General features: G+C 45.9%; 52 protein-coding genes, 6 tRNA genes, 1 pseudogene and 1 riboswitch (1 of these 60 running past the window's edge). Of the genes and pseudogenes, 42 read left to right on the forward strand and 17 right to left on the reverse strand.

Features of this window, described 5'->3' with window-relative positions; all coding sequences use genetic code 11:
- Window positions 1-243: 243 nt before the first annotated feature.
- The 11 genes from DWX26_RS13600 to pepT all read left to right on the forward strand — a co-directional run bounded on the left by DWX26_RS13600 (window position 244) and on the right by pepT (window position 13,583).
- The gene (locus tag DWX26_RS13600) at window positions 244-942 is read left to right on the forward strand and encodes an ABC transporter ATP-binding protein (protein ID WP_117761596.1); all 699 of its coding nucleotides are present in this window, start codon (window positions 244-246) and stop codon (window positions 940-942) included.
- A gap of 14 nt (window positions 943-956) precedes the next feature.
- On the forward strand, window positions 957-3,287 hold the full coding sequence (locus DWX26_RS13605) for an ABC transporter permease (protein WP_117761595.1): 2,331 nt from the start codon (window positions 957-959) through the stop codon (window positions 3,285-3,287).
- 210 nt (window positions 3,288-3,497) lie between these two features.
- Window positions 3,498-4,826 (forward strand): MATE family efflux transporter, encoded by a 1,329-nt coding sequence (locus DWX26_RS13610; RefSeq protein ID WP_118601618.1) that lies wholly within the window; start codon window positions 3,498-3,500, stop codon window positions 4,824-4,826.
- Window positions 4,827-4,975: 149 nt separating this feature from the next.
- Window positions 4,976-5,674 (forward strand): response regulator transcription factor, encoded by a 699-nt coding sequence (locus tag DWX26_RS13615; protein ID WP_118601645.1) that lies wholly within the window; start codon window positions 4,976-4,978, stop codon window positions 5,672-5,674.
- Window positions 5,664-6,797 (forward strand): sensor histidine kinase, encoded by a 1,134-nt coding sequence (locus DWX26_RS13620; protein ID WP_147398129.1) that lies wholly within the window; start codon window positions 5,664-5,666, stop codon window positions 6,795-6,797. The genes DWX26_RS13615 and DWX26_RS13620 overlap by 11 nt, the downstream gene beginning before the upstream one ends.
- A complete protein-coding gene (locus tag DWX26_RS13625; RefSeq protein ID WP_118601620.1) occupies window positions 6,794-9,340 on the forward strand; it encodes a hypothetical protein in 2,547 nt (848 codons plus the stop codon). The genes DWX26_RS13620 and DWX26_RS13625 overlap by 4 nt, the downstream gene beginning before the upstream one ends.
- Window positions 9,327-10,292, forward strand: coding sequence for an ABC transporter ATP-binding protein (locus tag DWX26_RS13630; RefSeq protein ID WP_118601646.1), 966 nt, complete (start codon window positions 9,327-9,329; stop codon window positions 10,290-10,292). Before DWX26_RS13625 ends, DWX26_RS13630 begins: the two co-directional genes overlap by 14 nt.
- Before the next feature lie 14 nt (window positions 10,293-10,306).
- Window positions 10,307-11,182, forward strand: coding sequence for an ABC transporter permease (locus tag DWX26_RS13635; RefSeq protein WP_055217680.1), 876 nt, complete (start codon window positions 10,307-10,309; stop codon window positions 11,180-11,182).
- Between the two features lie 17 nt (window positions 11,183-11,199).
- Window positions 11,200-11,958 carry an arginase family protein gene (locus DWX26_RS13640; protein WP_055228568.1) on the forward strand — a complete coding sequence of 253 codons (759 nt, stop codon included), beginning with the start codon at window positions 11,200-11,202 and terminating at the stop codon, window positions 11,956-11,958.
- Between the two features lie 79 nt (window positions 11,959-12,037).
- A complete protein-coding gene (locus DWX26_RS13645; protein ID WP_022463104.1) occupies window positions 12,038-12,349 on the forward strand; it encodes a metal-sensing transcriptional repressor in 312 nt (103 codons plus the stop codon).
- A gap of 16 nt (window positions 12,350-12,365) precedes the next feature.
- Window positions 12,366-13,583, forward strand: a complete 1,218-nt coding sequence (gene pepT, locus DWX26_RS13650; RefSeq protein ID WP_055217684.1) for a peptidase T — start codon at window positions 12,366-12,368, stop codon at window positions 13,581-13,583.
- A 123-nt stretch (window positions 13,584-13,706) separates the two neighbouring features.
- Here pepT and DWX26_RS13655 read toward each other — a convergent pair.
- From DWX26_RS13655 to DWX26_RS13675, 5 genes are all read right to left on the reverse strand, one after another.
- Window positions 13,707-13,778, reverse strand: a tRNA-Glu gene (locus tag DWX26_RS13655).
- 53 nt (window positions 13,779-13,831) lie between these two features.
- Window positions 13,832-13,903: transfer RNA gene (locus DWX26_RS13660), tRNA-Glu, on the reverse strand.
- Window positions 13,904-13,956: 53 nt separating this feature from the next.
- Window positions 13,957-14,028 (reverse strand) — tRNA-Glu (locus DWX26_RS13665).
- Window positions 14,029-14,080: 52 nt separating this feature from the next.
- Window positions 14,081-14,152: transfer RNA gene (locus DWX26_RS13670), tRNA-Glu, on the reverse strand.
- A 52-nt stretch (window positions 14,153-14,204) separates the two neighbouring features.
- A tRNA-Glu gene (locus tag DWX26_RS13675) sits at window positions 14,205-14,276 on the reverse strand.
- A 204-nt stretch (window positions 14,277-14,480) separates the two neighbouring features.
- Between DWX26_RS13675 and DWX26_RS13680 the strand changes: the two genes are divergently transcribed.
- The 3 genes from DWX26_RS13680 to DWX26_RS13690 all read left to right on the forward strand — a co-directional run bounded on the left by DWX26_RS13680 (window position 14,481) and on the right by DWX26_RS13690 (window position 19,464).
- Complete coding sequence (locus DWX26_RS13680) at window positions 14,481-15,143, forward strand: HAD family hydrolase (RefSeq protein WP_118601621.1); 663 nt, start codon at window positions 14,481-14,483, stop codon at window positions 15,141-15,143.
- A 121-nt stretch (window positions 15,144-15,264) separates the two neighbouring features.
- The gene (locus tag DWX26_RS13685) at window positions 15,265-17,190 is read left to right on the forward strand and encodes a DNA gyrase/topoisomerase IV subunit B (RefSeq protein WP_117805360.1); all 1,926 of its coding nucleotides are present in this window, start codon (window positions 15,265-15,267) and stop codon (window positions 17,188-17,190) included.
- 18 nt (window positions 17,191-17,208) lie between these two features.
- Window positions 17,209-19,464, forward strand: coding sequence for a DNA gyrase/topoisomerase IV subunit A (locus tag DWX26_RS13690; RefSeq protein ID WP_117761589.1), 2,256 nt, complete (start codon window positions 17,209-17,211; stop codon window positions 19,462-19,464).
- A gap of 126 nt (window positions 19,465-19,590) precedes the next feature.
- Here DWX26_RS13690 and DWX26_RS13695 read toward each other — a convergent pair whose 3' ends face one another.
- Window positions 19,591-20,991, reverse strand: a complete 1,401-nt coding sequence (locus DWX26_RS13695) for a citrate/2-methylcitrate synthase (RefSeq protein WP_117802456.1) — start codon at window positions 20,989-20,991, stop codon at window positions 19,591-19,593.
- A gap of 311 nt (window positions 20,992-21,302) precedes the next feature.
- Between DWX26_RS13695 and DWX26_RS13700 the strand changes: the two genes are divergently transcribed.
- Window positions 21,303-21,375, forward strand: a tRNA-Thr gene (locus DWX26_RS13700).
- Window positions 21,376-21,567: 192 nt separating this feature from the next.
- Here DWX26_RS13700 and DWX26_RS13710 read toward each other — a convergent pair.
- On the reverse strand, window positions 21,568-22,215 hold the full coding sequence (locus tag DWX26_RS13710; protein WP_117761585.1) for an epoxyqueuosine reductase QueH: 648 nt from the start codon (window positions 22,213-22,215) through the stop codon (window positions 21,568-21,570).
- Between the two features lie 110 nt (window positions 22,216-22,325).
- Here DWX26_RS13710 and DWX26_RS13715 point away from each other — a divergent pair, with 110 nt between their 5' ends.
- From DWX26_RS13715 to asd, 7 genes are all read left to right on the forward strand, one after another.
- The gene (locus tag DWX26_RS13715) at window positions 22,326-23,096 is read left to right on the forward strand and encodes an ABC transporter ATP-binding protein (RefSeq protein WP_117510218.1); all 771 of its coding nucleotides are present in this window, start codon (window positions 22,326-22,328) and stop codon (window positions 23,094-23,096) included.
- A complete protein-coding gene (locus tag DWX26_RS13720; RefSeq protein WP_022463011.1) occupies window positions 23,089-23,934 on the forward strand; it encodes an ABC transporter permease in 846 nt (281 codons plus the stop codon). The genes DWX26_RS13715 and DWX26_RS13720 overlap by 8 nt, the downstream gene beginning before the upstream one ends.
- A gap of 16 nt (window positions 23,935-23,950) precedes the next feature.
- Window positions 23,951-24,247: a hypothetical protein gene (locus DWX26_RS13725; RefSeq protein WP_022463012.1), complete on the forward strand. Its 297-nt coding sequence runs from the start codon at window positions 23,951-23,953 to the stop codon at window positions 24,245-24,247.
- Window positions 24,244-25,182 (forward strand): DNA/RNA non-specific endonuclease, encoded by a 939-nt coding sequence (locus DWX26_RS13730; RefSeq protein WP_118601623.1) that lies wholly within the window; start codon window positions 24,244-24,246, stop codon window positions 25,180-25,182. Before DWX26_RS13725 ends, DWX26_RS13730 begins: the two co-directional genes overlap by 4 nt.
- A 71-nt stretch (window positions 25,183-25,253) precedes the next feature.
- The gene (locus tag DWX26_RS13735; RefSeq protein ID WP_147398130.1) at window positions 25,254-26,147 is read left to right on the forward strand and encodes a recombinase family protein; all 894 of its coding nucleotides are present in this window, start codon (window positions 25,254-25,256) and stop codon (window positions 26,145-26,147) included.
- A gap of 193 nt (window positions 26,148-26,340) precedes the next feature.
- Complete coding sequence (argH, locus tag DWX26_RS13740) at window positions 26,341-27,720, forward strand: argininosuccinate lyase (RefSeq protein ID WP_055228597.1); 1,380 nt, start codon at window positions 26,341-26,343, stop codon at window positions 27,718-27,720.
- 87 nt (window positions 27,721-27,807) lie between these two features.
- Entirely contained in the window at window positions 27,808-28,893 is a 1,086-nt protein-coding gene (gene asd / locus DWX26_RS13745; RefSeq protein WP_022463016.1) for an aspartate-semialdehyde dehydrogenase, read from the forward strand.
- 66 nt (window positions 28,894-28,959) lie between these two features.
- On the opposite strand, the gene DWX26_RS17935 is transcribed toward asd, so the two are convergent.
- From DWX26_RS17935 to DWX26_RS13770, 6 genes are all read right to left on the reverse strand, one after another.
- On the reverse strand, window positions 28,960-29,052 hold the full coding sequence (locus tag DWX26_RS17935; RefSeq protein WP_369123061.1) for a DUF6783 domain-containing protein: 93 nt from the start codon (window positions 29,050-29,052) through the stop codon (window positions 28,960-28,962).
- A 67-nt stretch (window positions 29,053-29,119) separates the two neighbouring features.
- Window positions 29,120-30,130: a GGGtGRT protein gene (locus tag DWX26_RS13750; protein ID WP_022463017.1), complete on the reverse strand. Its 1,011-nt coding sequence runs from the start codon at window positions 30,128-30,130 to the stop codon at window positions 29,120-29,122.
- 25 nt (window positions 30,131-30,155) lie between these two features.
- Entirely contained in the window at window positions 30,156-30,848 is a 693-nt protein-coding gene (locus tag DWX26_RS13755) for an iron-sulfur cluster assembly scaffold protein (protein ID WP_022463018.1), read from the reverse strand.
- Between the two features lie 224 nt (window positions 30,849-31,072).
- Window positions 31,073-31,738: an acyltransferase gene (locus tag DWX26_RS13760; RefSeq protein ID WP_055228579.1), complete on the reverse strand. Its 666-nt coding sequence runs from the start codon at window positions 31,736-31,738 to the stop codon at window positions 31,073-31,075.
- A gap of 48 nt (window positions 31,739-31,786) precedes the next feature.
- Window positions 31,787-33,889 carry a DNA topoisomerase gene (locus tag DWX26_RS13765; RefSeq protein ID WP_118601625.1) on the reverse strand — a complete coding sequence of 701 codons (2,103 nt, stop codon included), beginning with the start codon at window positions 33,887-33,889 and terminating at the stop codon, window positions 31,787-31,789.
- Window positions 33,886-34,644: a formate/nitrite transporter family protein gene (locus DWX26_RS13770; protein ID WP_117802452.1), complete on the reverse strand. Its 759-nt coding sequence runs from the start codon at window positions 34,642-34,644 to the stop codon at window positions 33,886-33,888. The genes DWX26_RS13765 and DWX26_RS13770 overlap by 4 nt, the downstream gene beginning before the upstream one ends.
- A gap of 150 nt (window positions 34,645-34,794) precedes the next feature.
- Here DWX26_RS13770 and DWX26_RS13775 point away from each other — a divergent pair, with 150 nt between their 5' ends.
- The 6 genes from DWX26_RS13775 to DWX26_RS13800 all read left to right on the forward strand — a co-directional run bounded on the left by DWX26_RS13775 (window position 34,795) and on the right by DWX26_RS13800 (window position 42,821).
- Window positions 34,795-34,986: a hypothetical protein gene (locus DWX26_RS13775; RefSeq protein WP_118601626.1), complete on the forward strand. Its 192-nt coding sequence runs from the start codon at window positions 34,795-34,797 to the stop codon at window positions 34,984-34,986.
- 156 nt (window positions 34,987-35,142) lie between these two features.
- A riboswitch (cyclic di-GMP riboswitch) is annotated at window positions 35,143-35,218 on the forward strand.
- Window positions 35,219-35,317: 99 nt separating this feature from the next.
- Entirely contained in the window at window positions 35,318-37,162 is a 1,845-nt protein-coding gene (locus DWX26_RS13780; RefSeq protein WP_118601627.1) for an ABC transporter substrate-binding protein, read from the forward strand.
- Window positions 37,163-37,227: 65 nt separating this feature from the next.
- A complete protein-coding gene (locus DWX26_RS13785; RefSeq protein ID WP_243030686.1) occupies window positions 37,228-39,507 on the forward strand; it encodes an ATP-binding protein in 2,280 nt (759 codons plus the stop codon).
- 13 nt (window positions 39,508-39,520) lie between these two features.
- Entirely contained in the window at window positions 39,521-40,336 is an 816-nt protein-coding gene (locus DWX26_RS13790; RefSeq protein WP_118601629.1) for a substrate-binding periplasmic protein, read from the forward strand.
- On the forward strand, window positions 40,320-42,482 hold the full coding sequence (locus DWX26_RS13795; RefSeq protein WP_118601630.1) for an ATP-binding protein: 2,163 nt from the start codon (window positions 40,320-40,322) through the stop codon (window positions 42,480-42,482). The genes DWX26_RS13790 and DWX26_RS13795 overlap by 17 nt, the downstream gene beginning before the upstream one ends.
- A gap of 102 nt (window positions 42,483-42,584) precedes the next feature.
- Complete coding sequence (locus tag DWX26_RS13800; protein ID WP_117812827.1) at window positions 42,585-42,821, forward strand: hypothetical protein; 237 nt, start codon at window positions 42,585-42,587, stop codon at window positions 42,819-42,821.
- Window positions 42,822-42,992: 171 nt separating this feature from the next.
- Here DWX26_RS13800 and DWX26_RS13805 read toward each other — a convergent pair whose 3' ends face one another.
- Genes DWX26_RS13805 through DWX26_RS13815 form a run of 3 tightly spaced genes read right to left on the reverse strand, consistent with a single transcriptional unit; the run spans window position 42,993 to window position 44,994 of the window.
- Window positions 42,993-43,910, reverse strand: a complete 918-nt coding sequence (locus tag DWX26_RS13805) for a TlpA disulfide reductase family protein (protein ID WP_118601631.1) — start codon at window positions 43,908-43,910, stop codon at window positions 42,993-42,995.
- A 60-nt stretch (window positions 43,911-43,970) separates the two neighbouring features.
- Window positions 43,971-44,861 carry a 4Fe-4S binding protein gene (locus tag DWX26_RS13810; protein WP_055228228.1) on the reverse strand — a complete coding sequence of 297 codons (891 nt, stop codon included), beginning with the start codon at window positions 44,859-44,861 and terminating at the stop codon, window positions 43,971-43,973.
- The gene (locus DWX26_RS13815; RefSeq protein ID WP_020435933.1) at window positions 44,854-44,994 is read right to left on the reverse strand and encodes a CD1871A family CXXC motif-containing protein; all 141 of its coding nucleotides are present in this window, start codon (window positions 44,992-44,994) and stop codon (window positions 44,854-44,856) included. Before DWX26_RS13815 ends, DWX26_RS13810 begins: the two co-directional genes overlap by 8 nt.
- A 365-nt stretch (window positions 44,995-45,359) precedes the next feature.
- Here DWX26_RS13815 and DWX26_RS13820 point away from each other — a divergent pair, with 365 nt between their 5' ends.
- From DWX26_RS13820 to DWX26_RS13850, 8 genes and pseudogenes are all read left to right on the forward strand, one after another.
- The gene (locus tag DWX26_RS13820) at window positions 45,360-45,563 is read left to right on the forward strand and encodes a hypothetical protein (RefSeq protein ID WP_147398131.1); all 204 of its coding nucleotides are present in this window, start codon (window positions 45,360-45,362) and stop codon (window positions 45,561-45,563) included.
- Window positions 45,563-46,477, forward strand: coding sequence for an ABC transporter ATP-binding protein (locus DWX26_RS13825; RefSeq protein WP_055228230.1), 915 nt, complete (start codon window positions 45,563-45,565; stop codon window positions 46,475-46,477). The genes DWX26_RS13820 and DWX26_RS13825 overlap by 1 nt, the downstream gene beginning before the upstream one ends.
- Window positions 46,474-47,373 (forward strand): ABC transporter permease, encoded by a 900-nt coding sequence (locus DWX26_RS13830; protein ID WP_117510201.1) that lies wholly within the window; start codon window positions 46,474-46,476, stop codon window positions 47,371-47,373. The genes DWX26_RS13825 and DWX26_RS13830 overlap by 4 nt, the downstream gene beginning before the upstream one ends.
- A 49-nt stretch (window positions 47,374-47,422) precedes the next feature.
- On the forward strand, window positions 47,423-47,569 hold the full coding sequence (locus tag DWX26_RS16790; protein WP_158565937.1) for a hypothetical protein: 147 nt from the start codon (window positions 47,423-47,425) through the stop codon (window positions 47,567-47,569).
- A 9-nt stretch (window positions 47,570-47,578) separates the two neighbouring features.
- The gene (locus tag DWX26_RS17940; RefSeq protein ID WP_117802413.1) at window positions 47,579-47,710 is read left to right on the forward strand and encodes a LytTR family DNA-binding domain-containing protein; all 132 of its coding nucleotides are present in this window, start codon (window positions 47,579-47,581) and stop codon (window positions 47,708-47,710) included.
- An 18-nt stretch (window positions 47,711-47,728) separates the two neighbouring features.
- Window positions 47,729-48,882: pseudogene (locus tag DWX26_RS17750) on the forward strand (aldehyde dehydrogenase family protein).
- 53 nt (window positions 48,883-48,935) lie between these two features.
- Entirely contained in the window at window positions 48,936-49,373 is a 438-nt protein-coding gene (locus DWX26_RS13845; protein WP_118601633.1) for a LytTR family DNA-binding domain-containing protein, read from the forward strand.
- Window positions 49,374-49,386: 13 nt separating this feature from the next.
- Entirely contained in the window at window positions 49,387-49,833 is a 447-nt protein-coding gene (locus tag DWX26_RS13850) for a DUF3021 family protein (RefSeq protein ID WP_118601634.1), read from the forward strand.
- A gap of 193 nt (window positions 49,834-50,026) precedes the next feature.
- Here DWX26_RS13850 and DWX26_RS13855 read toward each other — a convergent pair whose 3' ends face one another.
- A complete protein-coding gene (locus DWX26_RS13855; protein ID WP_118601635.1) occupies window positions 50,027-51,700 on the reverse strand; it encodes an AAA family ATPase in 1,674 nt (557 codons plus the stop codon).
- Window positions 51,701-52,137: 437 nt separating this feature from the next.
- Between DWX26_RS13855 and DWX26_RS13860 the strand changes: the two genes are divergently transcribed.
- The 6 genes from DWX26_RS13860 to DWX26_RS13885 form a co-directional block, all read left to right on the forward strand.
- Complete coding sequence (locus DWX26_RS13860; protein WP_118594517.1) at window positions 52,138-52,350, forward strand: hypothetical protein; 213 nt, start codon at window positions 52,138-52,140, stop codon at window positions 52,348-52,350.
- 13 nt (window positions 52,351-52,363) lie between these two features.
- Entirely contained in the window at window positions 52,364-52,645 is a 282-nt protein-coding gene (locus tag DWX26_RS13865; RefSeq protein WP_055267590.1) for a hypothetical protein, read from the forward strand.
- Window positions 52,646-52,682: 37 nt separating this feature from the next.
- Window positions 52,683-54,017 carry a hypothetical protein gene (locus tag DWX26_RS13870; RefSeq protein ID WP_147398132.1) on the forward strand — a complete coding sequence of 445 codons (1,335 nt, stop codon included), beginning with the start codon at window positions 52,683-52,685 and terminating at the stop codon, window positions 54,015-54,017.
- Window positions 54,018-54,216: 199 nt separating this feature from the next.
- Window positions 54,217-55,800 carry an AAA family ATPase gene (locus tag DWX26_RS13875; protein ID WP_118601637.1) on the forward strand — a complete coding sequence of 528 codons (1,584 nt, stop codon included), beginning with the start codon at window positions 54,217-54,219 and terminating at the stop codon, window positions 55,798-55,800.
- 101 nt (window positions 55,801-55,901) lie between these two features.
- Window positions 55,902-57,239, forward strand: coding sequence for a hypothetical protein (locus DWX26_RS13880; RefSeq protein WP_118601638.1), 1,338 nt, complete (start codon window positions 55,902-55,904; stop codon window positions 57,237-57,239).
- Window positions 57,240-57,434: 195 nt separating this feature from the next.
- A protein-coding gene (locus tag DWX26_RS13885) for a hypothetical protein (RefSeq protein WP_118601639.1) crosses the window boundary here: on the forward strand, window positions 57,435-57,671 show its 5' portion. 9 nt of this gene lie beyond the right edge of the window; only the first 237 of its 246 coding nucleotides appear in the window; it begins with the start codon at window positions 57,435-57,437; the stop codon falls past the right edge of the window.

Below are 57,671 nucleotides of genomic sequence, written 5' to 3' on the forward strand. Positions count from 1 at the left end.
TCACAAAAAATGGAATGATAGATGTGTAGTGTATGCGGTTTTGAAGGTATATCGGAAAAACCATCGGAGAGATCCGATGGTTTTTTACTGTTAAAAAATAAAAGAAAGAGCGCTGCTAATGAGAAAAAATACTCATTAACAGCGCTTTTCATTTCACAGAAAAAGCAGTATTATGGGGTTAGAAGAGTCTAACACAAAACAGACTCTTACACACTCAGGAAAAAAGATGCAGGGAGGAAAGTTATGTTTCTTGAGATTAATAACCTGAAGAAGAGTTTTGGAACCGGTGAAAGCCGTGTGGAGGTCTTAAAGGGAATCCAGTTTTCTGTGGAAAAAGGTGAAATCTGTGTTCTCCTAGGTCCATCCGGTTCCGGTAAATCGACACTGTTGAATATTATCGGCGGAATCGACGAGGCGGACAGCGGTTCGATCGTGATTGAAGGCGAAAAAATTGAGGATATGAATGAAAAAACGCTGACACGGTACAGACGAAAACATTTAGGATACGTTTTCCAGATGTACAATCTGATTCCAAACCTGACGGTGAAAGAAAATATGGAAGTCGGCGCATACTTAAGCAATCATCCGCTCGACATCAACAATCTGTTAAAGACACTGGGGCTCTATGACCACCGCGACAAGCTGCCGAACCAGCTCTCTGGCGGTCAGCAGCAGCGTACTTCAATCGGAAGAGCTATCATCAAAAATCCAAGCATTCTGCTCTGTGATGAGCCGACAGGTGCACTCGATTACCATACTTCAAAAGAAATTTTGAAGCTGATCGAGGACGTCAATCAGAAGTACGGCAACACCGTCATTATGGTAACACACAATGATGCGATCAAAAACATGGCGGACCGCGTGATTCGTCTGCGCGACGGCCAGATCCGTAAAAACTACGTCAATGAGACCAAAATCGCCGCCGGCGATCTGGACTGGTAAAGCGGGGTGGAAGTATGAAAAATCCATTACGAAAACGCCTGCTGCGGGAACTGAAGAACGATATTGGAAAATATCTCGTTATTTTTCTGTTTATGACGGCGACGATTGGCTTTGTGTCCGGTTTTCTCGTTGCGGATGAGAGCATGCTGTATGCTTACGATGAAAGCTTTGAAAAATACAACGTGGAAAACGGAAATTTTACAACAGAACAGAAGCTCACCGACGACCAGAGAACACGGCTGGAAAAAGAGAAGGTAACGATTTACGAGAATTTCTATAAAGACGAAGATGTCGACACGGATCTGGATTCGGAACCAGAGAGCACGATCCGTCTTTTTAAAAACAGAACAGAGGTCAATCTGGTCTGCCTGATGAAAGGCGAAATGCCGCAGCAGAAGGATGAAATTGCAATTGACCGTATGTATGCGGACAATAATGACCTGCAGGTCGGTGATGTGATCTCGGTTGATAAAAAAGAACTGACGGTTACCGGTCTTGTGGCACTTTCGGATTACAGTGCGCTGTTCAGCAATTCGAGTGACATGATGTTCGATGCGGTTAAATTCGGTGTGGGAATCATGACCGAAGAAGGGTATGATGCCATTACCGATGACCATATCAAATACTGCTATTCCTGGAAATACGATACGGAACCGAAAGATGAAAACGAGGAAAAAGAATGGTCCGATAATTTCGTCGAGGTTCTGGCGGCTCATTCCTCGCTGACGGGTTATCTGCCGCGCTACGGCAATCAGGCAATCAAATTTACCGGCGACGATATGGGCGGTGACAAGGCGATGGTGGAGGTACTGCTGTACATCCTGATTGCCATCATGGCGTTCATTTTTGCAGTTACGACAAACAATACGATTGTAAAAGAAGCGTCGGTGATCGGAACGCTGCGCGCATCCGGCTATACGAGACGGGAACTTCTGCTGCATTATCTGTCCCTGCCGGTACTGATTACGATTTTGTCGGCGGTGATTGGAAATATTCTGGGATACACCGTGTTTAAAGATATCTGCGCCGGTATGTATTATGGAAGCTACAGTCTGCCGACGTATCAGACGCGGTGGAATGCCAATGCATTTCTGCTCACGACCGTAATTCCGGCAATTCTGATGTTTGTGATCAACGCGGTGCTGATTTCCGGCCGTCTGCGTCTGTCACCGCTGCGTTTTCTGCGCCACGATTTTGCAAAGAAAGGAAAAAGCCATGCGGTGCGTCTTCCGAACTTCCGGTTCTTCTCGCGGTTTCGTCTGCGGATCCTGCTGCAGAACAAATCGAGTTACTTTACCCTGTTTCTCGGTATCGTATTTGCCAATATTCTGTTGCTGTTCGGTATGATGATGAAACCGCTGCTGTCACATTACCAGACGGAGGCGGTGGAAAATATGCTGGCAGATTACCAGTATATTTTAAATGTCCCGGATCCGATCGATGAGGATGATGAGTACACGCTGATGGGAATTGTGCAGAAACTTCTGACGCCGTCACTGAAGACAAATACGGAGGGCGTGGAAACGTTTGCCGTCACATCGCTGAAGAATATTCCGAAAAACCGGGAGGGCGAGAGCATTTCGGTATATGGAATTCAGAAAGACAGCAAATATGTTTCCGCTGAACTGTTTGAGGACGGCGTGACGATTTCCGACGGTTATGCCGAAAAATATGGAATGAAAGTCGGCGATACACTGGAACTGAAAGAGCCGTATGAGGACAAAACGTACAGCTTTGAAGTAAAAAGCATTTATGCCTACCCGGGAGCCCTTGCGGTATTTCTGCCGATGGATGTCTTCTGCGAGGAATTCGATCATCCAGAGGACTACTTTAACGGCTATTTCTCCAATGAGCCGATCACGGACCTGGAGGAATCGTATATCGCGACGAAAATTACGGAAGATGATATGACAAAGATTTCACGGCAGCTCAATGTGTCGATGGGAGAAATGTTCCAGCTGATCAATGTTTTCTCGATTGTACTGTTCATGCTGCTGATTTATCTGCTGACGAAGCTGATCATCGAGAAGAATACGACTTCGATTTCGATGGTAAAGATTCTCGGCTACGAGAACAGGGAAATTTTGAGTCTGTATTTGACGGCGACAACCTGGGTTGTGATCGTCTCAATCGGTGCCAGCCTGATCATTGCCTCCGCGCTGATCCGCCAGATTTATGTCATTATGCTTTCCGAGTACAGCGGCTGGCTGACATACTATATTGATCCGGCAATTTACGGAAAAATGTATCTGATGGGCCTTGCGGCGTATGCTGTTATCGCTGTGCTGCAGTTCCGCCACATCCAAAAGATTCCGATGGACGAGGCACTGAAAAATGTAGAATAAAAAAAGTTACAGGAGAAATCTTGACAAGCCCGGGCAAAGTGTGGTATATTGCTCTCAAACTTGGTGTGGATTTTTCAACTTGTAATAAAGTTCTTTTCGCCACGCAATTATCGAAAGCAGATAATTGCGTGGCTTTTTTTGTGGCAATGGAGCAAAGTCCGTGCCTGCACGTAAGCCCACCAACAGAAAAGATCACAAATGGAGGTAATAATGAACGAAAACTTTATGAAAGAAAAGCCAGTATTTCCACTGCTGGTTTCGATGGCGCTTCCAATGGTAATCTCGATGCTGGTCAATTCCTTATATAACATTGTGGACAGCTTCTTTGTCGCACAGATCAGCGAAGATGCCATGACGGCGCTCTCCCTGGTTTATCCGGTACAGAATTTTGTAAATGCCGTTGCCATCGGTTTTGGAATCGGACTGAATGCGGTGATTTCGTATTATCTGGGAGCGGGTGACAAAAAGGCAGCCGGCTGTGCTGCAACGCAGGGTCTTGCCCTTACCATGCTGCATGCGGTTATTTTAACGATCGGAAGCCTTCTGGTCATCGAGCGTTTCCTGCGGATGTTTTCTTCTTCCGAAACTGTCATCGATCTTGGTGTCCGGTATTCACGGATTATCTTTCTGTTTACCATAGCAATCATGGCAAACCTTTACTTTGAAAAGGTTTTTCAGGCAGTCGGCCGGATGAAAGTGACGATGACCGGTATGATGATCGGCTGTATTGTCAACATCATTCTGGATCCGCTGATTATTTTCGGAATCGGACCGTTCCCGCGTCTTGGAATTGAGGGTGCGGCACTTGCAACCGGCATCGGTCAGGTGACACCGGTCGTGATTTACTGGATCATTTACAAGATCCGCCCGATTTCGGTCAAAATCCATCCGGAATATTTAAAAGAAGGAAAAAATCTGGTCGGAAGACTGTATGCGATCGGCGTCCCGGCGATCCTGAACCTGGCGCTGCCGTCTCTTCTGATTTCCGCACTGAATGGAATCCTGGCCGTGTATTCCCAGAGCTACGTTGTCGTGCTCGGCATTTACTACAAGCTGCAGACGTTCATCTATCTGACAGCAAACGGCATTGTACAGGGCATGCGCCCGATTATCGGCTTCAACTACGGCGCAGGCGAGCATAAGCGTGTGCGGAAGATTTATGAGATCACCCTGATTATGTGTGCGGTGATCATGCTTATTGGAACCGGCATCTGCCTTGCCATTCCGGAACAGCTGATCGGACTGTTCAGCAGCAATCCGGAGACCATCCGTCTTGGCGGACAGGCACTGACACGCATCAGCGCGGGCTTTTTGATTTCGGCAGTTTCCATCACATCCTCCGGTGCGCTGGAGGGACTCGGAAAAGGTGGATCTTCCCTGATCATTTCCCTCTGCCGAAATGTCATTGTCATTCTCCCGGCAGCTTACCTGCTGTCCCATCTGGGAGGCGGCGTTTTCGTATGGCACGCCTTCTGGATCACAGAGGTCATTTCCGCAGCGGTTTCTCTTGTGGTATACCGCCGCGCAGTACGAAGATAAAAAATATAAGAAGAAAAGAAAAGCGGCCTCTTGTGGAAGGCGGCTTTTCTTTTTATAATAGATAATACAGACGTAAGAATTAAGTAAAGATTTTTTTGAATATTCATGGTACCATTACGGTAGTTAAAAACAGAGAGGATGGAAACGACGTGGAAGAAACAAATATTTTAGTTGTGGATGATGAAAAAGAAATCGCGGATCTGCTGGAAATTTATCTGATCAGCGATGGATTTCAGGTATTAAAAGCGTACAGTGCAAAAGAGGGACTCCGCATTCTGGAGGAGAAAAAAATCGACCTGGTGCTGCTCGATGTGATGATGCCGGATATGGACGGTATTGCGATGTGCCGCCGCATCCGGGAGACGAACAACATTCCGATCATCATGGTAAGTGCCAAAACGCAGGATATCGACAAGATCGTCGGTCTGTCAACGGGAGCAGACGATTACGTGGCAAAACCGTTCAATCCGCTGGAGCTGATGGCGCGTGTAAAATCCCAGCTCCGCCGCTACCGCGAACTGAATCCGTCGAAGCCGCACGAGCGCCAGGAAGTGATTTCCTTAAAGCGTCTGGAAATCAACAAGGTAACCCATCAGGTTGTCTGCTACGGAGAAAGCATCAAGTTGACACCGATTGAATTTGATATTCTGTATCTGCTGGCCTCCAACCCGGGCCGTGTGTTCGGTACAGACGAAATTTTCGAGCGCGTCTGGCATGAAAAATTCTATGAGGCGAACAACACGGTTATGGTACATATCCGCCGTCTGCGCGGAAAAATGAAAGACGACACAAGAGAAGATAAGATTATTACAACAGTCTGGGGAGTGGGATACAAAATTGAAGCCTGATTTTATAAAAAACTTCAGCCAGAGGATGGTCTTTGATCTGATTGTAAGTGCACTTATCACGGTGCTTGTAGTGACGCTTACCGACGGGATTCTGACCTTTTTCGGCAATGGACTGATGAACATCGGTTACCGGAGCGCCTGGATCGGACCGGGAGGCCTCCGCCCATCGGTGCGGACGATGATTCTGACGGCGGCTGCGCTGCTTTCGTTCTGCCTGACCTTTTATTTCCTGATGCGCGAAACCATCCGATACATTGGGAAGATTCTGGAAAAGGTAAAGGAGATATCAGCAGGGGATTTTGATCATCCGATCGAGGTAAAGGGAAATGACGAGTTTTCTGTGATGGCGGAGAACTTAAATACGATGCAGCAGAATATCAAGGAAATTATGGAACGGGAACGGATCGCGGAGCATACGAAAAACGATCTCGTCTCATCCGTGGCACATGACCTCCGTACGCCGCTGACTTCGATTATCGGCTATCTCGGCTGGGTGCGCACGCGGACGGATCTGGATGAGGAGACGAGAAATCATTATATCGATATTGCCTATCAGAAAGCACTCCGTCTGGAGCAGCTCACGAACGAACTGTTTGGATTCGTCAAGCTGGAGCACAAAGAGATGCAGCTGCATCTCGGAAAACTTGATCTGGTGCAGCTGATGGAGCAGATGCTCGACGAGATGACGCCGTCTTTTGTGAAAAATGAGCTTCAGGTGGAATTTCTGCATGCGGAACATGCGATTTTTCTCGAGGCGGACGGTGAGCTGCTGGCACGGCTCTTTGGAAATCTGCTGAACAATGCTGTCAAATACGGAAAAGAGGGAAAACAGATCCGCGTCTCAATGGAAAAAGAGGGTGAATATGTGGTCACGCGTGTCATTAACTACGGACGGATCATTCCAAAACAGGAACTGGATCATATTTTCCAGAAATTTTACCGGACAGAGCAGTCGAGGAGCCGCGATACCGGCGGGACGGGACTTGGACTTGCGATTGTACAGCAGATTGCGGAACTGCATCACGGACAGGTGCGGGTAAAAAGTGATCTGCAGGGAACCGTCTTTGAGGTGGAACTGCCGGTCGGAATGCCAAAGGGGAAGAAAGCGGACGAAAAGCGATGAACAGGAAAAGAAGAAGCAAAATCTGCTGTCTGTCCGGTATTTTGCTGCTGATTCTGCTTCTGGCGGGAGTTCAGAGGGTGTCTGCGATGACAACGCGGACAGAACTTTATCAGAACACGCCGTCGGATGGCGGAAGAAGCGGCGGGAAAGAAAAGCAGCTTCTTGCCAACAGCTACGCAGGGGAATACCAGATTGATTTTTCTTATGGATTCGAAGGAAACTATCAGGATGGGAATCACGTACCGATTCGTGTGACAATCACAAATGAGAGCGCTGTTGAATTTGAAGGATACTTTGTTTTTCAGATAAAAAACGCCGCGGAATCGATTTACCGCGGAAACAGTGGAGAAGGCATTCTCTCAAAACTGTTTCCGGGGGGCAAGCGGTCGGGCGATGGAAGAAACAGCCTTTTTACGTACCGTTTTCCAATCTATATTCCGGCGAACGGAACCGTTACAAAGACTTTTTCGGCAGGGCTTCTGGTGGAAAATACGTCTTTTTGTGTCCTGCGCCTGGAGAACAGCCAGAGGGACACGGTGTACAGTCGGGAAGAAACGATTTCGAGTGAAGGCTTCTTCCAGTCCAAGGTGGAAGTCTGCGTTGTGGAAGAAGAAACTAATTACGGGCAGCAGCTGAATGGAGTTACGCTGAACGACGGGATTTATGAGGTGGAAGCTGCATCTGTCCGGGCAGAGGAGCTTGTCGGGCTTGCGGAGTCGTATTCGCCGGATGTGCTGATCCTTCTGGAGCAGTCCAAAGAAGAACTGGATGAGACACTCCAGAAAGAAATTGATCTCTGGCAGGCAGAGGGAGGTCTTCTGATTACCTTTTCGGGAAACGAGACATTTGCGGAAAGCCAGCGCAGTGCGTTTAAAGAAGCGCCGGTAGATTTTCTGAAAAATATTCTGGACGAAGAGACCACCAGCCGCCTTCTGGCAAAACGAAATACGAATTATCAGAAATACTATACGATTTCCGATCTTCTGGAAAACACTAAGATCCGGAACCGTCCGAATACGGTGCTGTACGGCGGCCTGATTCTGGTCTATCTGGTTCTGGCAGGGCCGGGATTGTATTTCTTTTTGAAAAAAACAGGAAAACGTCAGTATCTCTGGGGGGCGATCTGTGCCTGCTCGGCCGTCTTTGTTATGCTGATCAGTCTGTTTGGCCAGAGCACGAGGCTTAAGGCCCCGGTGCTGACGTATGTAAGAGAAATCTGGCAGTACGATACATACCAGAAAGATTACATTAATTTCTGTGCACAGGCGCCGTACAATGCTTCCTATGAGCTGTATCTGGATCCGTCCTACGATCTGGTGACGTACAACCGTATGGACTATATGTCCAACAGCACGGCACAGCCGGAAACGGAGGATGCGGAATATGAAAAGACGGAGATCAGTTTCGGAGAACAGAAAAACAGGGCAGAAATTTCCAATCAGGCTGCATTTGCCCTGAATGAGTTCGGCATGCAGCGGATGGAAACGCTGGACGAAGGCAAAGGACTGAAAGGCACGTTTCATTTCTGGGATCAGAAGATCAGCGGAACCGTGGAAAATAAGACAGGCTATGATCTGGAGAGCTGTGTGATCGCCGTTCCAGGTTACTGTGCCCTCATTGGAGACATCAAAAACGGGGAGACGATCACGCTGGATGGAATAGAAGCGGACAGCGTGCGGGAGTTCGGAAATTGGAGTGCGGCAGAAGATCTGCCGGAGATAGAGAAAAATTATCTGGACGGCGTCATCTATAATCACATGCCGAACCGGAGTGACAACTGCCTTTTCTTTGGAAAGCTGGCAGGCAATGACGATACGTTCCAGCTTGACAGCGGATACGAAGCGTATGGAATCTCGTATTACTATCAGGAAGTGTCTGTGGACATGAAAGAGGCCGGCGTTGTGTACTGTCCGTATGCGCAGGAGTACAGCGGATGGGACGGCGGAAACACGGTAAGCTTTGAAATGGGACCGAATTCCGGCGGAATCTCGGAAGAGGAAACAGAAGTAACGTATTATCTGAACGGTGTCTTTGAAAACAACAACATCTGGTGTCTGTATGGAATGTATGCTAAAGGCGTGATGCAGCCGGATTCCGAGGGAATCTATGATCCTGCATTCTGGCCGTATGCGATGACGGCGTTAGAAGATAAGATCCAGGCGGCAGAAACCGGCGGGGGAGGAAAACGGGGAACCATTCTTTCGCTTGCTTTCGAGAAAGCCCGCACGGAGGATGGGACCAAGATCCGGAATTTCAATGGAATCATTGAGCTGTACAATTTTCAGACGGGAACGTATGATGAAATTTCCGACTGGGAGATCGATTTTGCGAGTGATCCGGCGCTGGAGGCGCAGTATGTGAATGTGGACAACCAGATCCGTGTGCGGTACCGTCTTTCCGAAGAGGAAAAGGGAGAAGAGTATCATGAAAATTATGGATACTATGAAGCACCGAATCTGATCGTAAAGGCGAAAGAGATCCCACCGGAGCAATATCTGGAGAACCTGTTAGCGGAGGAGCCAAATGTCGATACTGAAAATTGAGAAACTGACCAAAAAATACGGAAAAACATATGCCCTGAACGGTCTTGATATGGAAGTAAAAAAAGGCGATATTTACGGCTTTGTCGGACCGAACGGTGCGGGAAAAACAACGACGCTGCGCATTATTTCAGGGCTTTTAAAGAGCGACGGCGGCGATCTGTGGCTGGACGGCGTGCGGACGACAAAAAATATTCTGAAGCAGAAAAGCCTGATCGGCTTTGTGCCTGATTTCTTTGGCGTTTATGAAAACTTAAACGTGATAGAGTATCTGGAATTTTTTGCCGCATCGTATGGAATTTACGGGCGGGCAGGAACCGTCCGTGCGCGGGAAGTGCTGGAGATGGTCGAACTATCGGGAAAAGAGGAGCAGATGGTGGATTCGCTCTCAAGGGGCATACAGCAGCGGCTCTGTCTGGCGCGCGCGATGATCCATAAACCGAAGCTTCTGGTGCTGGACGAACCGAATTCCGGTCTGGATCCGCGTTCGAGAAAGGATTTTCAGCTTCTCCTGCAGCGATTGGCGCGGGAGGATTATACGATTCTGATCAGCTCCCATATTCTTTCGGAATTAGCAGATCTGTGCACCAGCATCGGTGTCATCAACGGAGGTGTCATGGTACAGCAGGGAAAGCTGGAAAACATTATGCTTGCGATCGACAGCTCCAATCCGCTGCGCATCACTGTGCTGAACCAGGTGCCAAAGGCGCTGGAACTATTGCGGCAGGATCCGCAGGTCAGCCGCCTTTCTGTGGATGAAAACAAGATTGCGGCCTGGTTTTCGGGAAGCCGGGAGGAGGAGGCGTATCTGCTGCAGAAACTGGTGGATGCCGGAATCCTTGTGGTTTCGTTTGCACGGGAACACAACAGCCTGGAGTCCCTGTTCTTCCATCTGACCGGGGAAACGGAACAGAAGAGCCGAAACACAGAAACGTTCGGAAACACGATCGGATAAGGAGGGAACGAAACGTGCGGTTAAATCCTGTATTTGAAAAAGAAATGAAGCGGAACTCGCGGTCATCGCGGATTTCCTGGATTATTTTTGTCTGCAATCTGCTGCTTGCCGTGGTTGCGTTTGTCTGCTATTTCGGGGAGAGCAGCCAGCTTGGCTATCTGGCACCGGTCAGTTACAGCGTTCCGATGAACTGCTATATTCTGATGACGTATCTTCTGTTTATTCTCGTCGTCCTTTCAGTTCCGGCGGTTGCGGGAGGAAGCATTTCGCTGGAGCGTGAGAAAAAAACGCTGGATGTGCTGCTGACGACGAACCTGAACCCGTGGAGAATCATTACGGGAAAGCTGGAGGCATCGCTTGGCGTTGTTCTGATACTGACGGTTTCGGCACTGCCGGTGCTGTCCCTTGTTGTGGTGTTCGGCGGTATCGGCCTTGGCGGACTGCTTCTGATGGCGGGAGGCCTTCTTCTGACCGGAATTTTTGTCGGCAGTATCGGCATTTTCTGTTCGGTTGTTTTTAAGCGGACCACACTGGCGACCGTTCTTTCCTATGTCATTGTCGTTTTTCTGGTCGTAGGAATATGCGCCTGCACGGGGCTTGCCTACTACGCAGGACTGCTGCAGCAGGAGATGACGGCAGCTTATCAGCAGATCGATGTAGGAGGTGTAATTTACCTTCTTCTTTTCAATCCGTTTACCTCGTTTGCGGGGATCATCAGCCGCCAGCTTGGGAATGGAAGAGAGATGGAACAGCTCTGCTATCTGCTTGGAAATTACGGACAGAATCCGCTGATCCATTATCTGCCGGAGGCGAGTGCCGTTCTGCAGCTTCTGATATCAGCCGTTCTTCTTGTAACGGCGGGAAGAAAGCTGAATCCATTAAATAAATAACAGGAGTAAAAGAGAAGATGAAACCATTTTGTTTTAGCCTTTCCGGAATTTATGAGTCCGAAGGATATGCCTGGGAGCAGGCGGGAAAGATCTGGGATCTAAGAGAGCTCCGGGGAACTGACGGTTATCTCGATCCGGAGACGGAGCAGTTTCTGGAAGCGGAACTTGGCCGAAAAAAAGAAACGAAAGAGCTGCCGCGGATCCGCCTTCTGGATTCCGGCAATTATCACTATATGAGCAAATTGCTGCTGGGACTGGAAAAAGAAGATTTGTTTTTAGCCGTATTCGACCACCATACCGATATGCAGCCGCCGGCGCTTCTTCCGGTGCTCTCCTGCGGTTCCTGGATCCGGGATGCTGCCGGGGCGTATCAAAACATCAAAGGAATCTGTGTGATCGGCCCGCCGGAGGCGTCGGTGCGGGAGACAGAAGCGATGGAGCATGTCTGGTTTGTGACACAGGAAGAGCTCGACGACGGAAGCGGAGCGGCGAAGATCAAAGAGATTTTTGCATCCCATGCGGGAACATTTCCGGTATATCTGTCGGTCGATAAGGACATTCTGTCAAAGGAGGAGCTTGATACGAACTGGGATCAGGGAAATGTGCGTGTGGATGAGCTGCTGTCCCTTGCAAAGGACTGTCTTGCGGGGAGAAAGGTGCTCGCGGTCGATCTCTGCGGAGAGCCGTCGGCGAACGCGCCGGAGGCGGAGTGCAGCGCGGCAAGTCTGGTAAACCAGAAGCTGTACGGCGCGCTTGCGGCAAAAATCGAAGATTGACAAAGTCTGGGCAAAAGAGTATCATAAATTCATACCCAGACGGGGTATATAGAGTGACGGAACACAAGGAGGAAACCTCATGGGTGAATGTTGTACACACTGCAGTGAATGCGACCGGAAAAAAGTGCGGGACGAAAAAGAATACAAAGATCTGATCCACCGTCTTTCGAGAATTGAAGGCCAGGTGCGCGGAATACGGGAAATGGTGGAGAGCGACCGCTACTGCGTCGATATCCTGACCCAGGTATCCGCGATCCAGTCTGCATTAAACAGCTTCAACAAGGTACTGCTTTCCAGCCACATCAAATCCTGCGTTGTGGAGGATATCCGGCAGGGAAAAGAAGGCGCCGTGGATGAGCTCTGCAAAACCATCCAGAAGCTGATGAAATAAGAAGGAGAAGAAGAAAATGAAAGCATATGAAAGATTACTGAATTATGTTAAAGTGCCGACACCGAGCAATGAGAAGAGCGGAACCCATCCGTCTTCCGAGTGTCAGAGAGTTCTGGCAGACCAGCTTGCAGAAGAAATGAAAGCGCTCGGTGTATCGGATGTCCGTGTAGAGGATAAATGCTACGTCTATGGAAAAATTCCGGCAACAAAAGGATACGAAGGAAAGACAAAACTGGGATTTATCGCACACATGGATACGGTATCTGATTTTGCAGATCATGCGGTAAATCCGATCGTACATGAAAATTATGACGGAAAGGATCTGAAGCTGGCTGACAGCGGAAGAACACTGGAGGTTTCGGTATTCCCGCATCTTCCATCCCTGGCCGGCAGAACGCTGATCACAAGCGATGGAACAACGGTGCTCGGTGCAGACGACAAGGCGGGCGTGGCAGAGATTATGACACTGGCAGAAGCCCTTCTTGCCGGAGAAATCCCGCACGGTCCGATTTCCATCGGATTTACACCGGATGAGGAGATCGGTGAAGGCCCTGACTTTTTTGATGTTCCAGGCTTTGACGCAGAGTTTGCCTATACCGTGGACGGCGGCACAGAGGGAGAAATCGAATTCGAAAACTTCAATGCAGCCGGAGCGAAATTCACGGTGACCGGATTTAACATCCACCCAGGCGGAGCAAAAGACACGATGATCAATGCAATCGCTGTTGCAAGCGAGATCCAGTCTCTTCTGCCGGAAGCAGAGTCCCCGAGAAATACCGAAGGATATGAAGGCTTCTATCATCTGACCAGTATGTCCGGCGATGTGGCACATGCCGAGTCCGAATACATCATCCGTGATCACGATGCAGAGAAATTTGCAGCAAAAGAAGAGAATCTGCGCCGGATTGAAAAAGCAATGAATGAAAAATACGGCGAGGGAACGGTAAAACTGGAGATCAAAGAGCAGTACCGCAACATGGCTGAGAAGATCCGTCCTTGCTACCATCTGATTGAGAATGCCGAAGAGGCAGCCAGAAGAGCCGGCATGGAGCCGATCGTTCTTCCGATCCGCGGCGGCACAGACGGCGCACGCTTAAGCTTCATGGGGCTGCCGTGCCCGAACATCGGAACCGGCGGATATGCATGCCATGGACCGTATGAGCACATTACCGTTGAGGGGATGGAAAAGACGATGGCAATGCTGAAAGAACTGGTTAAGATCTACGCAGAATAAAAGAGTTGTCAGAAAAAAGGAAAAGTCCGGCAGAAAACTGCCGGGCTTTTTTGCTGGCGTTTATGATAGGAAGAAAAAAATCAGCACAGCAAAAAACGGAGCCATGCAGGCTCCGATTAAAAGCAGTTCGTAGGGGAATCGAACCCCTGTTTTCGCCGTGAGAGGGCAACGTCTTAGCCTCTTGACCAACGAACCATATGATATAGAACAGAATTTTTAAAAGAGAAGGGACTCTGTGAAACCTTCAACAGTTCGTAGGGGAATCGAACCCCTGTTTTCGCCGTGAGAGGGCAACGTCTTAGCCTCTTGACCAACGAACCATATGATATAGAACAGAATTTTTAAAAGAGAAGGAACTCTGTGAAACCTTCAACAGTTCGTAGGGGAATCGAACCCCTGTTTTCGCCGTGAGAGGGCGACGTCTTAGCCTCTTGACCAACGAACCGTATGATATAGAACAGAATTTTTAAAGAGAAGGGATTCTGCAAAACCTTCAGCAGTTCGTAGGGGAATCGAACCCCTGTTTTCGCCGTGAGAGGGCGACGTCTTAGCCTCTTGACCAACGAACCATGTCGCTTAAAACAGGATTTTTAAGAGAGAAGGCATCCTGCGAACCTTCAGCAGTTCGTAGGGGAATCGAACCCCTGTTTTCGCCGTGAGAGGGCGACGTCTTAGCCTCTTGACCAACGAACCGTACTCGCTTATAATACACGATGTCTGGAGAAAATGCAAGTGTTTTTTTGAAAAAAATTTAAAAAATTTCAAAAAGTAGCGAAATTCGCATTTTACTTGCATTTTTTGCCAGTTATGGTATGATAAAACAAACAAATGTTCTAAAAAACAGAAATACGTTCTAAAAAGAAAGAAAAAAGATTAGAATAGAGAAGGAGAAGACAAATGAAACAGTACAAAGGAGCCATTTTTGATCTGGACGGAACACTGCTCGACTCGATGCGGGTCTGGGATGACATCGATGTTGCATTTTTAAAGAAGAGAGGACTTGAGGTTCCGCCGGATTATCAGGAGGCGATTACACCGCTCGGCTTTCTGGAGGCTGCCCGCTACACGATCAGACGGTTCGGCTTTCCGGAAACGCCGGAAGAACTGATTCAGGAGTGGCATCAGATGGCGGTCGACGCCTATACGTATGAAGTGGAGTTAAAAGACGGGGCAGCAGAATATCTCCGCTATTTAAAAGAAAAAGGAATCCGCATGGCGGTTGCTACCTCATCGAGCCCGGAGCTGTATGAGCCGGCCTTAAAGAGAAATGGGATTTATGAGTGTTTTAAAGCATTTGTCACCGTCTCGGAAGTAAAGCGCGGCAAGGGCTTTCCGGATATCTACGAGAAAGCGGCTGAAAAGCTGTCTCTTCCGCCGGAAACGTGTGTGGTATATGAAGATATCCTAGCGGGAATCCGCGGCGCCAAAATGGGCGGATTTGCGGCTGTGGGCGTGTATGACAGAAGCGGGGAAGGAAACCGCGCAAAGATGGAGCAGGAAGCAGACCGCTACGTGACTTCTTTTAAGGAGCTGATGAACGGAGGAGATTCTTTCTTCTAAAGAAAATCTTGCTATTCCGGGAAGAAAAATGATATAATAAAATACTGTGCCCCAAAAGGGGACAGACAGAAGTATTTTTAAGAGAAAAAGACAGTAACACATAAGTGAGGATAGAACAGTTATGCCAAAAAAAGAAACGTATGATGCCAGCAGTATTTCCGTGCTGGAAGGTCTCGAAGCAGTGCGTAAGCGCCCTGGTATGTATATCGGAAGTACCTCGCGGAAAGGCCTGAATCATCTGATTTATGAAATTGTAGACAATGCGGTGGACGAGCATCTTGCGGGCTACTGCGACACCATTCACGTAACACTTGAAGCAGACGGCTCGGCGACCGTGACCGACAACGGCCGCGGAATTCCGGTCGGCATGCATGAAAAAGGCGTTCCGGCGGAGCGTCTCGTTTTTACAACCCTGCACGCCGGCGGTAAATTCGACAACAATGCGTACAAGACAAGCGGCGGTCTGCACGGTGTCGGTTCTTCGGTTGTCAATGCGCTTTCCACCTATCTTGACGTACAGGTCAGCCTCGGCGGCTGGGTTTATCACGACCGCTACGAACGAGGTGTTGCCGTACAGGAACTCGATGAGGATGGGCTGCTGCCGAAGATCGGAAAAACGAAGAACAGCGGAACCCGCATCAACTTCCTGCCGGATCCGGAAATCTTTGAGAAAACACGTTTTTCCGCAACAGAGGTCAAAAGCCGTCTCCATGAGACTGCATATCTGAACCCGGCGCTTACCATTTATTTTTCCGATCTGCGCGATGGAAAAGAGGAGCACCTGACGTATCACGAGCCGGATGGCATTGTTGGTTTTGTGCGCGATCTGAATAAGAACAAAGAGGCAATCCACGATCCGATTTATTTCAAAGGGGAATCTGAGGGCATTACCGTAGAATGTGCGTTCCAGTATATCAACGAATTCCAGGAAAACGTGCTCGGCTTCTGTAATAATATCTACAACGCTGAGGGCGGTACCCATATTTCCGGTTTCAAATCGACCTTTACGACGATTATGAACAGCTATGCCAGAGAGATCGGTGTCTTAAAAGAAAAAGACAATAACTTTACGGGATCGGATATCCGAAACGGTATGACCGCTGTTATTTCGATCAAGCACCCGGATCCGCGGTTCGAGGGCCAGACAAAAACGAAGCTGGACAACCCGGATGCGGCAAAGGCCGCCGGAAAAGTAACGGGCGAGGAGATTCCGCTGTATTTCGACCGCAATCTCGAAGTGCTGAAAAATGTTCTTGCCTGCGCTGAGCGATCTGCCAAAATCCGTAGAAGCGAAGAAAAAGCCAAGACAAATATGCTGACCAAGCAGAAATATTCGTTTGATACGAACGGCAAACTGGCAAACTGCGAGAAAAAGGATCCGTCGCTGTGCGAGATCTTTATCGTCGAGGGAGATTCTGCGGGTGGTTCCGCAAAGACGGCGCGTGACCGTAATTTCCAGGCGATTCTGCCGATCCGCGGTAAGATTCTGAACGTAGAGAAGGCTTCTATTGATAAAGTTCTGGCAAATGCCGAGATCAAATCCATGATCAATGCATTCGGCTGCGGCTTTTCCGAGGGTTACGGCAACGACTTCGATATCACAAAGCTCCGTTACGATAAAATTATCATCATGGCAGATGCCGATGTCGACGGTGCGCATATTTCAACGCTGCTGCTGACACTGTTCTACCGTTTCATGCCGGAGCTGATCTACGAGGGACATGTCTATATCGCGATGCCGCCTCTTTACAAGGCAATGCCGTCCCGCGGAAAAGAAGAGTATCTGTACGACGACAAAGCACTGGAAAAATACAGAAAGACACACAAAGAAAAATTTACGCTGCAGCGCTACAAAGGTCTTGGCGAGATGGACCCGGAGCAGCTCTGGGAGACGACACTGAATCCGGAGACGAGACTTTTGAAGCGTGTGGAGATCGAGGATGCCCGTATGGCCTCCGATGTGACGGAAGTACTGATGGGAACCGAGGTTCCGCCGCGGAAAGCATTTATTTATGAGCATGCAACCGATGCAGAGCTGGATATTTAACAGGAAGGACAAAGGAAGATGAAAGAAAAATCAGAAGATCAGATTATACGGACCGAATATTCTGAGGTCATGCAGAAATCTTATATTGATTATGCGATGAGCGTCATCATTTCCCGAGCGCTTCCGGACGTGCGGGACGGTTTAAAGCCGGTACAGCGCCGTACTCTGTATGACATGTATGAGCTCGGCATCCAGTACGACAAGCCGTTCCGAAAGTGCGCGCGTATCGTCGGCGATACGATGGGTAAATACCATCCGCACGGCGACAGTTCCATTTACGATGCTCTTGTCGTAATGGCACAGGATTTCAAAAAAGGGCAGCCGCTTGTGGACGGTCACGGAAACTTCGGGTCGATTGAGGGTGACGGTGCCGCTGCAATGCGATATACCGAGGCGAGACTGCAGAAAATTACACAGGAGGTCTATTTAAAGGATCTCGACAAAGACGTTGTCGATTTCGTACCGAACTTCGACGAGACGGAAAAAGAGCCGTCTGTTCTGCCAGTGCGCGTGCCGAACCTTCTGTTGAATGGCGCAGACGGTATCGCTGTCGGTATGGCAACAAGCATTCCGCCGCACAACCTGTGTGAGATTGTGGATGCGGTCAAGGCCTACATGAAAAACAACGACATCACCGTCAAAGGTCTGATGAAATACATCAAAGGACCGGATTTCCCGACCGGCGGTATTGTCGTCAATCAGGATGACCTGCTGTCGATCTACGAAAAAGGTGTCGGAAAGATTAAAATCCGCGGAAAAGTGGAAGTGGAGAAAGGCAGAAACGGAAAGCAGTATCTTGTGATCACCGAAATTCCGTACCCGATGATCGGTGCGAACATCGGAAAGTTCCTGAACGATGTGGCGGGGCTTGTGGAGAGCAAGAAAGCGCCGGAAATCGTCGACATTTCCAACCAGTCCTCGAAAGAAGGAACACGCATCGTGCTCGAACTGAAAAAAGGCGCGGATGTGGAGCGGATCACGAATCTGCTGTACAAGAAAACACGTCTGGAAGATACGTTCGGTGTCAACATGCTCGCCGTGGCAGATGGAAGACCGGAGACGTTAAGCCTTAAGCAGGTGATCGAGCATCACGTTGATTTCCAGTTTGAAGTGGCAACCCGCAAATACCAGAACCTTCTCCGCAAAGAGATGGAGCGCCGCGAGGTGCAGGAAGGTCTGATCAAGGCATGCGATGTGATCGATCTGATCATTGAGATCCTGCGCGGAAGCAAGACACAGAAGCAGGTCAAAGAGTGTCTGATTATGGGAGTGACCGATGGTATCCGCTTCAAATCAAAGTCAAGTGAGCGTATGGCAGCACAGCTCTGCTTTACGGAACGCCAGGCAACGGCGATTCTGGAGATGCGTCTGCAGAAACTGATCGGACTGGAAGTGGAAGCACTCTTAAAAGATCATGAGGCGACTGTGGCGAAGATTACGAAGTACGAGGATATCTTAAATCATTACGACTCGATGTCGGAAGTTATTATGGAAGATCTGACGCAGATAAAAAAAGAGTACGGCCACAAGCGGAAAACGGCGATTGAGAATGCTGAGGCGATTGTTCTTGAGGAGCCGAAGGTCGAGGAGATGGATGTTGTCTTCCTGATGGACCGCTTCGGTTATGCGAAGACGATCGATACGTCTGCTTACGAGCGGAACAAAGAGGCTGTGCACAACGAGAACAAATATGTGTTCCAGTGCAAAAACACCGATAAGATCTGCGTCTTTACGGATCTTGGCATGATGCACAGCATCAAAGTAATGGACATCCCGTATGGAAGATTCCGTGACAAGGGAACGCCGATCGACAACCTTGGAAATTACAGCAGCCAGAAGGAGCAGATGATTTACGTCGATGCACTGGAAAATATCAAGAACAATAAGCTGCTGTTCGTCAGCGCGGCCGGTATGGTAAAACTTGTCGATGGATCCGAGTTTGATGTCGTAAAACGAACGATCGCGGCGACGAAGCTTTCATCCGAGGAGGACCGTCTGATTCTTGCCGAGGTCTGCCAGGAGCAGGAGTATGTGGTTCTGCAGACGAAAAACGGTGTCTTCCTGCGCTTCCTTACGAGTGAAGTGCCGGAGAAGAAAAAAGCAGCCGTTGGTGTGCGTGGTATCCGTATGGCAGAGGACGACGCGGTAGAGCATGCGTATCTGCTGGCAAGCCGGATGGATTACACGATCACGTATCACGACAAAGAGATTTCTCTGACAGCGAAGATTAAGCTGGCAAAACGAGACACCAAGGGAACAAAGATCCGGGTATAACGCAGAGTTTTGTTTATAACCATGAGAAGCACGCTCCGCGGGTTTTTCGAGAGATCACTTGGCAATAAAAGGACACCTGCCCGATACCAGAACGGTACGGGGCAGGTGTCCTTTTCGCATAATTTTTTAGTTATTTGAAAAACTGTGGGAAGTCTTTCTTGGGGTTCTTCTTTCAATGGCAACGTACGGACGATGATGACCGACATATTTATAAGCCGGACGGATGATCTTTCCTTCGTTGACAAGCTCTTCGATCCGGTGTGCGGACCAGCCGGAGATACGGGAGATAGCAAAGATCGGGGTGTAGAGCTCTTTTGGAAGGCCAAGCATTGTGTAGACGAAACCGCTGTAGAAATCAACATTTGCACAGACTGGTTTGAGCAGACGGCGCTTTTTGGCGATACACTCGCCGGCAATGCGTTCTACAGACTCATAGAGAGCAAATTCTTTCTCGCGGTGCTTCTCAGCGGAAAGCTTCTTTGCATATTCTTTTAGAATCACACAACGTGGATCGGACAGGGTATAAACAGCATGGCCCATACCATAGATAAGACCCGTTCCATCGAATGTTTCACGATCAAGCATTTTGGTCAGGTAGGTGCGCAGTTCGTTTTCGTCTTCCCAGTTTGTAACATTCTCTTCAATATTTTCAAACATCTCCATAACCTTCAAGTTGGCACCGCCGTGGCGCGGTCCTTTTAAGGAACTTAAAGAAGCGGCAACAGCAGAGTAGGTATCGGTTCCGGAGGAGGAGACAACGTGTGTCGTAAATGTTGAGTTATTTCCGCCGCCGTGGTCTGCGTGAAGAATTAACGCAACATCGAGAACCTTTGCCTCCAGAGCAGTGTATTCTCCATCCGGGTGAAGCATCTGCAGAATGTTTTCAGCCATCGACAGCTCCGGTTTCGGATTTCGGATGATCAGGTTCTGGTTTTCGTGGTAGTGGCGGTATGCATGGTAGCCGTAAACGGCGATCAGCGGCATTTTGGCGATCAGACTCAAAGCCTGGCGGAGGACGTTCGGAATGGAAATGTCATCCGGCTTTTCGTCGTAGGAATACAGGGTCAGCACACAGCGCTGCAGAGTATTCATCATGTTTTTGCTGGTTGCCTTCATGACAACGTCGCGGACAAAAGTGTCCGGTAGCTCGCGGTAGATACTTAAAATTTCGTTGAAATCATTTAACTGCGGTTCTGTCGGAAGAGAACCGAACAGAAGAAGATAGGTAATCTCTTCAAAACCGAAGCGTCGTCCTTCCATACCTTTGATCAGATCAGCGACGTTATAGCCCTGAAAATAGAGACGGCCATCGGTCGGAACTTTTTCGCCGGTGCGCTCATCAATATCGAAGCCGATAACATCGGAAATTTCGGTCAGGCCGGTGAGAACACCTTTACCAGTGGAATCACGCAGTCCCCGTTTTACATCGTACTCAGTGTATAAAGATAAATCAATCTTTCCGGAATCTTTCGTATACTCTACAAGCTGACTGAGCTTGTCTTCCAGATTATCGTATTGCATGGTCATGACAACAGCCCCTTTCTTCCTTTAGTTAAAAACTATACTTACTTTTTTGGCGGTTGTCAATGCTTTTCTTTCAAAATACATTAATTTTTATAAGGAAAAGGGATGGTTTTCCTTAATTTTTGAAAGTGAGGACAAAGTTTATGCATAAAATTTGCGCCAGGGAGGTGAAAACAACAGGGATGGAAACGGCGGGAAATCAGTGGGGCGGAACAAATTTTAGAAAAAGATTCATAAATTTCAAAAAAATGCTTGCAATTTCAAAAAAATACGGTATAATAATGATTGTGTCATTCAGGAAATGAATTTCACAGGCCGAAATAGCTCAGCCGGTAGAGCACTTCACTCGTAATGAAGGGGTCGTCAGTTCGAATCTGATTTTCGGCTTATTCTTTAGAAACCCGCAGGACGTAAGGTTCTGCGGGTTTTCTGGTATCATGAGAAATATGACATAAATACGAACGCCCTTTGCAGGAAAAAGATCTGCTGCAAAGGGCGTTTGCTGTTACAAGTTTCAGGAAAATCAGTTCGTACAGCATATCCTGACGGAGCTTTTGGCCGGACACTTCAAAGAGCACATCAGCTGTTGCCATTTTCCTGTGCTGCCACCCGTGCGTCGCGTTCCCGGCGGGAAAAGACGCAGCCGCAGTAGTCCTGGCGGTAGAGGCCGTATTCATGGGAAAGTTCGATGGAACGCTGGTAGCCGCCCCGTTTCTTGAAATCTGAATTGAGATATGGGATCCCGTATTCGGCGGCAAGCCGTTCTCCGATTTCATTCAGCTTTTCCGCGTTTTTCAGCGGGCTGATGGAGAGGGTTGTTGTAAAATAGTCGAGTTTGAGCTGCTTTGCCATTTCGGCCGCTTCGCGGAGCCGCATTTCATAGCAGACAAAACAGCGCTCGCCGCCCTCTGGCACATTTTCCATCCCGCGTGTCAGTTTATAGAACCGGTCAGAATCGTACGGGCCGGGGCAGAAGGAAATCGGATGCACGGCGGGAAGAGAATGGATCAGACGCTGCTGTTCCTCCACGCGGTGCTCGTACTCCGTCGGCGGATAGATGTTGGGATTATAGTAAAAGAGCGTAATGGAAAAATACTGCGACAGATATTCCAGCACGTAACTGCTGCACGGCGCACAGCAGCTGTGCAGCAGCAAGGTCGGAACTTCACCGTGAAGTCCTGCAATCTTCGCATCCAGCTCCTTCTGGTAATTTCTTTTATTGGCCATAATGTATCTTCAAACCTCCTGGTATCTTTCAATCCTTTCTATTATAGCCTCAGCGCGGCTGGGATGCAAGCTGCATATGATATCTTATAGATAGAGGAGGATGCAAAAAAATGGATGATCAAATCCTGTCATTAGAGCATATATCACTGTCCTATCACACCATGAAAGGAGAAACACCGGCGCTGTGCGATCTGACCTTTTCGGTAAAAACGGGGGAATTTGTTGCTCTTGTCGGACCGAGCGGCTGCGGAAAGAGCACGATCCTGAACTTGATTTCCGGTCTTTTAAAGCCGGAGGCGGGAACTCTGCTGAGCCGCGGACGGCCGATCACGGAGGCGGATCTCCATATCGGCTACATGCTGCAGAGAGACCACCTGTTTGAATGGCGGACCATCTACAGCAACGTTCTGCTGGGCCTTGAGATTTCGCGCACGCTGACACCCGAGCGGAAAGAAAAAGTCGGGGAGATGATGGAGACATACGGCCTGAAATCCTTTTCCAATGCCCGTCCGTCCGAACTTTCCGGCGGTATGCGGCAGAGGGCGGCACTGATCCGTACACTGGCGATGGAGCCGGATCTTCTGCTGCTTGACGAGCCGTTCTCCGCTCTCGACTACCAGACGAGGCTGAACGTCTGTGATGATATCGGAAAGATCATCAAAAAAGAGGGAAAGACAGCAATTCTCGTGACACACGATATTTCGGAGGCCATCAGTATGGCGGACCGTGTGATTGTTCTGGCGGCACGGCCGGCATATGTGAAAAAAAAGATTCCGATCCGGTTTGCGATGGAGGAGCGCACGCCGATGAAAGCGCGCAGTGCGCCGGAATTTAAAACGTATTTCAATGCCATCTGGAAGGAGCTGAATGAAAATGCGTGAGCAGGCAAAAACGCCGGAGAGCAGCTTTCAGAGGGCGTATCTCCGGCAGAAAAAAAGAGAACGGGAGCAGGTGCGGGTGTTTCGGGCTTTGCTTCTCGTCAGTTTTCTGGTATTATGGGAGGTGGCGGCGGATCTGAGATGGATTGATCCGTTTATCTTTTCCAGCCCTGTGCGGGTGGGAAAAACGTTCGTGACCCTGCTGACGGAGCAGAACCTTCTGCGCCATATCGGGATCACGGTGTATGAGACGGGAATCAGCTTTCTGCTTGTCTCGGCACTTGGCATGGCGTTCGCTGTGCTTTTGTGGCTCTTTCCGCGCTTTTCTGCGGTGATGGAGCCGTACCTGGTAGTCCTGAACAGCCTGCCGAAATCGGCGCTCGCCCCGCTTCTCATTGTGTGGATGGGGGCAAACGTGAAAACGATCATCACGGCCGGCATTTCCGTTGCGATATTCGGCTCGGTGATCAGCATTTACAGCAGTTTTCAGAGTGTGGAGCCGGATATGCTCCGCCTGATTGCAACACTCGGCGGAACGAAGAAGGATATGCTGTTCCGCGTCGTGCTGCCGTGGTCGTTTCCGGGGCTGCTCGCCGTGTGGAAGGTCAACATCGGCCTGTGCCTCGTCGGTGTTGTAATCGGAGAGTTTATCGGGGCAAGAGAGGGGCTTGGCTATCTGATTATCTACGGCAGTCAGGTGTTCAGATATGCACACGCAAGAGAAGGGAGGATGACAGATGATTGGAATCGTATGTCTGGAAGAACGAAGAGGAATGCAGTTTGGCGGACGACGCGTTTCGCGGGACCGCGTGGTAACGGAAAAAATCTGCGAACTGTGTGAGGGGAAAACGCTCTGGATGAATCCGGCTTCGGAAAAGCTGTTCGCGGAGCAGAAGGAGAGTGGGAAGGTAACACTTCAGGCGGCGGCAGATTTTCTGGAGCAGGCAGGCGAAGGAGAATACTGCTTTGTGGAGAATACGGGACTGCAGGCTGTGGAAGCGAAGATAGAGAAAATCATCGTTTTCTGGTGGAACCGGCATTATCCGTCTGACCGGAAATTCGACCTGGATCTTTCCAAATGGAATAAAGTGTCCGAGGAGGAGTTTGCAGGCTATTCCCATGAGAAAATAACGAAAGAGGTATATGAGAAATGAAAAAACTAAGAAAACAGCTTCTGCTGCTGGCGGCGCTTCTTGCTCTGACACTGACCGGCTGTGAGGCGCAGGATCTTCTCTCGACGGAGAGAGCAGATTCCGGTTCGGAGGTTACGGCCGCTTATACGATGACGGAATCCCAGATTACCGATCAGGCACCGACGGCCGTTTCAGTTCTTGATGTTCCGGAGTTTTCCGGTGAACCGTATGTCGTTTTAAACGGAAATGAGCCGGATTTTACCGATGAGGAAAAGACGACCGAGTCGTACGAGCATTACAGCGATCTGGACAGCCTGGGACGGTGCGGCGTGGCAGAGGCGAATATTGGCCAGGATCTGATGCCGACGGAGAAGCGCGGCGCGATCGGCCAGGTAAAGCCGACGGGCTGGCATACGGTAAAATACGATCAGGTGGAAGGTAAATATCTGTACAACCGCTGCCATCTGATCGGATACCAGCTGACCGGTGAGAATGCAAACGAGAAGAATCTGATCACTGGAACACGTTATCTGAACGTCGAGGGCATGCTGCCGTTTGAAAACATGGTTGCCGACTACGTCAAAGAGACCGGAAACCATGTGCTGTACCGCGTTACACCAATTTTTACCGGGGACGACCTTGTAGCGGACGGTGTGGAGATGGAGGCACTTTCCATGGAAGATGACGGCGAGGGCATTTCCTTCCATATCTTCGCATACAACAATCAGCCGGGCATCTCGATTAATTATGCAACGGGAGACAGCACGTTAAGCGAAAGCAGCGGAACGATGACGGATCAGCAGGAATATGTCATGAACACATCCAGCATGAAATTCCACCTGCCGTCATGCTCCAGCGTCAGCTCGATTAAGGATGAAAACAAGGCGACATATCAGGGACCGCGCGAGGACCTGATCGCCGAAGGCTATGAGCCGTGCGGACGGTGCAATCCGTAAAAGAAATTACAAAAAGAGGGTCGGAACTTTCCGGTCCTTTTTTCTATATAGTAAAGAGAAGCATCTGGAAAGTGAGACAGGAGATGGAAGAGGAGAAGCTGCGTGCGGTTTATTATGCAAGGTGCAGCACCGAGGAGGAAAATCAGAAGGATGCGCTGGTAAGACAGGCGGCGGAGGCGGAAGAGGCAATCCGGGCAAGAGGATGGAGGCTTGTGGATGCCTACGTGGAGAGCCGCTCCGGTACGAGCCGGAAGGGCAGACGGGAATATAACCGCCTGTACGAGGATCTCGAGCAGAACCGGTTTGATGTCGTCGTAATCAAGTCGCAGGACCGCCTGATGCGGAACACGCGGGACTGGTATCTGTTCGCAGACCGCTTAAACTGCGCCGGAAAGCGGCTGTATTTTTATCTGGAGAACACATTCTATTCGCCGGAAGACGCGCTTCTGACCGGCATTAAGGCGATTCTGGCGGAGGAGTACAGCCGGGAGCTGAGCAAGAAGATGAATCTGGCGCACCAGAAACGGCAGCAGAATAATGGAAAGCCGGTGCTGACCTCAAAAAGTTATGGTTACCGGCGGACGGCAGGCGGAGCGATTGAGATCATCCCGGAGGAGGCCGCAGTGAAGCACCGTATGTACGAACTCTGTGCAGACGGTCTCGGCGGACGGAAAATTGCGGCGGTTCTGGCAGCGGAGGGCGTCCGCAGCCGCGCCGGAAAACCATTCTCTGGAACAGACATTATCCGCATGGTGCGGAATCCCATGAATAAAGGCACCGTAGTCATGAACAAGAAGCATTACGATTTTAACACCGGAAAAACGCTCCCTACACCGCCGGGCGGGCAGTACGTCTATGCGGGGAAAATTCCTGCTATCGTCTCTGAAGAGCTCTGGATAGCGGCAAATCGGGCGGCTGACGAGCGTCTCTGCCGCAAAAAGGTGGGCAAATCTGTTCAGACTTGACTGGGTAATCCTGTCCATCCTGATCCTCTGCCTCGTTGCGGCAGGATTGTACGGCATCTTGGGCTGGCTGGAAAAAAACTACACAAAACGCCGAAATTCGGGAAAGTAGGTGATTTGACTTGCAAAGGAAGGTTGGATGCTTGTATAATAATGCATGATAATTTAAAAAACTTACAGGAAAAGAGGAATGAAAATGGCACAGTTATGGGGCGGACGGTTCACAAAAGAGACCGACAAGTTAGTGTATAATTTTAATGCATCCATCAGCTTTGATCAGAAATTCTATAAACAGGACATCAAAGGCAGCATGGCACATGTAAAGATGCTGGCAAAACAGGGCATCCTGACAGAAGAGGAGAGAGACCAGATTCTTGCAGGACTGGAGGGGATTCTTGCCGATGTAGAGAGCGGAAAACTGGAAATCACCAGCGAATATGAGGATATCCACAGCTTCGTGGAGGCAAACCTGATCGACCGCATCGGAGACGCCGGAAAGAAGCTGCACACCGGAAGAAGCCGCAATGACCAGGTAGCCCTCGATATGAAACTTTATGTCCGCGATGAGATCACCGAGATTGATGCACTCGTCAAAGAGGTGCTGGTAACACTTGAAAAAATCATGGAAGAGAACATTCACACCTATATGCCGGGATTCACCCATCTGCAGAAAGCACAGCCGATCACACTGGCACATCACATGGGCGCATATTTTGAAATGTTCCGCCGCGACAGAGGCCGCCTTGCAGACATCTACAAGAGAATGAATTACTGTCCGCTCGGTTCCGGTGCGCTGGCTGGAACGACGTATCCGTTGGACCGCGCTTACACAGCAGAGCTGCTCGGCTTTGACGGCCCGACCTTAAACAGCATGGATTCCGTATCCGACCGTGACTATGTCATTGAGCTCCTCAGTGCTCTTTCTACGATTATGATGCATCTTTCCCGCTTCTCCGAGGAGATCATCATCTGGAATACCAATGAGTACCAGTTTGTGGACATCGACGACGCATACAGCACCGGAAGCAGTATCATGCCGCAGAAAAAGAATCCGGATATCGCAGAGCTTGTTCGAGGAAAAACAGGCCGCGTTTACGCAGCTCTGATGTCAATGCTCACCACTATGAAGGGAATCCCGCTGGCGTACAACAAAGATATGCAGGAGGATAAAGAGCTGACCTTCGATGCCATCGACACCGTAAAAGGATGCCTGGCTCTGTTCAATGGCATGCTTTCTACCATGCACTTCAAAAAAGACCGCATGGAGAACAGTGCAAAGAACGGTTTCACGAATGCAACGGACGCAGCTGATTACCTTGTTGGAAAAGGCGTTCCGTTCCGCGATGCACATGGCATTGTCGGCCGTCTCGTTCTGTACTGCATTGACAAAGGAATCTCCCTTGATGATATGAAACTCGAAGAGTACAAAGCGATCAGCCCGGTCTTCGAGGATGATATTTATGATGCCATCAGCATGAAGAACTGCGTAGAACGACGCAACACGATCGGTGCGCCGGGAGCAGATGCGATGCAGGCTGTCATCGAGCAGAATAAAAAATATTTACAGGAAAATTGAAAAAACAGTTGCAATTTTGAAAAAATTGGTATAGTATGACATGAGACGCACAAATGTACGCCACAGAAGAACAAGGAGATGAAACCAATGGAGCAGAAATTGAGAGTAGGAATTTTAGGAGCAACCGGTATGGTAGGACAGAGATTTATTTCTCTGCTGGAGAACCATCCGTGGTTTGAAGTTGTGACCCTGGCAGCAAGTCCGAGAAGTGCCGGAAAAACATATGAGGAAGCAGTCGGCGGACGCTGGAAAATGGATACTCCAATGCCGGAAGCAGTGAAAAAGCTCGTTGTGATGAATGTAAATGATGTAGAGCATGTGGCATCTACCGTAGATTTTGTATTTTCCGCTGTTGATATGTCGAAAGATGAGATCAAAGCGATTGAAGAAGCATATGCAAAGACCGAGACACCGGTTGTTTCCAACAACAGCGCACACCGCTGGACACCGGATGTTCCGATGGTAGTTCCGGAAATCAACCCGGAGCACTTCGATGTTATCGAGTTTCAGAAAAAACGTCTGGGAACCAAGAGAGGCTTTATCGCTGTAAAACCGAACTGTTCAATCCAGAGCTATGCACCGGTATTAACGGCATGGAAAGAGTTCGAGCCATATGAAGTGGTTGCAACCACATACCAGGCAATTTCCGGAGCAGGAAAAACCTTCAAAGACTGGCCGGAGATGGAAGGAAACATCATCCCGTTCATCGGCGGAGAAGAAGAGAAGAGCGAGCAGGAGCCGCTTCGTATCTGGGGTAAAATTGAAAACGGCGTGATCGTAAAAGCAACTGAGCCGAAGATCACCTGTCAGTGTATCCGTGTTCCGGTATTAAACGGACACACCGCAGCTGTTTTCGTAAAATTCCGCAAGAAACCGACGAAAGAGCAGCTGATCGAAAAACTGGAGAACTTCAAAGGCCTTCCGCAGGAGCTGAATCTGCCAAGCGCACCGAAACAGTTCATCCGTTACATGACAGAAGATAACCGTCCGCAGGTAACACTGGATGTCAACTACGAGAACGGTATGGGAATCAACGTAGGCCGTTTAAGAGAGGATTCCATCTACGACTGGAAATTCGTAGGTCTGTCCCACAACACGGTCCGCGGCGCAGCAGGCGGAGCAGTACTTTGTGCAGAGACATTGGTTGCAAAGAAGTTTATCGCTGCAAAATAATGCTTAGAATGATATAAAAAACGCCTCTGAAACGTTTTGGGTTCAGAGGCGTTTTTTGTGCATGGATCAAAAGAATATAGCATGTGTTTGAAACATCGTTCCTGCAATCTGCACGCCCAACTTTGCAGGATATCGAAAGCAGCAAAAAAGAAGCGCCATACGGGAAAATTCCCGCGGCGCTTCTTTTTTGCTCAAATAATTTTATTTACGCAAAGTTTGGCTAATCTTAGAATTTGCCAGCTTTTGCTGCCTCTTCAACAGCTACAGCAACAGCAACAGTCATACCAACCATCGGGTTGTTTCCTGCGCCGATCAGACCCATCATCTCTACGTGAGCCGGTACAGAAGAAGAACCTGCAAACTGAGCGTCAGAATGCATACGTCCCATAGTATCGGTCATACCGTAGGAAGCAGGACCTGCTGCCATGTTGTCCGGGTGAAGAGTACGTCCTGTACCACCGCCGGAAGCAACGGAGAAGTATTTTTTACCAGCTTCGATACGCTCTTTTTTGTAGGTACCTGCAACTGGATGCTGGAAACGAGTCGGGTTGGTGGAGTTTCCGGTGATGGAAACGTCAACGTTCTCTTTCCACATGATAGCAACGCCTTCACGAACGTCGTTAGCGCCGTAGCAGTTAACTTTCGCACGCGGTCCATCGGAGTATGCTTTTCTGAATACTTCTTTCAGTTCTCCGGTGTAGTAGTCATACTCAGTCTCTACATAAGTAAAGCCGTTAATACGAGCGATGATCTGAGCAGCGTCTTTTCCAAGACCGTTCAGGATAACACGCAGAGGTTTCTGACGTACTTTGTTTGCTTTTTCAGCGATACCGATAGCACCCTCAGCAGCTGCGAAGGACTCATGTCCAGCCAGGAATGCGAAGCACTCGGTGTCCTCTTCCAGAAGCATTTTACCAAGGTTACCATGGCCAAGACCAACTTTACGCTGATCTGCTACAGAACCCGGGATACAGAAGGACTGAAGTCCCTCACCGATTGCTGCAGCAGCTTCAGAAGCTTTGCGGCATCCTTTTTTGATTGCGATTGCTGCGCCTACAGTGTAAGCCCATTTTGCATTCTCGAAGCAGATTGGCTGAATGCCTTCGATCATTTTGTATACATCAAGGCCAGCAGCTTTTGTAACTTCTGCAGCTTCTTCGATGGAGTTGATTCCGTACTCAGCAAGCTTAGCCAGAATCTGTTTCTCTCTTCTTTCATATGATTCAAATAAAGCCATTTTCCTATCCTCCTAAATTATCTGATTACTCTTTTCTCGGGTCAACGATCTTAACAGCATCAGCAACACGTCCGTACTGTCCGCTTGCTTTTTCGAAAGCTGTGTTTGCATCATCGCCGGCTTTGATGAAGTCCATCATCTTTCCGAAGTTGATGAATTTGTAACCGATAATCTCATCATCTGCATCCAGAGCGATACCTGTTACATAACCGTCGGTCATCTCCAGATAACGAGGTCCTTTTGCAAGAGTTCCGTACATGGTACCAACCTGGGAACGAAGTCCTTTACCAAGGTCTTCCAGGCCTGCGCCTACAACCAGTCCGTCCTCGGAGAATGCACTCTGGCTTCTTCCGTAAACGATCTGCAGGAAGAGCTCTCTCATAGCAGTATTGATAGCATCACACACAAGGTCAGTATTCAGTGCCTCAAGGATGGTAAGTCCTGGCAGAATCTCAGATGCCATAGCTGCAGAATGAGTCATTCCTGAACATCCGATGGTCTCAACGAGAGCTTCCTGGATAACGCCCTCTTTTACGTTCAGAGTCAGCTTGCAGGTACCCTGCTGCGGTGCGCACCAGCCAATACCGTGAGTGAATCCGGAAATGTCTTTGATTTCTTTTGCTTTTACCCATTTTGCTTCCTCCGGAATCGGAGCTGCACCGTGATGCACGCCCTGGGCAACCGGACACATCATTTCTACTTCGTGTGAATAAGTCATTGTTAAACTCCTTTCAAATATGTACTTATTTGAGCTTTTGTCTTTCGAACGGACTGTTTCCAGCCTGTTCACAGACCTATGGTTATTGTCTCACAAAATTGGTCATTCGTCCAGCATATTTTGATAAAAAATTGCAAAGACCACCGGAAAACGATAAAATTTCCGGCGGTCTTTTAAATCAATCGGTTTGGTTTTCTCTCGATAAAAGAGAATTTTTTTAATTATCAGATTTTTTTGACAATTTCTTTCGCATTCTTAAAAATATGACCTGACGGGATCACACCGCGAACACAGGAGAGTGGATAAATGTTGGAATTTCTTCCGACAACCGTTCCCGGGTTCAATACGCTGTTACAGCCGACCTCAACTTCATCGCCGAGCATCGCACCGAATTTTTTCAGTCCGGTTTCGATCTGTTCATCTGCGCCTTTGACAACAACGAGCTTCTTATCGGATTTTACATTGGAAGTAATGGAACCGGCACCCATATGGGCTTTGTATCCAAGAACAGAGTCGCCGACATAGTTGTAATGCGGAACCTGTACTTTATTAAAGAGAATGACATTTTTCAGTTCGGTGGAGTTTCCAACGACAGCGCCCTCGCCGACGATGGCATTTCCGCGGATAAAAGCACACTGGCGGATCTCCGCGCCTTTTCCGATGATGCATGGGCCGTTGATGGAAGCGGTCGGTGCGATCACGGCATCTTTTGCGATCCAGACATTTTCGCCGCGTTTTTCGTATTCTGCCGGATCGAGTGTTTCGCCGAGTTCAAGAATAAAATCTTTAATGAGCGGAAGCACTTCCCATGGATACGTTTTGCCTTCAAAGATTTTTGCGGCAATGGTCTGGGTTAAATCATAAAGTTCAGAAATGGTTGCATCTTTCATGCGTGATTCATCCTTTCTTGTTTTAGTTCCTGTTTATCTTACCACATTTCAGGAGTTCTGTGTGCCCTTTTTTCTGGCGGTGGAATAGGACTTTGCAGAGGAGTCTTCTGCAGCGGTACGTTTCCCGGTACGGGAGCGCGTGGAAGAGGCTTTTTTGTAATACGGCGCGGACGCATCAAAGCTGCTCTTTAGCTGGAACTGATTCCGCATCTGCTTCACATTTACCGTGTGGCGTGTCACAAAGTTTTCCAGTTTTCCCATATATTCCTCGGAGGTAATGGAGCCTTCCGCTACATAGGTAAGTCCCTTTTCCCAGCTTGCCGTCAGCTCCGGATTCAGAAGCGGGCGGATCGACTGGTGTACGACGTCGTAGATCATTTCGCCAAGCTGTGTCGGGGTGATAACCTGTGTCTTTTTGTTCAGAGCAAGATATTTGATAAAGACAAGCTTTTTCAGAATCTCAGCACGCGTCGCACTCGTTCCGATGCCGCTTCCCTTAATCTGTTCGCGCAGCTCCTCGTCTTCAATGAGCTGTCCGGCATTTTCCATTGCAAGGATCATCGAACCGGAGGTGTAGCGTTTTGGCGGAGAGGTTTCTCCTTCCTTGATAGAAAGGTCGAGAAGATTCAGCTCGCTGCCTTTCTGCAGCTGGGACAGCGCTGCAAGAAAAGAGGGATCGCAAGTCGTCTCGTCTTCCTTTCTGCCCTCGTCGTCCTCCTCTTTCTTACGGAAGAAAGAATACTGCATGGCTTTTAAATAGCCCTCCTGCACGAGAACACGGAAGTTGGAGAAAAACTGCTCGCCGCCGATTTCGGTGACAAGAGCAACTTTCTGATAGACCGCCGGCGGATAGAAGATACCGAGAAAACGGCGGACAATCGTCTCATAAACTTTTGCGGAGAGTTCCGAGAGGTTCCGCAGATTGTTAAGGCCCTGTCCGGTCGGAATGATCGCATAGTGATCGGTAATCTGTTTATCGTTTGTATAGCGGGTGGAACCAATCTTTTTCCAGCTTTCACCCTGCAAAATTTCATTTGCAAGGCCGCTGCAGATGCCGTACTGCTGCAGGCCGCGCAGGTTTTTGCTGATTTCCCTGGCAACGGCAGAAGAAAGCACACGGGCATCGGTTCGCGGATAGGTAACCAGCTTTTTCTCGTAAAGCTCCTGAACAACTTTCAGCGTTTCATCCGGACTGATTTTGAAAAAGCGGGCACAGTCATTTTGCAGCTCCGCAAGGTTGTAAAGCAGTGGCGCATTTTTATTTTCCTTTTTTCGCTCCATTTTCAGGACATGCGGGATCAGAGGATTCTGCATGCTTAATTCCTCGATCAGTTTCTGTGCGTCCTCTTTTTTCTGGAAGCCGTTCTCCTTATAGAGAAGCGGAGAGTTGAAGTAGCGGCTGCCTTTTACGGCGCGCCATTCCCCCTCAAAATTGCGTCCATTTAAGGAAAGACCGGCGATGACACGGTAGAATGGTGTTTTCACAAAGCTGCGGATTTCGCGCTCCCGGCGTACGACCATGCCGAGCACACATGTCATAACACGGCCGACGGAAATAGACTGATATTTAGTGCCGAGATACGATGCGACAGCGCTTCCGTATTTGAGCGAGAGAAGACGGGAAAAATTAATGCCCATCAGGTAATCTTCTTTGGCGCGGAGATAAGCGGATGCCGAAAGATTGTCGTATTCACTTTCGTCCTTCGCTTCGCGGATACCGCGCAGAATTTCTTCTTCTGTCTGCGAGTCGATCCAGACACGCTTCTGTTTCTTGTCTTTGATACCGGCCATCTGCGCGACGAGACGATAGATGTATTCTCCCTCCCGCCCGGAGTCGGTACAGACATAAATGGTTTCAATATCCTCCCGGTGGAGCAGGTTACTCACAATGGTGAACTGCTTTTTTACTTCCGGGATAACTTCATATTTGAAGTTTTCAGGCAAAAAAGGCAGGGTCTCGAGACTCCACCTTTTTAACGCAGGATCATATTTTTCCGGATAACTCATCGTAACCAGGTGACCGACGCACCAGGTTACGACGGACTGATCCGACTCTAAGTATCCATCCCTGCGCTGCATATTCTGTTTTAACGCTTTTGCGAACTCCTGAGCAACGCTCGGTTTTTCCGCAATGTATAAAGATTTTGTCATTTATCTGCACTCATCATTCGAAGCGGCCAGGCAAGGAGCACACCGCCTCCTATTGCGTTTCCTATAGTTACAATGACCATACTTTTCAATGCGGCAGTCAGAGAAATGCCGCCTGGGACCAGAAGTGCAGCGGTAACAAAGGTGGCCATATTGGCAACGCAGTGTTCAAAACCGGCAACAACGAATCCGGCGATGCAAAGTATAATCATGAAAAATTTGGCAACTTCATTTTTGCATTTCATGCCGCAGGCAACGGCGAGGCAGACGAAGAAGTTGCAGAGAATGGCACGGAAAAACATTTCTCCGGCAGGAATGGAAAGTTTATTTCCAATAAATCCTGCGTAATAATCGGCAGTACCGGAAGCACCTGCCAGTACGAAAATTACGGAGAGAATCAGGCATCCGACAAAGTTTCCGATGTAGCTTACCAGCCATACTTTTCCAACCTGTGCCCAGGAGACTTTTTTGTCATAGGCCCCAAATGCCATAACAAGATTGTTTCCGGTGAAAAGCTCTGCACCGATAAAAACGATCAGCAGAACCGCAATGGCAAACACAATACCGCCAAGCAGTTTTCCCCAGGCAGGATCTGTACTCTGGAACGTATTGCCTACCACGTTGGAGAAAATCATGGCAACCACGATAAAGAAACCGGCCATGACTGCACGGAGAAAGTATTTCCCCGGGTGTTCTTTCAGCAGCTTTGCTTTGTTTACGGCTGCCTCTGAAAATTTTTGTACGTCATCATAAGGCATAGAATAACTCCTTTCTTATGTCCAGTAGGATGGACATATCCCCTCTCTTTTTGTCCGGGGGATGGTCTTTTTTTCCGGAGCAGCTTGCAAATGCTTCGGATTTCGCGCTTTCAACTTTGGCTATTATAGCATTTCCCGGAAAGATTCGCAATGAAGGAGGAAGAAAAAAGTATATTTCCACAGAAATGTCAGAAAATAAGGGGTGAAACGACAGATTGTATGATGAACTCAGAGGGATTGAAACAAGGATTGAAAGCTTTTTTAACCGAGTTAGCCACTTGCTCAAAGACAGGACTTCCAGAAAATATGATAGATATCATATTTCTGGAAGTTTTATTGTAAAATAATGTAACGTACTTAATAGGAGAACAGTTCGAGTATATGTATCGGCTGTTCTTTTTTTTGCTTTTGAACGTTAAAATGTTAATCTTTTTCTTGCGTATAGTAGAACACTAAAGTATAATAAAATCAGTTTTTTGCATAAGATTAAAGCTATAATAAGGAAATTGGCAAACCAGATGAAAGTCTGGGACGCAAAGCTACAGGGCCTGTAAAATGGCAGCCAGTTGCATAAAATGAGGTGCACTGTCTGTCTGACGGTGCTTTTTTACGGTGTTATTTCACAGACGTAACAATAATGATTTTATCAGGAAAAAATGAGGAAAATAAAAGTATGAAAAAGGCAAAACGTTGTCTGACAGCAGTGGTGTCAGGTGTACTTGCAGCATCTGCTGTCTTGTCTGGATGTGGACAGTCAAAGAAAGAAGTATCTATAAATGATGATCATCTTACCGTTTATCTGTGGGAAAATCGTTTGATGAAAAATATTGCATCCTATATCCATGAACAGTTTCCAGATCAGGATATTGAATTTATTATAGGTAACAATGATACCGATTTATACAGTTATTTTAAAGAACATGATGAATTACCGGATATTATAACAGTACGTCGATTTTCTGGAACAGATGCACAGGACTTACAGCCTTATCTTATGGATTTTGCTTCTTATGATGTTGTTTCCAAGTATTATTCTTATGCGGTGCAATATTATAAGAATGAGGAGGATGAAATCCAGTGGCTGCCAATCTGTGGTATTCCGCAGACGATCATTGCCAACAAAACACTGTTTGATCAGTATGGCGTAAAGATTCCAGAAAATTATGAGGAATATGTACAGGCCTGTCAGCAGTTTTATGATAATGGCATAAAACCGTATTCCATGGATCTTGGGGAAGACTGGTCTAATAATGAAATCATCCAGGCGGCGGCAATCGGTGAGTTTACAAGCCTGGATGGTATTGAATGGCGAAACGGTGCAGAGACTGCAGCGGATGAAGTGAAGTTTGATGATACATTATGGAAACGTATTTTTTCAGAAACCAGTCAGTTTCTTAAGGACTCGCACTTTGGTAAAGAAGATATCAATATTGACGTCAATACAGGAATCCAGATGTTTGTCGAGGGAAAATCAGCAATGTTTCATGGACATCCGACGGTTATGCAGCAGCTGCAGAAACAGATGGATGCGGAGCTGACCCGTATTCCTTACTTTTCACAGACATCGGATGAATCCTATGTGTACATGACTCCGTCCTTAAACATTGCATTTAACAAAAACCTGGAAAAAGACCGGGAGAAACTGGATACTGCGCTGGATGTGCTGGATTGTATGATTTCAGAAGAGGGGCAAAAGCTGATTGCGGATGGAAGCGGTGTTATTTCATTGAATACAGATGTTCCAACCATGATGCAGGATGTGCCTGGACTGGAAGAGGAAATTAATCATAATGCTGTTTATATCCGATATTCCGCCCAAAAATCATTTGATGCAAGTCTTGAGGCTGTTCACGGATTACTGTCAGGGGAAATGGATGAAACACAGGCTTATGATACTTTTCGCAGTGTAATGAATCGTAAAGATCCAGAAGAAAAAGCAATGATGAATTTTGAAAATGAATATTCCATTTCACTGAACGATAGAAATGGCCGTGATGCAGCATCTTCCATTTTAACTACGATCAGAGAAGAAAATGATGCACAGCTGGCTCTGGCACCATATTATTATTTTACTTCTTCTATGTACAAAGGAGAATGCACCAATAGCCGGGTTGGCATGATGACAGCGAAGAGTTCAGATACAACATTATATTTTGCAAAAATAAATGGTAAACAGGTTTGTGAACTCGTGGAAAATTATCTCGCCGAAGCTGATGAGAATTTTTATGTAACCAATGAATACGAATTACCAATTGCATCTGGTATGAAAATGATCGTCAGTCAAGAGAAAAGTGGATTTTCGTTAAAGGACTTAACAGTTAATGATAAGAAAATAGACAAAGAAAAGGAATACTCGATTCTTCTTACAGACACCACAATGTCCGTTTTGAAAAAAATAAATCCGAAATGTGAGATTGAGCAGCTTAAAGATACAACATTATCAAGTGCATGGACCGAAGCAATGTCAAAAGGACAGCAGCCGTCAGCACCGGAAGACTATATAGAGGTTGAACAGTAAAAGTGGAGATAGAACAAGCGGTAAATAAAAGAAAAAAAATAACAAGGCTGTTGCTTATACTACTTATGATTCTTTTAAGCTTAGTTTGTATCAAGTATCTTATAAGTAAGTCTAATAAGTATATCAGCGAAAATGGAAAAAGCAGTATGGGAGCTGTTGTTGAACAGATACAGCAGACCTATGATCTTCAGGTGAGTGGATACTACAGCCAGCTGCAGTTGGTTGAGGAATTCTTACTTCATGAGAGGGAACTGTCTCTTGAAACGGATACGAACAAAAATTTCTTTGAAGCATGGGAAAAAGAATCGGAAAGTACTCTTATATTCCTTCAGGAAAATGGTCAGGCAATATCAGCAGGTGGAACAAAAATGCGGATTGATATGCCAAGTAAACTTCTGCTGGACTTAAAGAACGGATACAATATTGGAAAACTGGTGCGTCTTGATTATGATCAGAAGAAAAAAGACGGTTATCTGGTTGCGATTCCATGTCAGGAATACACGATCAATGGAGAAACTTATACGGCAATTGGAACTGTGTATGATCATTCGAAACTGGATTCCATGTTAAAACTGAAAGGTTATGATGGGAAAGCCTATTTGTTCATGCTGGATGATGACGGAAATATTACGTATACGAACCAGAGTGGTGATAAATACCTGCGTAATTATTCTTTGCTAAAACATTTAAAAGGGCAACAGGCTATTACAGAAGAAGAGGCGGATTTGTTCAAAAAGAAATTTGATAACAGAGAATCCGGAGTTGCACTTTTGGGAAAACAGAACCCCTATTATATGGGGTATTGCCCGATAGAAAGCAACAACACCATTTTGGTGTGCATTGTGGCAAAGGGAGTTGTGGACAATGTGCTGATGGATTACCAGAAAACGGTGTTGTTTACAACAATACTCATGGCAGGTTTTATACTTTTACTTTTTGCCGGATTATTCTACAGTATTTCCAGACTTAGTCTTGCAGATCAAAGAGCAGAATATGAAAAAAGAAATAATGAACTTCATTTGCAAACAATGAAGGAAATGGAAGTAGTCAATCAAAAACTGAAAAAGGCAAAGAACGTTGCAACAGAGGCTTTACAGACAGCTGAAAATGCAAATAAGGCGAAAACGGATTTCCTGTCTAATATGTCACATGATATTCGTACTCCTATGAATGCAATCATTGGTATCACATCTTTGATCAGACATGATGCAGGTAATAAAGCAAAAGTTATAGAGTATGCAGATAAAATAGATATTTCATCGCGGCATCTGTTGGGAATTATCAATGACGTTCTGGATATGAGCAAGATTGAGGCAGGAAAAACAGTCTTCAAATATTCTGACTTTTCTATTCTGGATCTTGTACAGGAACTTAACACTATATTTCATACTCAAATATATGAAAAGCAGCAGACCCTTACAATCATAAAAGAAAATATTCAGCATGAGTGGGTGAATGGGGATCAGGTTCACCTGATACAGATTTTCAGCAACCTGCTTTCCAATGCAGTGAAGTATACCCAGGAAGGTGGGGAAATTCAGTTCTTTGTAGAAGAATGTGAGACAAAGTCATCTGTCTATGCAAAGTACCGTTTCTTAGTTAGCGATAATGGTATGGGAATGTCGGCAGATTTCAAGGATACAATTTTTGATGCGTTTACCCGTGCGGAAAGTTCCATTACAAATAAAATACAGGGAACCGGACTTGGAATGGCGATTACTAAGAATCTGGTTGAGGCAATGGGAGGTACCATTGATGTGGAGAGTGAATTGGGACAGGGAAGCTGTTTTGAGGTTCTCATGGATCTGAAAATTGCAGAGGATAGAACAGTTGCTCTGGCGGCACAAGAAGAAACAGATAAACAGGATGGTAATATCCTTCAAGGAATGAGATTCCTGTGTGCAGAGGATAATGAGCTGAACGCGGAGATCCTGACGGAACTGTTAAAGATTGAAGGTGCGGAATGTACCATCTGTGAAAATGGCGAAGAGATTTTGAAAGCATTTGAACAGTCTGCTCCAGGTGATTATGACATGATCCTGATGGATGTGCAGATGCCTGTTATGAATGGCTATGAGGCGACGAGGGCAATCCGCAGAAGTTCCCATGAACTGGCAAAGACGATACCGATTATTGCCATGACTGCCAATGCATTCTCAGAAGACATTCAGCATTCCCTTACGGCTGGCATGAATGCACATGTTTCAAAACCGGTTGAGATGAAGGTGCTGGAAAAGACGATTAGAAGCATAAAATCCGGCGGGGGGGGGGTACCGAACCGCAGGTCACTGTACAGTGACGAATGGAAAGTAACCGGACATAGAAGAATCAAAAAGGATAGTTAGGGATGGACAGAAAATGAAAGGAAAAAGAGTGATTGCAGGCATTCTGCTTGCGGGAATTTTAGCAGTCACCCTGGCAGGGTGTAAAAACACAGATAACACGAAAGAAGAAACCGAAAGGCCTGTTATTACCCTCGGCAGTGACAACTATCCACCATACAATTATCTGAATGAGGATGGTGTACCGACGGGAATCGATGTAGAACTGGCTACAGAAGCTTTCAAAAGAATGGGATATCAGGTGGACGTTGTCCGGAACAACTGGGAGAAGAAAAAAGAACTGGTGGAGAGCGGAGAGATTGACTGTATCATGGGCTGCTTTTCCATGGAAGGGCGTCTTGATGATTACCGCTGGGCGGGACCATATGTAGCAAGCCGTCAGGTGGTTGCTGTAAATGAGAATAGTGATATCTATAAACTGAGTGATCTGGAGGGTAAGAACCTGGCTGTTCAGTCCACAACCAAACCGGAAGGTATCTTTCTGAACCGAACGGATGAGAGAATCCCAAAGCTGGGCAATCTGATCAGCCTGGGACACAGGGAGCTGATCTATACATTTCTGGGAAAAGGATATGTAGATGCAGTTGCAGCACACGAGGAATCTGTTGTCCAGTATATGAAGGATTATGACGCAAGCTTTCGTATCCTGGAAGAACCTTTGATGATCACTGGAATAGGTGTTGCTTTTGCAAAAGAGGATGACAGAGGAATCTGTGAGCAGATGAGCCAGACGCTGGAAGAAATGCGTCAGGATGGCACATCTCTGAAAATCATTGAAAAATATCTGGATGATCCCCAGAAGTATCTGGAGGTGGATGATCTTGGATATTAAGAGAAAGAAAAAAGAAAAACGGATCCAGCTGTTCGGCGGTCTGATTGGAGTCTGTGTGGCTGTAGCCTCTCTGTTTTATTTCTTCCACGCAGAAAAAGCCGAAGCAGAGAAAAGAATGGTGGAGATTGTAAACTATGTGAAAGTGCAGTGCTCCACCTACACCCATTTTAATGAATCTTCGGAATCAAAAAGCCTCCTCCGTGCCATTGAAAGTGCTAGACAGATGAGTACAAATATTAAAATGGAAATAGAAAACGGCGGTCAGCTAAGCCGGGATTTCCTGAAGGAAAACCTGCAGACTCTATGGGTGGATGGTATCATTGTACTGGATGCAGAAGGAAAGACGGACTGTGAATACAGCACGGATGAGTCTCTGGCTAATGAGATTACGGAGTATCTGCAAAAAGAAATTATCATGAATTTTGCCGGATATGAAGAAAGAAGCTATTCGGAACGGTTTACCAGGGAAGATGGATCCTTTATTGACATTGCAGCCTGTGCCAGAAAAGATGCACTGGGTATCGTTGCAATCTATTACTACACATCTCCTGAATTTGCCAGAAACTATACACTGACGATACAGGGGCTTTTAAATGGTTATAGCATCCAGAAAGATGGAACGATTATCGTTGCAGACGACGGAATCGTTGTTGCCAGCAATAATGAGAGCCTGTTGGGACAGAATACAGCCGACAACGAAGTTGTTCAGGCAATGAAAAAGCATACAGACAGTCAGCATATCTATCATTTTAGGAAGGAAGGAATTGGATGTTATGGAATCATGCTGAAACAGCGTGATTATTATATCTACGCATATCTTCCGGATACGGAAGTGTTTTGTAATCTTCCATTAAGTGTTATAGGTGTTATTTTTCTTTATTTTCTGATGTTCGGCATATTCTGGTTCTGGACATACAGAACCAATCTGGCGCACCGGAAACAAGAATTTGAAAAAGATGAAAAATATAAAGCAGAACTTCTGACAGCAGCAAAAAAGGCAGAAGCCGCCAATGAGGCAAAAACAGAGTTCCTTCATCGTATGAGCCACGATATCAGGACTCCGATTAATGGAATCTACGGTTTGATTAATATGGCAGACCATTATGCAGATGATATGGAGAAGCAGAAGGAATACAGAACAAAGGTTAAAGCGGCATCCAATCTGTTGCTGGAACTGGTAAATGATGTTCTGGACATGAGTAAGCTGGAGTCGGGTGAAGTTGTTCTGGAAGAGAGTCCATTTAATCTGAGCAAAATTTCTGAGGAAGTGCTTGTTGTAATTGAACAGATTGCTGCAGAACAGAATATCCGGATTGTATGGGAGAAAAAAGAAATCATATACCGTGATCTTATTGGAAGTCCGGGGTATGTAAAACGTGTGATGATGAATATCCTGTCCAATGCAGTGAAATATAACAGAGAAAATGGACATATTTATCTTAGCTGCATGGAAATCCCATCCGAACAGCCAGGAATGACGACAATGGAATTTATCTGCCGGGATACAGGAATCGGAATGACTGAGGAGTTCCAGAAACATATTTTTGAACCATTTGCACAGGAATATACGGGAAGCCGCACAAAGTTTGTCGGAACCGGACTGGGAATGGCCATTGCAAGGAAGCTGGTCGAGAAAATGGGTGGAACCATTACTTTTGAAAGTGAAAAAGGCGTAGGGACGACATTTGTGATCCGGGTTCCATTTAAAATAGATCCGGATGCGGATAAACGTGAAGAACAGAAGGAGGTATCCGAAAAATCTATAAAGGGATTGCATATTCTGCTGGCGGAAGATAATGAGCTGAATATGGAAATCGCTGAATTTATGCTTCAGAATGAGGGCGCTGACGTGACCAAAGCATGGAATGGGCAGGAAGCGGTTGAGCTGTTCAGAAAAAGTGAACCCGGTGAATTTGATGTCATTCTTATGGACATTATGATGCCGGTAATGAATGGTTATGAAGCTGCAAAGACAATCAGGTCTCTGAACAGAGAGGATGCAAAGACAATACCGATCATTGCAATGACAGCAAATGCCTTCACGGAGGACAGAATAAAAGCAAAAGAAGCAGGAATGGATGAACATGTTGCTAAGCCTGTTGATATGGAATTACTGATAAAAGTAATTCATAGATTGGTGAAATAAAAGATATTATAAGAAAGTTATAAAATTGTAGAAAAGCGTGAAAAGAGTTATGAAGAACGTATCCTGAGAGACATTCAGAATGGAATTACACTGGAAACACTTATGGCAAAAAAACATAAGAAAACTCCAGAAGAAAAAGCAGCTGTTGCGATACAAAAGAAGCAGCAGAGGCGAGCAAGACGGAAAAAAGAAACAAGTGATAATCTGGCTAAAGAAGAAATCTTGCAAGATGACAGATTTTTCTTTATTGCCGGTTACACCTCCGGAGATGCACCGTATGGTGTCACCTGGGAGGAAATGGGTCTGAAACCTTGGGAAGATTTGGAAGAGAATAATTGAGATGTTCAGTGCAATCTTATTTATCTCTTGTGACTGAAACAGGTTCCCGTTTTGCCGGAAGTAAGTCAGAACTGATTTCAGGAGCATTGAGCAGTGCAGTGAAATTCTCAATGATGTTAGGGGGCAGTTACTGCAAACAGTAACTGCCCCCTAACTAGGATATTTATGTAATTATTTCTGGTCCAGTACGGACTGAATCTGCTTCATCAGCTGATCGTAGTTTGACTGATCGTCAATGCCACCCATGAAAGGTTCCCCAACGATATTTCCGTCTTTATCTACAAGAACGGTTGTAGGAAATGCCATGATGTTTCCTTTTCCAGCATAGTTTCCAACTGTTGAATTAGAATCGAAAGTCAGGTTCTTGTAGGAAGCGCCCTGAGCTTTCAGGATTTCTTTTGCCTCTTTGATTCCGGCTTCATTGTTGTCTAAAGTATCCATGTTGATACCAACAACTTCGCCACCCATTTCTTTGAGTTTCTCATTTAATTCATTCAGCTTAGAGAGCTCTCCGACACATGGCTTGCATCCACTGAACCAGAAATTTACAACTGTAACTTTATTTTTAGCGAAAAGACTGTCATCTACATCGTTTCCATCCAGATCTTTTCCTTTGAAACCTTTGAATACAGCTGTGGATTCGTCTGATTTGGAGGAAGAGCTGTCAGAGGAATCGGATGCAGCAATCTCCTTCTCAAGCTTGGCAATTTCTTCTTCAATTCCGCGGATTGTCTCGATGTCTTTGCACAGAGTTTCATATTCTTCTTCAGAGAAAGAGTCTTTGTTAGATTCCACTGTGCTTGCGAGGGAATCAGCATAGTTTTCGCTCATGGCATCACCGGCAGCGTTCTTGTTCATAAGACCAAAGGCTTTGTCCCATGCATCTTTGTGATCAACAAAAAGCTGGTTTTCCTGCTGGTAAAGGTCATTCCGTTTTTCGTTCAGCTCGTCTGCGCTGCCCGTTTCTGTTGTGGAAGAAGATTCCTGTTTTGTGTTTGTATTGTCTGTTGAGGAGGAATTTCCGCAGCCTGTAAACGCAAAAAGTACAGAAATGGCAAGGGATGCAGCAATTACCGTTTTTAATTTCATTGAGTTTGTTCTAAGCGTTTTGTTTTTCGTGATTTTAAATCTCCTTTAAATTACGTTTTATTAGTTTTTATTTTCAGCCTGTTTCTTAGTTGAAAATCCGTAATGATAGCAGATTGCATCAGTCGGACAGGCTTTCATACATTCTCCGCATCGGATACACTCCGGATGGTTTGGTGTGTCTACTACATTGACATCCATCTTACAGACACGACTACATTTCTGGCAGCCAACACATTTCTCATGATCAACCTGAATCTTAAGAAAAGATACCTTGTTAAACAGTGAGTAAATAGCACCCAGCGGGCAGATCCATTTACAAAATGGACGGTAAAACAAGATACTCAGGATGATGAAAAGCGCAAGGATTGTGAACTTAAATGTAAATAAATGTCCGAGTGCGGCACGGATTCCTGAGTTGGCAAGTGCCAGCGGAATTGCGCCTTCAAGTACGCCCTGTGGGCAAATGTATTTGCAGAAGAAAGGATCTCCCATACCAAGTGAATTGGTTACAAATGCCGGAAGCAGTATAACAAAGACGACCAGAATCACATATTTCAGATACCGCAGAGGCTTCAGTTTTGCGGTGGAAAGTTTCTTGCCCGGAATCTTATGCAGCAGATCCTGGAACCATCCAAACGGACAGAGGAATCCACAGATAAACCGCCCTAACAGAACACCTAACAGGATGAAAAATCCGGTGATGTAGTAGGTAAATTTGAATTTTGAAGAACCGACCACGGCTTGAAAAGCTCCAATCGGACAGGCACCTGTGGCGGCAGGACAAGAGTAACAGTTTAGTCCCGGGACGCACATCGTTTTTACATTTCCCTGATAAATTTTCCCTTTAAACAGATTCGGGATGTGAATGTTGGTCAGCAGTGTAGCAGCTGCCTGAATCCATCCGCGGAAGCGGGCCAGAAAGTTTTTGTTTGATTTCATTTTCTTATCCAATTCCTACACACTCCATACATAATTTTATTGCCTTGCTAAGAACAACCGCTGCTTCTCCGCGGAAGATCCCGACAAGGAAAAACACCAGACCGGCTGCAAGTAAAAGAATCTGTGTTGCTTTTTCAGATTTCATTAAAATACTCCTTTCAATGTTCAAAGTCCGTTTATTGACCTTTCGATGTTTGCATTGTACAATAGAGGGTGTAAAATTCCTGTTAAGAAAATGGAGAAAAATAAATTGAGATAAGAGGGAATTCATGACGTGGAGTTTCAAGTGATTAAAAAATTTATGAAAATGAATAAGTGGAAATTTGCATGTCCATTGACATGGCTTTCCACTTATTTTTATGAATTCCTATGCGCCAGACGAGCAGACAACAGAAATTGGCATCTTACCCGCGAATTTCTGCATTTCACATCATGCAGACTGGACGAATGCTGTAAAATCATATATAAAAGAAATAGGAATAACTGGGGGTGAGATGGATGACATGTGAGGTGGAACAGATTGATCCAAAGCGGGAAGAACATGTTATGGTATATTGCCACAACAGGGAAGCATCCTGGGTGCAGAATGTTCGGGAAGCTGTATTTGGACAAACATCGGTATGTGGATATAAAAATCACGTTTTGTATCAATTGAAATTGTCTGATATTTTTTATGTGGAACAGCAAAGAAATCAAAGGAGAGGGCAGGCGTAATGGAAACAGATATGATTAAAATCACTCATTTAAAGAAAAGCTTTGGTGATGTAAAAGCAGTCAATGATCTGAGTTTTCAGGTGAAAAAAGGAGAGCTCTTTGCATTCCTTGGTGTAAACGGGGCAGGGAAGAGCACAACGATTTCGATCATCTGCGGGCAGCTTCGCAAAGACAGCGGAACGGTTCAGATCCAGGGCACAGATCTGGATAAGATCGGAAGGAAAGTTGGAACAATGCTTGGCGTGGTATTTCAGGACAGTGTGCTGGACAAGCCACTTACCGTCAGGGAAAATCTGAAAAACAGAGCAGCGCTTTATGGAATAACAGGAAAAGCGTTTGAAAAAAGATTGCGGGAACTGGTGGAGATTTTTGATTTCGGAGATTATCTGAACCGGCCGGTCGGAAAACTGTCCGGCGGACAGAGAAGAAGAATTGATATTGCAAGAGCCTTGCTGCATCGGCCCGAACTTCTGATTTTAGATGAACCAACGACAGGACTTGACCCACAGACGCGGCTTTTGATCTGGGATATCATTGAAAAACTTCGAGTGGAAGAAAAGCTGACAGTTTTTCTGACTACGCACTACATGGAAGAAGCTGCAAATGCCGGTTATGTGGTGATTCTGGATAAAGGAAGCATCGTGGCAGAAGGAACTCCTTTTGAGCTGAAAAATGAGTATGTGCAGGACACTATGTCTGTTTATGGTGTGACAGAAGAAGAAATCAAAACACTGGGCAGAGAGTATAAAAAGATCCGGGATGGCTATCAGTTAAAAGTAAAAAATACCGCAGAGGCTACCCGGCTGATCGTGGAACATCAGGAAATATTCCGTGATTATGAAGTGGTAAAGGGCAGAATGGATGATGTATTTCTTGCTGTAACCGGAAAAACATTGGGAGGTGAGCACAGATGAAGGCAGTATTTGCACTTATAAGTCGAAACAGAAAATTGTTTTTTAAAGACAGAGGAATGTTTTTTTCGGCTTTAATTACTCCGGGAATTCTGATTTTGCTGTATGCTACATTTCTGGCAAACGTATACAGAGATTCCTTTGTGTCCGCGATCCCGGACATGATTACAATCTCAGACAAACTGGTCGATGGAACGGTGGCCGCACAGCTTGCCGCGGCTCTTCTGGCAGTCAGCTGTGTGACTGTGACATTCTGCGTGAATCTTACGATGGTACAGGACCGGGCAAACGGAACAAGGAAAGATTTTAATGTATCGCCAATCAGCAAAGCACAGCTTTATCTTGGGTATTTTTTATCTACTGTAGTCAATTCCCTGCTGGTGAATGGGCTTGCGCTTGTATTATGCCTTGGCTATATGTACAAAATGGGCTGGTATATGAGCGCTGTAGATGTATTCTGGGTTCTTCTCGATGAAATTTTACTGGTACTCTTTGGAAGCACGTTGTCAAGCATCGTCAGTTTTCCACTGACAACCCAGGGTCAGTTATCCGCAGTGGGAACGATCGTAAGTGCCGGGTATGGATTTTTATGCGGAGCTTACATGCCGATTTCAAATTTCGGCAGCGGCCTGCAGAAAGTACTGTCGTATCTGCCAAGTACCTACGGAACTTCTCTGTTGAAAAATCATATGCTCCGTGGAATCTTCGAAGAGATGGAGAACAATCAGCTGCCAGAAGAAATGATTACTGCGATTCGTGATACACTGGATTGTAACCCGAAGTTCCAGGGGTCTGTAGTAAGTGTAAATCAGATGGTGATGCTTATGGTTGGATGTGTTGTGGTATTTGGAATTATTTTTTTGTGCATGACAGCTCTTCCGGAGAAAGATGGGAAGTAAATATATCCTTCGACTATAGAATGAATAAAAAATGAGAAAAGAGACAGTTATGAATATTACAGAAAGAGAGATCGATGACCCGGAAAAAGAGGGCGTTATACTCGAATATGTAAATTTTACGAAAGAATTTGCAGAAATAAAAGAGTATGTAAGAAGCAAAGGGGAATCTATCCGGGGATACACAGAAAAGAAATAATGTGTTTCCATAAGAACAGAAGATATTTTATATTTCGAGGCAGTGCAAAACAAGGTGTTTGCTTATACGTCAAATAAGTTTTATGAAATTAAAAGCAGACTGTATCAGCTGGAAGAGAAAATAACAAGAAAATGTATGTAGCGTGCATCAAAGACAACGATTGTAAATGCGGATCGTATTGTTTCGGTTCGTACCGCATTAAATGGGCGTTTGTATGTGCGGATGGAGGCTTTGAGCAGATTGGAAATGGCCTTGCAAAAACAGGAGCAGATCCTCTGCAAAGCGCTGCATACGGATCTTGGAAAGAGCAAGACGGAGAGTGTGATGTGTGAGATTGGACTGGTGCAGGGGGAAATCCGCTGGATGAAGCAGCACTTAGGGCGGCTTTGCAGACAAAAACATGTCAGAACACCGCTGGCGCAGTTCGCTGCGAAAAGTTATCAAAGCCCTTCTCCTTATGGCAATGTGCTGATTATGAGCCCGTGGAATTACCCTGTTCTGCTGACGTTAGAACCGCTGGTAGATGCCATTGCGGCAGGAAATACTGCGGTGGTAAAGCCAAGTGCTTATGCACCGGCCAGTGCAAATGTCCTGAAAGATCTGTTAGAAGAATGTTTTCCACCAGAATATGTTGCCGTTGTTTTAGGCGGACGGGAGGAAAATCAGGCACTTTTACAGGAAAAATTTGATAAGATTTTTTTCACAGGAAGTGTAGCGGTCGGAAAGCAGGTCATGGAAAGTGCTGCAAGACATCTGACGCCCGTGACACTGGAACTTGGCGGAAAAAGCCCATGCATTGTAGAAAAAAGCAGTAAGATCCGGCTTGCGGCAAGACGCATTGTCTTTGGAAAGTTTATCAACTGCGGATCGAACCTATTGTGTTGGATCACGTAGAATGGGAAGATGCGGTCATGCAGGAGGAGATTTTTGGTCCCATCCTGCCAGTATTGACGTATGAAAAACTTGAGGATGCACTCTCCTGGATCAATCAACGTCCCAAACCGCTTGCCCTGTACTGCTTTACGGAAAACAAAAAGGTGAAGAAAACGGTTCTGGAGAAGTGTCGGTTTGGCGGTGGCTGCATCAACGACACACTGATTCATCTTGCTACCAGTGAGATGCCGTTTGGCGGTGTAGGAGAAAGCGGTATGGGCGGCTATCACGGTGAGGCCGGATTTGCGGAATTCACACATAAGCGCAGCATCGTGGATAAAAAGAAATGGATGGATTTTCCGATCCGCTATCAGCCGTATACAGCAAAAAAGTTGAAACTGATTCGAAAATTTTTATACAGCATACCATACAAGGGATAGACATCTCTAAGAAAATCCGATATAAAAGAGGATAGGGAAAAGAGGGGACCAATGTGAAGATAACGATCATCAATCCATCTCCGGACGAAGAGGAAGAAATCATCATCAAATGCCGTGTGCTGACGGATGACATCAACCATCTGATCTGCAAACTGAAAAACGGGGATCGGAAAATTACGGGATACGATGCAAAAGGAATTACTCTTCTGGCACTTCCGGATATTTTTTATTTTGAGGCAACGGACAATAAGGTTTTTGCCTATGGACAAAAGAATGTTTATGAAGTTAAAGAAAAACTGTATCAGTTAGAAGAACAGCTGGTGTCTTTTCCATTTATGCGGGCCTCCAAATCTATGATTCTAAATCTGGACAAAATCCGGCATCTGTCGCCTGCTTTTGGCGGCAGATTTGAAGCGTTACTCGAAAATGAGGAAAAAGTGATTATTTCCCGGCAGTATGTGCCGGTTCTGAAAGAACGACTGGGATTGTAGGGAGGCGAAAACAATGATGAATAAAATAAAAATTCTTGCAAATATTTTTTCAAAAATTACCGTGTGCGTTCTGCTTGCATCCGCGATCTATATTACTGTGATGTGCGGTCTGGATGCCCAGATCAGTGTCAGGATTCTCTGGCAGATTCTGCTGGTTTCCGCTGTATGCTCCATCCCGATTTTGATGTACCCGGATGAGGAAGGAAAAGAATTATCCAAACAGGGCATGATCGCAAGGCAGATCATCTATTTTGTCTATATCAACTGTGCTGTCTTGGGGCTTGGCAGAGCGTTCGGATGGTTTTACTTCAATAAAGCTAAAATGGTCGTGCTGATGGAGGTTTTGATTATTGGAGTTTATGTTATGGTGAATCTGATCGTATATGTAAATGACCATATGGTGGCGGAAAGCATGAACCAGAAACTAAAAGAGATGAGAAAGCGGAAAGAAAAATTGTAAATTACGATAGAATTGCATGAAATTTGAAAAGAACTTAGAGCGTACCCCAACAAGCTCTGAGAAAACTTGCAAGTAAGAATTTCTATGACGGTAAGAATAAAATTGCGTGTAAAAGAGCAGGCGAATTTCCGCCTGCTCTTAAAAAATCAAGGATGAGAAAAAATTTATAAATATCATAGACAGAAAAACTGCATCAGACAATTTTCTCACGAAGAACCTCCACCTTACATTCATGAAGTTTTTTGATATCGTCTTTATGGTAAGCAATACCCACCGCGAGAATACGACCGGTATATTCCGCTTTTTCGCCAAATTTTCCTTCAAAACGTAATGCATACTGCCGGTCTTTGATTTGCTGGATGGCTTCATCAGCAGAGTGGTTAACTTTTAATTCTATGATAATGGCATCATCATTTTTTTGAAATGGATAGAAAATAAAATCAACATAACCGATACCGGCTTTATCTTCCCGTTCAATACGATAAAAATCTAAAGCCTTCAAATATACCCAGCGAATGATAGAAGCCAGTTCCGCTTCATTGTTATACAGTGTCAGCGGGCTGTGGGTGTTGTGTGCGTATTCCAGCAGTTCGGCCATTGTTTTCGTATCGCCGGCTTTTGTAGCTGCAAGCATTCGGCCGGATTCTTTCGCAAGCTTGTAAACATTTCCAAGGGATGGTTCTCTTTGAATTACTTCGGCAAATTTGTCCATCAACTCTTTGTTTGGTATGGATATATAGCCCTTGGAATAATTTAAAAATCCATAGACTACCATGGCAGAAAAAATTTCATCTTTTGTTTTCAGTTCCATAGACGTTGCCGCATATTCCTGAATTTTGGCAGGAACGGGAATGTCGGCGACCATAAGAGCAATATCATATTTTACAGCATCTACATTTGCGCCGATATAATAGAAAATTTCATCGTACGGACCAGAACTTGTCCAGTAATTTCCCAATTGATTGTCACTTAAAGCCCCTACGACAGAGCGTGGGTTATAGAGTTTTTTTCCGCCTGCGGTCTGATAGCCATCGTACCATAATTCCAATCCTTCCCGCGTAACGGAAGGATTTTTTTCTATTTGCAAATATCTTTGATATAACAGATTGACTTCATCGTCCGTGAACCCAAAATATTCGCTGAATTTTGCGCGGGTTGCCATAGAATATTCAAAAAACATGTTCAGTTCAGAACCGCTGGAATATTTTGCAATTGGCAAAATACCGGTCATATAGGCCATTTCTACATAAGCTTTATCTTTCAGAAGATTGCTCAGAAATTTGGTATAGGCAGTCTTATCTGCATCGGTCATATAAGGCTGATGATAAATGTAATCCCACTCATCTAATATAAAAATAAATTGTTCCTGGTTACAATATTCGTAAATTCTGGTCAACGCATCCCATACCGAGTCCTCTTTTTCAATCGCAGCATCTGGGTAAGCTTTTTGCAGATCCAGAAGCAGCGTTTTTTTTATGCGGTTTATATAATGGTTATAATCGGTGATTTCAGCAGGAATCTCATTGAACATGATATGAATCACATTATGCTGGTTTAAGTGCTTTTGATACCAGGGATACTGAGAGACAGCTAATCGATCAAAAATTTTACTGCTGTCAATTCCTCTGCCAAAGTAGGAAGCAATCATATTGGCCATGACGGTTTTTCCAAACCTGCGCGGTCTGGTAATCGCCACATATTTTTGACTGTTTTGAGAATTCAAAACGGTTTTTTCCGGATCATAATCATCTGATTCAACGAGTGGAACAAGTTCTTTTAAGATAGAAGATTTATCTATGAAATAGGTTGATAGACAATCTCTGCGAAATAATCCAAAAGCACTGCTGCTGTTTAGATAGATTCCCATCGGGGGTATTTGCTCCTTTCTAAATGGAAGTGTCTGCATGATTTACAGACATAGCTACGAATAAAAGTCAAATCTAAAGATATCTTAACCTTATCATAAAGGGCATTTAATTACAAGGGAGAAAATGTTACTGTTCACAGGTATCCTGCGAACAGTAACGTAAGCAGCCCTCATTTAGAGTTTTGCTTCGCAAAAGGAGGGCTGCTCACACCTGAATCACATTCTTACGTACCTGAACAGCAAGTGTTCAGGTACTGAGTGAACATTAACGAGAAAATTCATCTGACAGATGAATGAAAAATATCCGTTTTCATCTGACGGATGAATGCGAAAAGGTAAGGAGTGTGGTACCTTTGTTTTAAGGATACCTGACGAAAAAAACAGCAAACAGCGAAGGAAAGCAGCCTTGCGCTGAAGATTGGAAGGGGAGATATAAGATGAAGGAAGCTGTTTTAAACAAAATGAATCCGAAGGAAAGAAAAATCCTGGAAGCAGAATTGCAGAAAGTGTACACAAAACAGACACACTCTTTCCGGGATGCAGGAAAAGCGGTCTGGAATACAAAAGGAATCCGCGAACTTCTGGACGGATGCACCGAATACGCTGGTTGCTATTTTAAGTGGCAATATTGCACTATTGCAGGCATTTGAAAAGGAAAGACAAATGGAAGAAGAGGATGAAGAAGAAGACCTTGGCTGGAAGGAAGAATTTGCCCCTTGTAGGAGCAGAAAGCTGCCTTGCTATACGATAGGCCGGGAAAACGTTTCGAAAAAATTCTGTATTCCAAATGTACTCACCGCACTCATTCTCTCAGGGGATATGGGAATGCTGGAATATGGTTTCGACCATTACAAACTGGAAAACCCGGTAGTCTGCAGGGGCGAAATCGAAGCATTGGGAGAGGCGCTTCTTTATGGAGATGAAACAAAAAGAACAGGAAATTAACAAGAGAAAAAAGAGATTATTATGGAAGGAAAAACGAATGAAAGAGACAGTCTTAAATGCAATGAACCCAGTAGAAAGAGAGATTTTTGAGAAAGAACTGCAGAAAGTACACCTGAAAAAATCCACAGCCTTAAATGATATCGGAAAAACAGTCTGGGATACGAAAAAGATCCGGGAACTCCTGGATCAGGACGCAGAACTGGAAGAAATCAAGAGATTCTTTGATGAAAATCAACTGAAACCAAACCAGTATAACCGAAATGCCATTCCGCTGGCCGCCTATACTTACTGGTATGGAAGAGGCTGCGGCAGGGAAGATGTCTGCCTGTGGGCACTCGAATCTGCCACAACGATTGACGGACTTCTTCAGGTACAGGAGTCGTCCCATCTGGAGAAAATTGCAAAGAAATTTATCAGCATGGATAAATACGGTGTCGTTGCGTTCCGAAAGATGTATCTTCATGAAGAACTGTGCTGGACCGATGCGCCCAATTATCTGGCGGCTGTGATGAGCGGAAACGTTTCCCTGCTGCAGATGTTTGAAGCAAAAGACGAGGAAATGACGGAAGAAAATATGGAGTACTGGGAATACACCTGTGAATGGGATCGTATTCCGGGAGCCAGAAAAACCTATTACAGCATTCGCCGGGAAACGATTGTCGGAGATTTTTATATCCCGGGTATTCTCACAGCGGCGATTCTGTCCGGCAGTCCGGAGATGCTGGATTACTGCATCGACCATTATGATATCGATGGCGCAAGCCTGGCGTACGGAGAAAAAGAGGCACTGGGTCAGGCAGTTGCCGGTGAGGGGAAAGAGCTGACAGAATACATGCTGGAACACTACACAGGATTAATCGAACTTGCAGAGCCGGATCAGGTGATGAAAGCCGGAAATGTGCCGCTGCTGCGTTATCTGTTAGAGACACATTTCGAGCATCTGAACTGGTATGCAACTCTGTTTTTCAATCTGAGAGACATACGGACACCATACATGTCAGCACCGGGATTTCCAAGAGACGTCGATACCGATGTGGAAATGTACCGTGCTTTTCTGGAATGGGAGAGTCCTGCATTTTCCATGGACTTTATTATCGGCCAGATGCGCGCGGAACTGGCAAAGCCGGCAGAAAGAGAAATTGATCTGAAGTATTACGGAGAACAGGAGATACAGAAACCTTATCATGTGAACGACCTGTTTGCCAGAAAGATGACGTATGAATGGATCAAAGTGCCAGACTGCATGGAGCGCAAGGTGAGATTGCTTGAATTTTACCAGGAACTGGGCGGAGAAATAACAGAAGAACTGAGCGAAATAACCGGTTATATCGAGCATTGCAGACGAATCGATGAGCTGTTTGCGGACGATTGAAAACGATTAGAAGACGATTAGAAGCAACGATTAGGAGCAGATGAAAAAATCCGCATCTGAGCGATATTTTTCCGGGGGAGAAAGCAGTACTCTCCCGGAAAAATAATTTTAAGAGACGCAGCCAGAGCATGTAAAAAACATATGCAGGCTGCGAAAGGCCGTTTCAAACACGCCCAGGAGAAAGAATGAGGGAAAGAAAATGTCAGTATTTTTTGAAAACGAATTTAAAAATGAATCTGAAAATGAAATCAAAAACGAATCCGAAAACAGATGCATCATGCTGCCGGAAGAAGTCAAAGGGAAGGGTTACTTTGCCCTGACGGGAAGCAAACTGAAGGCGTATGTAGAGAAGTGGCTGGACGGGATTGATGAGGAACGGGATTTTGTGGAGGAAATCCTTAATTACTGTAAAAGATCCAGAAAGACAGTGTATAGAAGGGCAGCGTATAGAAAGGCAGTGTATGGTATAACAGGATTGCCTTCAACAGGAAAAACAACGGGACTATTACAAGCAATCCGAAAACTTGCAGCATACGAAAAGTGCGTATATATTTCATTTGATAGAAAAACAGATGGAGACTTGGATACGCTACAGCAATTGTTAGATCGTTTGAATGATGACCATAAATATGTGTTTATAGATGAAATAACCTGTATGAAAGATTTTACAAATCGAATTGGTATTTTGATGGATCAATATACATCCAGGGGTAAGAGAGTAGTTATGTCTGGTACAGATTCCTATGCTTTTCTGAAGGTTGACAGATGCTGGTACATAGGGTGTTTCCGTTCTATTTCATTTATGTCATATGAAGAAGCCAGACGAACGACAAGAATGGATTTTTCATCGTATTTAATGTCTGGCGGACTATATGGCACAGAGAAATACAAAGGAACAAAAGGTTTGTGGAATTATATCAAAGACTCAATCGTAGACAATCTGGCCTTCTCGGTAAGAAGGAATCCTATCGAATGCAGCTTTGCTGATATGTCTGAAACAGAACTGTGTCAGGCTGTATTTTTGACGATGTGTATTATAGTGTGCAGCTGGGAAGAAGATCTGCAGCTTGACGGTTTACTGGATACCATATTCACAGGTGAGAGAAGTACACGCCGGAGTAAAATCATTGGGAATTTAGGACAGGAACTGGGAATTACGTTTAAAAGAGTAGAAAGACAAGTCATCGAAGACATATTAAGAATGCTTGAAAATATGAAGGTTGTTGTAGTCATAGGGAATCTATATAGAGACAATTATGGCACAAAATATATGATCACAGTACCATTTCTCGTAAATCAGATTGCCTGGTTAATCGCAAATCATGTAGTAAAAACAGGGGAAAAACGGAAAGAGGAAAGCGTCCGTCAGATAAACGAAATTGCGTTAAAATCTGTGGTTATTTCGCATACGGCATATCATTTATGGCATAAAACATGCTATTACTATAGAGATGATAAGACAGAAGTCGATTTGGTTTTACTAGACCAGGAAGATTTGAGACTGGAGGAACTACAGGCGTCCTTAGTGGATATCAATATAACCAATCATGCAGATACCGCATATGAGAAAGGACAGCGTATGAAAGAGGTGAATCCGTATTTCTTTGAGGAGCTAGTATATGGAATTGATGAAAGAATTATATTGTACCTCGGCCCGACAAATAAAAAGAAAGGCCTGACGAATGTGATGGATTTTTTGGAGAGCTACCAGCAAAGAAATATAAAAACGGAAAAATATCTTGATGAAATGGAAAAAATGCTGATGGATGAACAAAAACAATGACTGTGCTATTCTTACCTTAAGGACAGGACAGCTAGCGCCAAAAACAGCAGACGGCTTAAGAAACGTAAACTTCAGCCTTACAATTGGAAGGGGAAAGGAAGATGAAAGAGGCGATCTTAAATGCAATGAATCCGATAGAAAAAAAGATTCTTGAGAAAGAAGTACAGAAAATACATATTCCGGAGGAACCCATACCATTCGATGACTTCGGGAAAAAAATCAGGTATGTGAAAAAGATCCGGGAACTCCTGGATCAGGACGCAGAACTGAAAGAAATTAAATTACTCTTTGGCCGAAAAGGCCTGCACCAGGGCTGGTACTACAAAAATGAGACTCCACTGGCATCCTACGTTTACTGGTATGGAAGAGGCTGTGGCCGGGAAGATGTCTGCCGTTGGGCAGTTGAAGCCAGTACAACGATCGACGGACTTCTTCAGGTACAGGAACCGTCCCACATGGAAGAAATTGCAAAACTATTTGTCTGCGCGGATAAAGATAATGCCGTTCCGTTTCGAAGGATTTATCTGCGGGATGAATTGTGCTGGACCGATGCGCCCAATTATCTGCTTGTTGTGATGAGTGGAAATATTCCATTGTTGAAGATGTTCGAAGAAAAAGACAGGGAAATGACGGAAGACAATATGGAATACTGGGAATACATCTGTTACATGGATCAAACTCCGGGAGCCAGAAAAACATACTACAGCATTCGCCGGGAAACAATAGTCGGAGAATTCTATATTCCGAACATTCTCACAGCGGCGATTCTGTCCGGCAGTCCGGAAATGCTGGATTACTGCATCGACCATTATGATATTGATAATATGGGTTTAGCATACGGAGAAAAAGAGGCACTGGGTCAGGCCATCGCCGGTGCAGGAGAAGAGCTGACGGAATATATGATCGAGCATTATCCGGGATTAATCGAGCTTGCAGAAGCAGAGCAGGTGATGAAAGCCGGAAACATCCCAATGCTGCGTCATCTTTTAGCGGAACATCCGGAGCATCTGAACTGGTATGCGGCTCTGTTTTTCAATCTGAGAGACATCCGGACACCATATATGTCGGCACCGGGATTTCCAAGAAACGCCGATACTGATGTGGAAATGTACCGCGCTTTTCTGGAATGGGAAAGCCCTGAATTTTCCATGGACTTTATCCTCGGCCAGATGCGCGCGGAACTGGAAAAGCCGACATCGCGCGAACTTGATCTGAAATATTATGGAGAGCAGGAGATACAGAAAACTTATAACGTAAACGGTCTGTTTTCCAAAAAAATGGCGCGTGAATGGGAAAAAGTGCCAGGATGCCAGGAACGCCAGGAAAGATTGTTTGAATTCTACCAGGAACTGGGCGGAGAAGTAACAGAAGAACTGGAGAAATTGGCTGATCGCGTAGAGAACAGCAGATTAATTGAGGGGCTGTTTGAGAATTTTTGAAAAAACAACAGGGACAGAGAAAAAGAATTCTGTAGTGGACGCTGGAGCATGTTTGAAAAATCATTTCCGCAGTCTGTACGCCCCACTTGAGGTATAGGAAGAACGCATTTACCCCGGAAGAAAAGAAATTTCTCTTCCGGGGTAAATGCGTTTTAAAGAAAAGCAAAATGAAATGGAAGAGAGAAGAGGACAGACATGACATTAGAAGAATCATATGAAATTTTAGAAAACTATTATCAGAATATTTACGGTATGTACGATGATAACTGGATTGATTACGATTTAGATGTAGCATTTACAAAATTGCAGCTGGAAAAAATCATTCAAAAAAGATATAAGCTGGATCACCAGGAGAAAATGATTCTGCAGTGGCTGCTGGAAGAAGACATGGAACCAAAGGTATGTGAGGCTATTCGGGTGATTCTGGAAATG

This window comes from Blautia sp. AF19-1 (genome assembly GCF_003479155.1).
GTDB lineage: Bacteria > Bacillota > Clostridia > Lachnospirales > Lachnospiraceae > Fusicatenibacter > Fusicatenibacter saccharivorans.

Excerpts from the sequence above, each read along its gene's own strand:
- DWX26_RS13600 (WP_117761596.1), top strand. The coding sequence starts at position 244 with ATGTTTCTTGAGATTAATAACCTGAAGAAGAGTTTTGGAACCGGTGAA.
- DWX26_RS13605 (WP_117761595.1), top strand. The coding sequence starts at position 957 with ATGAAAAATCCATTACGAAAACGCCTGCTGCGGGAACTGAAGAACGAT.
- DWX26_RS13610 (WP_118601618.1), top strand. The coding sequence starts at position 3,498 with ATGAACGAAAACTTTATGAAAGAAAAGCCAGTATTTCCACTGCTGGTT.
- DWX26_RS13625 (WP_118601620.1), top strand. The coding sequence starts at position 6,794 with ATGAACAGGAAAAGAAGAAGCAAAATCTGCTGTCTGTCCGGTATTTTG.
- DWX26_RS13640 (WP_055228568.1), top strand. The coding sequence starts at position 11,200 with ATGAAACCATTTTGTTTTAGCCTTTCCGGAATTTATGAGTCCGAAGGA.
- DWX26_RS13645 (WP_022463104.1), top strand. The coding sequence starts at position 12,038 with ATGGGTGAATGTTGTACACACTGCAGTGAATGCGACCGGAAAAAAGTG.
- pepT (WP_055217684.1), top strand. The coding sequence starts at position 12,366 with ATGAAAGCATATGAAAGATTACTGAATTATGTTAAAGTGCCGACACCG.
- DWX26_RS13680 (WP_118601621.1), top strand. The coding sequence starts at position 14,481 with ATGAAACAGTACAAAGGAGCCATTTTTGATCTGGACGGAACACTGCTC.
- DWX26_RS13685 (WP_117805360.1), top strand. The coding sequence starts at position 15,265 with ATGCCAAAAAAAGAAACGTATGATGCCAGCAGTATTTCCGTGCTGGAA.
- DWX26_RS13690 (WP_117761589.1), top strand. The coding sequence starts at position 17,209 with ATGAAAGAAAAATCAGAAGATCAGATTATACGGACCGAATATTCTGAG.
- DWX26_RS13695 (WP_117802456.1), bottom strand. The coding sequence starts at position 20,991 with ATGACCATGCAATACGATAATCTGGAAGACAAGCTCAGTCAGCTTGTA.
- DWX26_RS13710 (WP_117761585.1), bottom strand. The coding sequence starts at position 22,215 with ATGGCCAATAAAAGAAATTACCAGAAGGAGCTGGATGCGAAGATTGCA.
- DWX26_RS13715 (WP_117510218.1), top strand. The coding sequence starts at position 22,326 with ATGGATGATCAAATCCTGTCATTAGAGCATATATCACTGTCCTATCAC.
- DWX26_RS13720 (WP_022463011.1), top strand. The coding sequence starts at position 23,089 with ATGCGTGAGCAGGCAAAAACGCCGGAGAGCAGCTTTCAGAGGGCGTAT.
- DWX26_RS13725 (WP_022463012.1), top strand. The coding sequence starts at position 23,951 with ATGAATCCGGCTTCGGAAAAGCTGTTCGCGGAGCAGAAGGAGAGTGGG.
- DWX26_RS13730 (WP_118601623.1), top strand. The coding sequence starts at position 24,244 with ATGAAAAAACTAAGAAAACAGCTTCTGCTGCTGGCGGCGCTTCTTGCT.
- argH (WP_055228597.1), top strand. The coding sequence starts at position 26,341 with ATGGCACAGTTATGGGGCGGACGGTTCACAAAAGAGACCGACAAGTTA.
- asd (WP_022463016.1), top strand. The coding sequence starts at position 27,808 with ATGGAGCAGAAATTGAGAGTAGGAATTTTAGGAGCAACCGGTATGGTA.
- DWX26_RS17935 (WP_369123061.1), bottom strand. The coding sequence starts at position 29,052 with ATGGCGCTTCTTTTTTGCTGCTTTCGATATCCTGCAAAGTTGGGCGTG.
- DWX26_RS13750 (WP_022463017.1), bottom strand. The coding sequence starts at position 30,130 with ATGGCTTTATTTGAATCATATGAAAGAAGAGAGAAACAGATTCTGGCT.
- DWX26_RS13755 (WP_022463018.1), bottom strand. The coding sequence starts at position 30,848 with ATGACTTATTCACACGAAGTAGAAATGATGTGTCCGGTTGCCCAGGGC.
- DWX26_RS13760 (WP_055228579.1), bottom strand. The coding sequence starts at position 31,738 with ATGAAAGATGCAACCATTTCTGAACTTTATGATTTAACCCAGACCATT.
- DWX26_RS13765 (WP_118601625.1), bottom strand. The coding sequence starts at position 33,889 with ATGACAAAATCTTTATACATTGCGGAAAAACCGAGCGTTGCTCAGGAG.
- DWX26_RS13770 (WP_117802452.1), bottom strand. The coding sequence starts at position 34,644 with ATGCCTTATGATGACGTACAAAAATTTTCAGAGGCAGCCGTAAACAAA.
- DWX26_RS13775 (WP_118601626.1), top strand. The coding sequence starts at position 34,795 with ATGAAGGAGGAAGAAAAAAGTATATTTCCACAGAAATGTCAGAAAATA.
- DWX26_RS13780 (WP_118601627.1), top strand. The coding sequence starts at position 35,318 with ATGAAAAAGGCAAAACGTTGTCTGACAGCAGTGGTGTCAGGTGTACTT.
- DWX26_RS13785 (WP_243030686.1), top strand. The coding sequence starts at position 37,228 with ATGATTCTTTTAAGCTTAGTTTGTATCAAGTATCTTATAAGTAAGTCT.
- DWX26_RS13790 (WP_118601629.1), top strand. The coding sequence starts at position 39,521 with ATGAAAGGAAAAAGAGTGATTGCAGGCATTCTGCTTGCGGGAATTTTA.
- DWX26_RS13795 (WP_118601630.1), top strand. The coding sequence starts at position 40,320 with ATGATCTTGGATATTAAGAGAAAGAAAAAAGAAAAACGGATCCAGCTG.
- DWX26_RS13800 (WP_117812827.1), top strand. The coding sequence starts at position 42,585 with ATGGCAAAAAAACATAAGAAAACTCCAGAAGAAAAAGCAGCTGTTGCG.
- DWX26_RS13805 (WP_118601631.1), bottom strand. The coding sequence starts at position 43,910 with ATGAAATTAAAAACGGTAATTGCTGCATCCCTTGCCATTTCTGTACTT.
- DWX26_RS13815 (WP_020435933.1), bottom strand. The coding sequence starts at position 44,994 with ATGAAATCTGAAAAAGCAACACAGATTCTTTTACTTGCAGCCGGTCTG.
- DWX26_RS13825 (WP_055228230.1), top strand. The coding sequence starts at position 45,563 with ATGGAAACAGATATGATTAAAATCACTCATTTAAAGAAAAGCTTTGGT.
- DWX26_RS13830 (WP_117510201.1), top strand. The coding sequence starts at position 46,474 with ATGAAGGCAGTATTTGCACTTATAAGTCGAAACAGAAAATTGTTTTTT.
- DWX26_RS16790 (WP_158565937.1), top strand. The coding sequence starts at position 47,423 with ATGAATATTACAGAAAGAGAGATCGATGACCCGGAAAAAGAGGGCGTT.
- DWX26_RS13850 (WP_118601634.1), top strand. The coding sequence starts at position 49,387 with ATGATGAATAAAATAAAAATTCTTGCAAATATTTTTTCAAAAATTACC.
- DWX26_RS13855 (WP_118601635.1), bottom strand. The coding sequence starts at position 51,700 with ATGGGAATCTATCTAAACAGCAGCAGTGCTTTTGGATTATTTCGCAGA.
- DWX26_RS13860 (WP_118594517.1), top strand. The coding sequence starts at position 52,138 with ATGAAGGAAGCTGTTTTAAACAAAATGAATCCGAAGGAAAGAAAAATC.
- DWX26_RS13865 (WP_055267590.1), top strand. The coding sequence starts at position 52,364 with ATGGAAGAAGAGGATGAAGAAGAAGACCTTGGCTGGAAGGAAGAATTT.
- DWX26_RS13870 (WP_147398132.1), top strand. The coding sequence starts at position 52,683 with ATGAAAGAGACAGTCTTAAATGCAATGAACCCAGTAGAAAGAGAGATT.
- DWX26_RS13875 (WP_118601637.1), top strand. The coding sequence starts at position 54,217 with ATGTCAGTATTTTTTGAAAACGAATTTAAAAATGAATCTGAAAATGAA.
- DWX26_RS13880 (WP_118601638.1), top strand. The coding sequence starts at position 55,902 with ATGAAAGAGGCGATCTTAAATGCAATGAATCCGATAGAAAAAAAGATT.